Genomic DNA, 54,518 nt, shown 5'->3' on the forward strand with positions numbered 1-54,518 from the left:
AGCCCGGCCTGCTCCAGGGCGTCCACGGTGACGACCATCGTCGTCTTGTCCATGTCGCCGATCTCGGCGAGCTGGATCTGGGTCCGCTCCTCCTCCAGCGCGTGCACGAGGACGCAGTGCATGCGTGCGGTGAGCCCGATCTCGGCGAGGGCGGCAGCCATCCGAGTGCGCAGGACATGGCTGGTGTGGTCCAGGAGGAAGGAGAGGTCCGGCTCGGTCTGGGTGGGTGCCATGGCAGTCATGTCATCCACTCTAACAATTCGATCCGAAGAAAATAGTCTGCAACGAAACTATCTGCTACGGTCACACCAGTCGCCCTCGCCGCTCACCGACTGGAGAGACAGATGCCTGCCGCTTCCGCTTCCGCTCCGACTTCCGCTCCCGTGGTTCCCTCCGCGCCGCCCATCGGCCCGGCCGCCCCGACCGCCTCGCCCACCCCGGCCGCCCGGCGCGGGCTGCGGTCCCGTTGGACCGCCCTCGCGGTGCTCTCCACCGGCGTGCTGATGACGGTCCTCGACGGCAGCATCGTCACCGTCGCGATGCCCGCCATCCAGAAGGACCTGGGCTTCACCCCCGCCGGACTCAGCTGGGTCGTCAACGCCTACCTGATCGCCTTCGGCAGCCTGCTGCTCCTCGCGGGCCGGCTCGGCGACCTGATCGGCCGCAAACGGATGTTCCTCGCCGGAACCGGCGTCTTCACCGGAGCCTCGCTGCTCGCCGGATTCGCCGGCTCCCCCGAGGTGCTGATCGCCGCCCGCTTCCTCCAGGGGCTCGGCAGCGCGATGGCCGCGGCCGTCAGCCTCGGCATCCTGATCACCCTGTTCACCGAGCCCCGCGAGCGCGCCAAGGCCATCGCCGTCTTCTCCTTCACCGGCGCGGCCGGGGCCTCCCTGGGCCAGGTGCTCGGCGGAGTGCTGACCGACGCCCTCGACTGGCACTGGATCTTCTTCATCAACCTGCCCATCGGGCTCGCCGCCCTGGCGCTGGCCCTGCCGGCCCTCCCCAAGGACGGCGTCCAGTCCGGGCCGGGCCTGCGGGCCGGGGCCGACGTACTCGGCGCGGCCCTGGTCACCGCCGGTCTGATGCTGGGCATCTACACCGTGGTCGAGGTCGAGCAGTACGGCTGGCTCTCCGCGCACACCCTCGGCCTCGGCGCCCTCTCCCTGGCCCTGCTCGCCGGCTTCACGTTCCGCCAGGCCAAGGCCCGGACCCCGCTGGTACCGCTGCGGATCTTCCGCAACCGGACCGTGGTCGGCGCCAACCTGGTCCAGATGCTGATGGTGGCCGCGCTGTTCTCCTTCCAGATCCTGGTCGCCCTCTACCTCCAGAACGTGCTCGGCTACGGAGCCGCCGAGACCGGTCTCGCGATGCTTCCGGCGGCCGTGGTCATCGGCGGGATCTCGCTCGGCGCCTCCGCCCCGCTGAACTCCCGCTTCGGTGAGCGCAACGTGCTCCTGACCGGCCTCGCCCTGCTGGTGGCCGCCCTCGGCCTGCTGACCCGGCTCCCCGTCCAGGCCGACTACGTCACCGACCTGCTGCCCGTGATGCTGCTGGCCGCGGGCTTCGGTCTGGCGCTGCCCGCCCTCACCGCGCTCGGCATGTCCGGGGCCGACGAGCAGGACGCGGGGCTCGCCTCGGGCCTGTTCAACACCACCCAGCAGATCGGCATGGCCCTGGGCGTGGCCGTCCTGTCCACCCTGGCCGCCTCCCGCACCGACTCCCTGCTCGCCACCGGCCACAGCCGCGCCGAGGCCCTCACCTCCGGCTACCACCTGGCCTTCGGGATCGGCGCCGGCCTGCTGGTCACTGCGATCGCGGTGACCACGGTCCTGCTGCGGAGCACGCGGCGCCCCTGACGACCGCGGCTCCGGGCTGATGTTTCACGTGAAACATCGGCGGCGGGAGGCGACAGGACGCGACAGGTCCACGAGGTCGCAGACACGAAATCGGGCCGCCGCTCCGCACCCGCGGAGCGGCGGCCCGACGCCGTATCGGTGGAGCTACTTCACGAAGAGCCCGTTGAGCGTCCCGTAGTCCAGCGGCCCGCCGAGCGAGCCGTACGTGCCCTCGCCCAGCAGCTCCAGCGTGGCGTTGTGGGCCGCCGCGTACGCCGCCTGCGCGACGGCGGTGCCGACGGTGACCCGGCGCACCCCGGCTCCGGCCAGCTCGGCGATGGAGGGACCGCCCGGCCCCGCCATGGCGTTGACCGGCAGCGGCCCCCGGGCGATCTCGCCCAGGGCCTCCAGGTCCAGCAGACCGGGTACGAAGATCCCGTCGGCGCCGGCGGCCGCGTACGCCTCGACCCGGCGGAGCACCTCACCGAGCCGACCGGCCTCCTCGCCGATCCCGAACAGGAACACGTCGGTACGGGCGTTGACCACCAGCTCCGGCAGCCCGGCCCCGGCCGCCGCCGCACGGGCGGCGCGGATCCGCTCGCACTGCTCCTCGACGGTGTGGAGCGGGCCGCCCGCGGCCTTCGAGTCCTCCAGGTTGATGCCGACCCCGCCCACCGCGACGACCCCGCGCACGGTGGCCGCCACGTCCTCGTAGCCACCCTCGATGTCCACGGTGACCGGCAGGTCCACGGCCTCGACGATGCGGGCGGCGGCCGCCAGCATCTCCTCGCTCCTCGCGTGCTGACCGTCCCCGCGCCCGATCCCCCAGGCCACCCCGCCGCTGGTCGTGGCGATCGCCGACGCCCCGGCGGCCTCGATCACCGCCGCACTGCCCGCGTCCCAGGCGTTGGGCAGTACGAGCACCCCTTCGCTCAACGCCCGCAGCCGCAGCGCCTTTTCGGTGGTCTTCGCGTCCACAGTCATCCGCATCTCCTCAGCCTCGCCCATGCCCATGCTCAAGCCCAATGATCGTCATACGGTCAGGACTTGGTCAGGGTGTTGACGTAGTTCGTGCCGCTCGCGTAAAAACCGTCCACGGCCTTCTGCACATCCGCCGGGGAAACGGCCTTGTCGGCCTGGTAGTAGGCCCAGTTGACCCGCATGTCCCAGGTGCGCGCACCCTTCAGGGGAAGGTCGATGAACCAGTTGCTGAAGCGGATGTCCATCGGCTCGCGCGGGAAGTACTTGCTGTCGTTGGTGAAGATCACGCGCCCGTCCAGGTTGTAGGTGACCTTCCCGTCCATGGCGGTGATCACCACGGTGTGCCAGCCCTCGATGCTCTTCTTGTGCGCCTGTGTGACCCGGTCCCCCTTCTTCGCGTCGCGCCAGCTCGTCGTGTCGAGCCGCGGGCCCGGCGCACCCCATCCACCGTTCGGCGTGTACTCGAAGTCGAGTTCGCTGTACTGCGGCGAGGACTCCGCGGGTGAGATCGCGAAGAAGGTCTCGACGACGTGGTCGCCGTTCGGGCCGCTCGTGGGCTTGTCGGTGAGGTAGACCCGGGCGGCAAGGGTTCCCGTGAAGTACTGGGGCTTGGCGCTCTGCAACTCGGCCTGCTTGGTGCCCTCCTTGGTGCCGTCGGTGCTCGACTTGAGCAGCATCGACTGGCCACCCTGGGCGGTCGCCTCGGCCGGGAAACTGACGTTCGCGGGCGCCCAGGTGTCCGCGATGCCCGGGCCGCCCTCGCCGGAGCGGACCTTCCAGCCGTTGTTGACGAGCGCCGGGTCGTCGGGCCCGCTATAGCGGAACGAGTCGAACATGAGCCCGGCCGGCGGCGCGGCCGCTGCCGGTGCGGGCGACTCCTTCCCCGGGGCGGGGGCCGCGCCGGCCGGCTCCTCACCCCAGACGAGCGTGCCACCGACGTACGCGGTCACCTGCTTCGACCACACGAAGTTGGCGGACTTGGCCTTGAAGGAGTGATCGTTCGCCTGGTTCAACTCCTTGTGGTCCAGCCGGTAGAGCTGAAGTGCGATCCCCTGGCTGCTCTTACCGGGCTCCAGGCTGCCGGCCCCGGCCGCGAAGCCGATCTGGAGGTAGTGGCTCGTGGTGGGACCCGGAGCGGCCACGCCGGTGATCTTCGTCGTGACGTTCGCGCAACCGATGTTCGACTGCACGCAATTGGAGCCGTAAGCGGAAGCATCATCCGCGCTGTAGTAGTACCGCAGGGTCACGTCGCTCAAAGCCACGGTCTCTTTGGAATTGTTCACGACCTCCAGCCACGGCTTGGCCACCGCGCCTTTGGACGGGCCTTCGGTCTTGTACCGGACCGCGAGTCCCGTGGGGTCGGGTTCGGCGGAGCGGAATTTCGGGTAGAGCACCACCGCGCCGGCACCCGCAATGAGGACGACAAGGAGAAGCAGCAATTTGAGCACGGTCCCCCCGCGACGGCGAGAGTTGCGGCGGGCACGGCTCACGGAAGCTCCTTGGCGGGACACGAGAACAGGACGGATCGCATCCGCTTCACGTCAGATCTGTGGATGGTCGCATTTCGCGCCATCGTAACCGCCGCGCATTCGAGATCCGCAGGAGTGTCCTAGATCACTTCCGCCCGGTAATCGCGATATTCGAATGCCACGCTTGTCACGTTTACCAGGATGAATCCGCATGCTGTTCACCGGAATGTTCCTCTGAATTCACTAAGCCGAACGAGCAGGGCCAGGACGCCTGGACGGGCCTGCTGTAAATTCTCCGTCGGGGTTCACAAGACGGCATGACCTGCCGATTTTGCGAGTGAGACGTCACTGGGGGAGAAAGCCTTGTCAGGCACCATCGAGCGCCGGCGTGCCCGCCGTGCGCGCGGCGCCGAAACGGCGAGCGTGCCGCGCAGCCGGCACCGCAGAGGCCGCGTATCCCCCGACGGCGTGACTGACGAGACCCTCTACGACACCGTCATTCTCGTGCCCGCGCGGAACGAGGAGCTCGGGGTCCTCACGTCGCTGGAGTCGCTGGCCGCCCAGACCCGGCGCCCCGACCTCATCATCGTGGTGGTCAACAACTCGACCGACCGCACCTTCGACTTCGCGCAGCAGTTCGCCGACGACGAGCGCACACCGCCGACGGTCGTCCTGGACCTCCCCGACAACCCGCACAAGAAGGCGGGCGCTCTCAACTACGGCCTCGGCTGGCTCCGGGAGGCCCTCGGCGGGCGCCTGACCAGCGCGGTACGCCACGTCCTGGTGATGGACGCCGACACCGAGCTGCACCCGAAGTTCATCGAGCGGGCCCGCAACGTCATCGCGTCCGACCCCGAGCTCGGCGGCGTCAGCGCGGCCTGCCTCGGCCGCACCGGCCTGTGGCGCAATCCGTGGCAGCGCTATCTCCTGGGCATGCAGATCATCGAATACGGCCGGGCCGCCAACTCCCGGTACCGGAAGGATGTTCACACCATGTCCGGGGCCGGCTCCTTCTACCGGTCGGAGGCCCTGCAGAGCCTGCTCGACTGGCGGGGCGAGGTCTTCTGGGAGGACCACGCCAATCTGGTCGAGGACTACGAGACCACCCTGGCGCTAAAGGAGTCCGGCTGGAAGGTCACCGCCAACCAGCTCTGCATCGCCTACACCGACCTCATGCCCACGCTGCGGGAACTCATCCAGCAGCGCGAGCGGTGGAGCCGGGGCACCGTGGACACCCTGCGTGCCCGCGGCTGGACGAAATTCACCTGGCACTCCATCTCCACGATGATTCTGGCTCTCCTAGGATCCGCCTACGTTCTGGGATGGGGAACGTCACAACTCTGGATGGCCGCGAAGCACGGGTTCTCCACCCAGCCGGTCTTCCTGGTCCTCGTCGGATTCTGGGTCTTTTATCCCGCGCTCCGGGTACGCAATCTCGGCTGGAAGGCGATGCTCGTCGAAGCCTCGCTGCTTCCGGAGCTGGTGTACACCGTGGTGCGGACCTATTGGCTCGTTTCATCCCTCATCAAGTCTTACCTGACCCGCGTTTCCGCCTGGAAATGACCCAAGGAGCGTAATGAATTCCCTCAAGGGCCTGGGGGTCTGCGTGGTGCTCGCGGGCATCGCCTTCGCGCTGACCCAGGTGGAGGACGTCTCCCTGCTGCTTTTCGGCCTCAGCATCGGGATCATCGTCGTGTCGCTGGTCACTTACGCGGCGTCCGTCCGGCGCCGCCGGAACGACTACCGCGTCGCCGGCGAATAGACCGGGCCGGTCAGCTCTTCGGAAAGAGTTGCGGGTGGCCCGGGGGCGGGGACACGAGGGCGGCCAGCACCGTGCCGTGGCAGTGGACGGTGCCGAGGGCGGCGGGCCGTGCGAGTACGACCGCCGCCGGTCCATGAGCGGGCAGGTCCTGCACCATGAAGGTGGCACGGGCCAGGTACCGGGCGCGGGCGGTGGCCACCCGGCGGGCATCGGCCCACAACTGGTCGGCCGGGCGCGGCACCTCGCCGGCCACCGCGATCGACAGCGCGAGCGGGCCGTACGGGGCGAGCGCGAGGAGCCAGCGGCGAGCGTGGTGCACGGTGGCCACCACCAGCGGACGGCCACCGGGTACGCCGGTCAGCAGGGCGGCGCGGAAGTCGCTCACCGGATCCCAGTGCAGCCCGATCCGCTCCGGACCCACCCCCAGGTGCTCGGCCAGCGCGCGGCGGGTACCGGCGCGGGCCGCGATGAACCAGGACCGCTCCTCGTCCCCCGCGATACGGGAGCCCCGCAGCTTCTCCTCCCGCCCCAGCAGGGCGAGGTCCTCGCGGTATCCCCCCGCCTCCCCGCTGCCGTACCAGACGTGCACCGCACCGGAGGGACAGGGCGTGACCACGCGGTCATCACATCCGGACGGGTGCGGCCAGGCGGACGCCGACCGAGCAGGGTGCGAGGAAGGAGTCGACCGGCTGCGCGGCGATGAGCCGGGCGCCGAGCTCCCGGGCGTGCTCCTCGGTCAGGATCAGCTCCACGTAGTCGCCGCTGTCGCGGATGGAGACGTGGAAGGACACGTTGCCCTCGGCGTCGGTGGACAGGCCCATCGTCCCGTCCACCACTCCGGGGATCATCGACGGCACCGGCCGGGTCTGTACGTACGAAGACATCTTTTCCTCCAGGGAGAGCGGCGGCGCGCACTCAGGCGCGCGCACGGCGGAACGGGAACGGGGCGGTGCTGATCCGGGCGCCGTACAGCCCGACGACGAGACCGAGGACCATCAGCAGAAGCGACAGGGACTTCAGAACGGACAGCTGCTCCCCGAACAGCGCCATCGACCCGCAGATGCCGAAGACCGGAACGAGCAGGGACAGCGGGGCGACCGTGGAGACCGGGTACTCCTTGAGCAGCCAGTTCCACATCCAGTACGCGAACAGGGTGTTCGGGTAGACCTGGAAGAGGATCGAGGCAATGGCCTTCAGGCCCAGCTGGGAAGCCAGGTCGGTGTAGCCGGAGGTGCCGTCGGCCAGCAGTCCGAGGGCGAACAGCGGGATGGGCGAGAAGACGCAGGACCACACCAGGAAGCCCAGGACGTCCTTCGGGGCGGCCTTCTTGAGGATGACGTTGGCCGCGCTCCAGGCCGCCGCGCCGAACAGGACGAGGCCGAGACCGGCCAGGGTGACGCTGCCGTCGGTGATGAACACGATGCAGGCCAGGCCCACCAGGGCGACCGCGGCGCCCGCGAACTGGAATCCGGTCAGCGACTCCCGGAACACCAGGGCGCCGAGGAAGACGGTGAAGAAGGCGCTGGCCTGGAGCACGAGCGAGGCGATGCCCGCGGAGAGCCCCACTCGGACGCCCAGGTTGACCACACCCCACAGGCCCAGGCCGAAGACCAGCCCGTACGCCGCGAGCCAGCGCCACGGTACGTCGGGCCTGCGGATGAACAGGACCGCCGGAAACGCGCAGAGCGTGAAGCGGATGCCCGCCAGGATGAACGGGTCGACCGACTGGAGACCGATCTTGATCACCGAGAAGTTGACGCCCCAGATCGCGGTGATCAGCACGGCGAGGGCGATGTGACGGCATTTCACGGCTCAGCCGACCGGGCTGGCGGAGTGGAACGCCCTGCGGTGCCACAGCAGCGGTTCGGAGCTGCCGTGGACGCGTACCCCGGTCACCTCGCCGATGAGGAGCTGGTGGTCACCGACCGGGAGCAGGTCCGCGGTGCGGCAGTGGAGCACCGCGGACGCGTCGGCCAGGAAGGGCAGGCCGCTGCCGGGCCAGTCCTCGAAGTCGAGGCCGGCGAACCGGTCGGTGTTCCGGGAGGCGAACTGCCCGGCCGCCACGGTGTGCTGGGCGCCGAGGAGGTTGACGATGAAGCCCTCCGCCTCGGTGAGCGCTGCCCGGCAACTGGACTCGTTGGACAGGCCGACCAGGATCAGCGGCGGGTCCAGCGACACCGAGGTCACCGCCGAGGCGGTGAAACCCTTGCGGTCGCCGTAGCCGTCCACGGTGGTGACGACGGTCAGCGGAGCAGCGAGCAGGGACATCGCCTCGCGGAAGGTGTCGCCGTCCACGGGGGTCGATGTGTGCTGGGCCATTACGGTCACGATTTCCTCAGTGTGTCGGTGCGGAGACGGCGTGGACGGGGTCCGGTTCGGGTGTGAGGGCGGATCCGGACGCCTCCACGGATCCGGACGCCTCTACGGATTCGGACGCCTCCTTGGCCGCGACGGCCCGCCGGAAGCTCCGGATGGTCAGCGGCAGCGCGACGGCCCCGAACGCGCCGAGCAGTACCGCGAGCCCGGCCACCAGCCGCTGCGGGCCGATGGCGGCGCCCACGCTGCTGATGAGCAGCCCGCCGATCGGGTAGGAGAGCAGTCCGATGAGGAAGAACGGCCCCATCACCTTGCCCAGGTGCTGCTGCGGGATGACCTTGACCCGCTCCGTCCGGTTGAACACGTTGAAGTAGGCGACGCCGCAGAGCGCGGCCACGAACGCCGGGGCGTACACCGCGAACGACGGGGCGAGCCCGAGGACGAGCAGGCAGGCGCACAGCGTGGTGTAGCCGACCACCCCGAGCAGCCACACGCCGAACCGCTTCAGCAGCCGGGGCGTGATCAGCAGGTTGATCAGTCCGGTGATGCCGACCAGCATGTTCAGGAGCGCGAACGAGGACTCCGGGGCGTGGAACACGTCGGTGACCACGGCCGCGTTGGCGCCGAGCATCGTGGCGAAGACCAGGTTGATGGAGAAGTTCAGGCCGGCCAGCATGACCACCGGCCGGTTCCCGAGCAGCAGTTTCCAACCGAGGGCCAGGTCCCCGAGGTTGCCCCGTACGGTGCCGGCTCCGGCGGTACGGGTACCACGGGGCAGCTTGCGCCAGCAGGCCGCGGCGGCCAGGAACATCAGCGCCGCGATGCTGAGCAGCCAGATCTTGCCGACCACCATGACCGCCACGACCGCCAGCCCCGGCCCGAGCGCCATGGCGAGCAGCTCCATGTTCTGGAACAGGGCCTGGGTGCGCGGCAGGTCCTCCTCGGTCGCGAGCTGCGGCACGGTCTTCTCGATGGACATCCGTACGGGGGCGACCAGCGTGGCCAGCAGCGCACCGTTGACCACCAGGGCCCCGATCGTCCAGGACGGCACGGCCAGGCAGAGCACCACGGTCGAGCCGAGCAGGACGCCCCTCGCGGTGTTGGCGCGGGAGAACAGCCGGGTGCCGCCGTCACGGTCCGCCATCAGTCCGGCGAACGGATAGACCAGCAGGCAGGGCAGCCACTCCAGGGCGTAGGCGAGGCCGAGCATGGACACCTGGCCGGAGTCCTGGAAGATCAGCAGCGGAACGCTGAACAGGATGAGCTGCTCCGCCATCAGGCCGAACAGCACCCCGCCGGCGAACCGGGCCCGTTGCAGCCGTACCCCACTCATCGGGCGGCCACCGCGAACGGCTCGGCCACGGCCTGGTGCCCGGCCGCCTCCAGGTCGCGCACGAGCGGCAGCACGCCGGTGTAGAAGTGGCGCATCTCGTCGCGGGCGGGCCAGCCGGAGAAGATGAACTGGGTCACCCCGGCCGCCTTGTACGCCATGAGCTCGGCGGCGATCTCGGCATAGCTGCCGACCAGGCACAGGGCGGGCCCGCCGCGATGGGCGACCGCACCGGACCACAGGACCGGCGACATCCAGCCGTGCCCCGCCTCCTCGGCGAGCCGGAAGGAGTTCTTGACGGCCGCGGAGTCCGCGTCGGCCACGAACCGGGCCACGAAGGCCTTGTGGTTCTCGTCCGCGTCGCCCATCACCTCCGCGAGGTCGGCGAGCGCCTCCTCACGCGTCGGGCGGGCCAGCACCTGCATGCGCAGGCCGACGCCCACGCCCTTCTCCCGGAAGCGACCGGTGACCTCCGCGATGGCGGCGGGCGTGTCGCCGTACCGGAACCAGCAGTCGCCGTGGGTCAGCGCGGTCTGCTGGGCGACCTCGGAGGCACCGCTGACGTAGATCTCCGGCCGTCCGCCGTCCCAGAAGCCGAGGCCCAGCTGGGCGTCCTTGAGACGGTAGTGGTCGCCCTCGTACGTCAGCGGGGTCTCGCCGCGCCAGAAGCGGTGCAGTACGTCGAGGAACTCGCCCGCCCGCGCGTACCGGTCGTCGTGCGCCAGGAAGTCGCCGTAATAGGCCTGCTCCGCCGGGGATATCCCCGCGACCAGGTTGAGCGCGATGCGCCCCTCGGACATCCAGGAGACCGTGTTGACGAGCTGGGTGAAGAGCGTCGGAGAGAGCAGCCCGGGCCGGTAGGCAAGGATGAAGCGGACCTTCTCCGTCTCCCGTACCAGGGCCCCGAGCACGGGCAGCGGGTCGGGAAGGCTGTAGCTCTGGGCCATGAGCAGTGATTCCACGCCGAGGGCGTCGGCCTCCTGGGCGTACTCCACGGCACCGTCCAGGTCGAGCACGTCGGCCCGGTACTTCTCGGCCTTCTTCTTCTGCCCGCTGTCCAGGGACGAACCCCAGTGGATCCTGAGCTCGGTCATGCCGGTACTCCGTTCTGCTGCCCGAGGGCCTTGACACTGCTGCTGGTGGTGGTGCGGATGCGCAGGGACCGGAAGAGCTCCGCCATCCACTGCCGCGTCCGCTCGGGCGAGGCGGTGACCGCGATGCCGGCCAGTGCCGTCTCGTGGGCGCCGTAGGTGACGTGGCCGGGCAGCGGGGTGCCGGGCGCGAGCTCGTTCCAGGCGAGGGTCTCGGGAGCGGTACGGAAGGAATCGGCGCCGTCGAAGCCCTCGAACGCCTCGCCGGCCAGGTGGTGGCCGGGGTGGACGAACCAGCCGTACCAGGGGCGGTCCGCGGCGGGCGGGCCGGATTCCAGACCCGTGGCCTGCTCGCCGAGCAGGATCCGCAGCTCCACGGAGGGCAGGTGGATGCCGGTGGCCAGTTCGAAGACGGCGACGACATCGGCTCCGCCGACCCGGTTGCCGACCTCCAGGAACACCAGCTCGCCCTCGTGGACGATGGCCTCCAGGTGGAAGCTGCCGTCCTCGATGCGGACCGCGGCCAGTACGTCGGACACCCAGTCGTGCACCTCGGCGGGGCAGTCGATCTGGAACGAGCCCATCGGCAGACCCTGTGCGTAGGCCAGGCAGGTACCCAGGTACTCGCTGGCGCTCAGCGCGAGCACCTTGCCGTCCTCGACGAGTCCGTCGTAGTGGCGGACCGGTCCCTCCAGGAACTCCTCGACCTCGAAGGCGGCGATGGCCTCGTCGCGGTCCGCCGCGTCGAGCTCGGCGACGGCGCTGCGCCGTCCGGCGACCGCCTCGTGGGCTTCGGCGGCGCTTGCGAACACCGTGACGTCGACGCTGGAGGCGCCCCGGTGCGGCTTGAGCACCGTCGCCCCCGTCCAGGGTGCGGCGCCGCCGCCCTCCACGAAGGAGGCGAGCGGCAGGAAGCGGGGTGCGCGCAGGCCCGCGTCGACGACGGCCTGCTTCATGAGGACCTTGTCGCGGGAGAGGGTGACCTGTTCGACCGGGGCGCCGGGCACCCCGTACCGCTCGCGGAGCCGGGCCGCGTCGAGGAGTTCGTACTCGGAGAGCGAGATGATCCGGTCGAAGGTGCGTCCGGCGCCGTCCAGCCACGCGGCCGCCTCGTCGAACGTCGCGCTCTCGCCCGGCCGTTCGGCTCGTTCGCAGTTCAGGTCCGCGGGCAGCGTGTCGAGTGCGGCCCTGGTGCCGAGGTAGGTGACCCGGTGTCGGTCGTGATCGATGCCCCGGGCGTATTCGATCTTGGCATAGGGGATGCGGTGCAGGATCAGGATGTCCATCAGCATGCTTCCAGTTCGGTGGCGGGATCGCGGAGGAAGGTCCGGTCCTGGCGGCTCGCGTCCAGGGCGGCCGGCCAGGCCTCGCGCAGGATCCGCACCACGTCCCGTACGTCGACCCGGTCGGTGTGCAGGGTCAGGCAGCCCTGGGCGGCGAAGTCCGCGTTGTCGCGCGGAACGGCGTGCAGGACGCGCCGCTCGGTGACCAGCCAGTTGAAGTCACGGGCCTTCAGCTCGCCCGCGCGCAGTCCCAGCGCCCCGGCGGTGGCGGCCAGCGCGTCCTCGAACGGGGTGGCGCCGGGCCTCAGGTCGTCCGGGGTGAACAGCTGGTCACAGGTGACGCCCAGCATCACCGTGGCGGCCGAGCACGACGGTTCGGGCAGGGCGCTCGGGGCGTCCTCGCCGAACGCCGAGTCCACCCAGGCGTGGTAGAGGTCGATCCCGTAGACCCAGCGCGCCAGCGACCAGATCTTCATCCCGGCCGGGCGCCGGTTGGGTTCGACGACCGCCGCGTACCGGTCGTCGTCGCTCAGCTTGATCTCGTTGTGGAACGGTCCGTCGCACTGGCCGACCAGCACATTGGCCTGGCGGCCGGCCCGCTCCACGGAGGCCCGGCCCGCCTCGGTGAGCCGGGCCGGCAGCACCTGGGCGAATTCGACCGGGTAGCGGCCGGCGGCGCTCAGCTTCTCCGTGACGAACCACAGGTGGCCCAGGCCGTCGTAGGAGTACTCGCGCTCGTAGGGGATGATCTGCTCGCAGATCACTCCGTCGGCCAGGTACGGCAGCACTTCCTCGAAGGCCGCGCCCAGGTCGTCGCCGGACCGGACGAGGACCACCCCGCGGTTGTTCCCCTCCTTGGTGGGCTTGACCACGAAGCCGTCCGGGTGGCGCAGGGCGAACTCGCGCAGGTCGTCCATGGACGTGATGCGGGCGAACCCGGGCACCAGGACGCGCTGCGCGGCCAACTGCTGCCGTATCTCGTCCTCGGCCCGCCGGTACGCCAGCTTGCAGAACGCGCCCTCGGCCAGCTCCGGCGAGTCCACCGTCAGGCCGAGGCGCCGCAGCAGCTCGGCGCCGCTGCGCACCGCGTTGTCCGAGAAGACGATCCCCGCGGCGAACTCGCCGCGGCGGGGGCCGAGCAGCTTCTCGCCGGCCTCGACGAAGTCGGGGTGGAGCGGGTCGAGGTCGATCACCTCGTCGCAGATCAGGCGGTCCGCGTCGGTGGGGCGGGCGCGGACCAGCGTGACCAGGACACCGTGCGCCTGGTACGCGTAGTCCCGCATGCGGCGGACGTCTTCGATGCGGCTGAGGTTGTAGTCGACCATCAAGAACCGCGCGGGGCCCTTCGGCATCGTGCTCTCCTGCCTGCCGGCGGTGTGCCGGACGTTCACGTCTCGTAGTGGACTTCGATGGCGTTCTGGGACGCCCGCATGAGCTCGGGGAGCACGCGCTCCCGGTCGTCGAGGGCGATGCTCCACAACAGCTGGCCGAGGAAGACCTCGCGCACGTCGGATTCGATCCGGTCACCCGCGTTGAGGAGGATCTGCGTGACGACGGGTTGTGCGGGCAGGTCGGTGCCGAGGCCGATCCGGGCGATCCGGCCCCGCTCGGCGAAGAACACGCGGAAGAAGGTCGCGCGGGTGGCGGGCGGGACGCCGTCCGGGGCGTACGAGATCTCCGCGAGCCGGCCGGTGTAACGGTCGAGGGCGGCCGGGTCGGGATCGCCGGCGGCCAGCAGCAGGTCGATCCACAGGCCGAGCAGGTCGTCCGTGCCGTTGAGCGCCTTCACGCTGTGCGAGATCAGGCTGCCGCCGACCCGCGGGTTGGCCTCGATCAGCTCCCACCGTCCCTCGTGGTGGCGGGCCTCGATGTGGAAGCAGCCCCAGCGCAGACCGAGGTGGGCGAGGAGATCGAGCACCCAGGCGAGGCCCCCGGCCAGTTCCGCCGCGCCGATCGACTCGGGCGGGCTGACGCAGGCGTTCTCCAGGACCGCTCCGGCGGTCTCGGTGACCTCGCACTTCTCGTGCACCGCGACCACGCGCGCGGTTCCGTCGGCGGCGAGCACCTCGAAACTGAACTCGCGGCCCGGCAGGTAGTCCTCGACGAGGAACGGTACGTCCGCCCCGAACGCCGAGGCGTAGACCGGGTCCTGGCGTGCTTCCTCGGCGATCCGCTCGATGTCCGCCCAGGTGGTGTCGGCGGTGAGCGGGAAGGTACCGAACGACGCGATGCCGCTGACCGGCTTCACGAAGTGGCGTCGGCCGCCGGCCTGGTGGGCGGCGAGCGACTCGGGGGTGAGCGCGGCGGCCCGGGCGCGGCTGAGTCCGGCGTCCGCGAGGCCGTTGCGCAGGGCCAGTTTGTCGCGCAGGGCGAGGACCTGGCTCTCCGCCAAGTCGGGCAGTTCCAGGAGGGAGTTGGCGTGCGCCATCAGATGGCGGTAGCCCTCCCAGACGGTGATGCAGCCGCGGACGCGCTCACCGCGGCGGCGCAGCTCGGCGAGGTGCTCCTCGACATCGGCGCGGGTCAGCACGTGGTGGTCGGTCGACCTCACGTCGTACGCCTTCGCGGCCAAGTCGTCGAGGCGCTGCGGCAGATGCTCGGGCAGCGGCAGCGATGTCAGTACGAACGCTTTGATCCGCCGGGCGCCGAGCGTGCCGATCAGGTCTTCCAGGAAGGAGAACCCGACATGGCTGAGCAGGAGGACACCCCCTTCGTCGGCGGTTTCGTCCTCAGCGGCGGTGGGGTGGCTCACCTGGCCGTCCTTTCGGGATGGGTGGTGGACCCGTGGGGACACGGCGAGCGGCAGGGGACTCCGCCCGCCGTGTCCCGGTGGGGCCGACGTCAGACGGCTACGGGCTCCGCGGCCTGCTCCGCGCCGAGGATCGTGTCCTCGTAGAGCTCCTTGTAGTACAGGGCCAGGATCGACTGGTGCTCCTGCAGGTAGGTGCGCAGCGAGGCGATGTCCTCGTCGCTGCGGATCAGGAAGCGCAGCGCGGCCCAGACCTCGCCCGGGTGGTCGTCGTTGATGTCGGTGTGCGAGTGGCTGATCTGGCCGCCCAGGTTGCCCTCGCCGACGGACTCCTTGAGCGCGACGAGCTTGCGCGGCTCCAGCTTCACGTTCACGTACTCCACCAGGTAGGAGTAGGCGACGACGCCGAGCGGGCCCTCGTGGTCGAGCAGGTAGGAGAAGTAGCCGGTGAGCAGCTTCGTCGACAGGTACGGCTCGGTGGCGAGGAACTCCTCGCGGGAGACGCCCACCTTGGCGAGGTCGTCGATGAAGAGCTCGTCGTGGAGCATCTCCTCCTGCTCGTAGTTGGCCCAGATCTGCGCCGCCTCGGGGCTGCGCTTGGCGATCTCGGACAGCGCCTTCGACTCGGCGACGCGCAGCAGGCGGATGCGCCACGCCGTCTCGATCAGGTGGCGCTTGTAGTACGCCGAGTCGACGTTCTTGCCTTCGAGGTGGGCGGCGTGCGGTACGGTCGCGTACCAGTCCTGGACCTGCTGGTCGATCTGCAGGTCGATGTCGGCGCGCAGCTGCGCGGAGCCCGCGGCGTTCAGGAACGGGATGCGGTTCTCGTAACCTACGTTGACAACACGGTTCGTCATGGGGATGGCTGTTCCTTCTGTTGTGTGCGGGTTGTGTGTGGTGGGGCTAGTTGTCCGCGACGCGCAGGGTCGCTGTATCCAGGAGCCGACACTGGCAAGCCAGGCGGTAGCCGCCGCCGGACTTGCCGAGGTCCTCCAGGAAGTCGAGTTCGTCGAGGTCGGGTTCGCCCAGGGCCGTGGCGCCTTCGAGGACCTCGACCACGCAGGAGCCGCACGCCCCCGACCGGCAGCCGAAGGGGATGACCCGCTGCTGTATCTCGTATTCGAGGTCGGTGAGGCGGGATCCCGCGGGCAGCATGACCTCCAGGCCCTGCGGCTGCAGCGTGAGCTTCTTGAGGATCATCGGAGTTCGGGCTTCCTAGGCGTTCGTCGACCGCCGGTCGCTCACCCCGCTGCCGGCACGCCGGACGGGAGGAGAATCGGGGACGGGGGCGGAGTGAGATCGGAGGAGTGTTCGGGGGCGAGGCGGGTGCCCGGGCGCAGAACCACGGCGGCGTGGTTGACCGCGGCGGCGGCCTCGCCGAAGCCGACGGAGATCAGGGGGACGCGGCCGGGGTAGGTGCAGCCGTCGCCGGCGGCGTACACCCCGGGCAGGCTGGTGCGCATGGCCTGGTCGACGGAGATCTGCCGGTTCTCCAGGGCCAGTCCCCAGTCGGCGATCGGCCCGAGCCGGCTGGTGAAGCCGAGCGCGGCGACCAGGGCCTGGGCGGGCCGCTCCAGGACGGTGTCCCCCGCGGTGATCTCCACGCGCTCCAGGCGTCCGCTGCCGTGGCAGGAGGTGACCTGGGCGTCGGTGACGAGCTCCACAGGTGCTTCGTAGAGCTGCTTGACGCTGTACTCATGGGCGCGGAAGGCGCCCCTGCGGTGTACGAGGGTGACGCTGCGGGCCCGCGGTGCGAGGGCGAGCGCCCAGTCGACCGCGCTGTCGCCGCCGCCGACGATGACCACGTCCTGGTCCCGGTGATCGTCCAGGCGGGCCACGTGGTAGGCGACGCCCCGGCCCTCGTAGGGGACGGCGCACGCCAGGGTGCGAGGGCTGAAGGTGCCCAGGCCCGCGGTGATCACCACGGCCCCGGTTCGTATCAGGAGGCCGGCATCCGTGCCGACCAGCCAGACGTCACCGTCCCGGGTCAAGGTGGTGGCGGTCTGCCCGAGCAGATGGCGCGGCCCGAACGGGGCGGCCTGCGCGAGCAGGTTGTCGACGAGGTCGCGGCCCTTGATGGCCGGGTGCCCCGCGACGTCGTACAGGAACTTCTCCGGGTAGAGCGCGGCGACCTGCCCGCCGGGGTGGGCGAGCGTGTCGACGACGGTGGTGCTCAGGCCGCGGAATCCGGCGTAGTAGGCGGCGTACAGGCCGGCCGGTCCGGCGCCGATGACGGTGATGTCGCTCGTGTGGTCCGGGGTGGCTGCCAGGGTGGTCATCTCAGTCCTTCTCGCGTACGCGGGCCTCGCGCAGGGCGAGCAGCTGGTGGAGGAATCCGTGGAGCGGAACGGGGATGCCGGCCTGCGCGGCGAGCCGTACGACCGCTCCGGTCCAGGCATCGAGTTCGGAGGGCCGGCCGCCGGCGATGTCGCGGTGCAGCGAGGAGGTTGCCGCAGCGGGCTGGCGGTCGACGAAGGCGAGGGTGTCCTCCACGATCCCGGTGGGCAGTCGGATGCCGTGCGCCTCGGCGACCCGCAGGACTTCCGCCATGCCGTCGGTGAGCAGCTGCCGGGTGCCGGGGCGGGTACGCAGCTCACCGATGGTCGCGTCGGTGGCCGCGCCGAGTCCGCCGAAGGGCACGACGAACAGGAGCTTCGCCCACAGCTGCGACCAGACGTCGGCGGGCACGGTCACGGGTACACCCGCCTGCGTGAAGACTTCGCGCAGGCGCCGTACCCGCTCGCTGTCCCGGTTGTCCCACTCGCCGAACGCGAGTGAGCCCTCGCCCCCGACGTGTCTGATCCGGCCGGGTCCGTCGAGCAGCGCGATGACTTTCGCGATGCCGGGCAGGACCGCGGCGCGGCCGACGGCCGCAGCGGTCTCCTCGGGTGCGGTGACACCGTTCTGGAGGGTCAGGACGGCGGTACCGGGCTTGACCAAGGGGGCCAGCAGCGGGAGCGCAGGGCCCAGCTGCCAGGTCTTCACGGCGAGCAGGACCAGGTCCACCGGGCCGGTCGAGGCGGTGTCCTCGGCGGCGGAGACCCGCGGCAACGTGAAGGTGCCGTCGGGTCCCGCCAGTGTCAGGCCGGACTCCCGCAGCGCCGCGAGGTGCGGGCCGCGCGCCACGAAATGCACCTCGTGGCCGGCTGCGGCGAGCCGCGCCCCGAAGTAGCCGCCAATGCCGCCGGAACCGATGACGGCCGCCTTGATACCGCTGCCCTGCCTGTTCATCAAAGCGTCCGTTCCCATCTTACTACCCTCTGGTATAGTCCAAACATTGCGGCTGCGCCCTGCTTTCGCGCATGCCGAATAGCGCAGAGTTAATCGCGTGCATTTATGACGCAACGGGGGCAGGTATCAGGTGGCCAGACATTCACGATCTGACGCGGCGTCAGATTTTTTGATGTGCTGTTGATTCCACGTTCCGCCGCGTCCCCCTGTGATGGGGGACACGGCTGCTCCCGCATTCCCCCCGATCAGACCGCCGGCGCGTGCCAGATGACGTCGTAGGCGACCGGGTTCGATACGGACGCCCTGGTCACGGCGGCGTCGCTGCCGGTGGTTGCCGCGAATCCAGCCAATGCGATCGCACCGGCGAGGGAAAGCGCGAGCAGGAATCCAGAAGTGATGCGAATGCGGGCCACGATGAAACAACTCCCCAAAATCTAACTTTGACTCAGAGGGCGTCACCCCTGCCCTCCGAGATCAGCTTGCCGGAGCACTGACCACAACGCCATCGCAACCCGATGGCGACAAGTTGCAGACGAGTTCCACTCACCCCCACCGGAAGTCGAGATCGTGAAGAATCCGGCAGAAGCGACATCTGAATCCTATAATCCGGACGATATTCCGGATTTTTGTGAACTGCATGTAACGCTCTACCGCATGGCTTTGGAGCGGGGAGTGATCCACCCCACTCTCGCCGCGCTGGACCTGGATCTGCCGGTGGAGGAGACCGAGGCGGCCATCGGCGACCTGCTCTCCCTCCACCTGCTGCGCCCCCGGCACTCCGGGAACCCCGGGAGCGACGGCATGCCCTCCGACAGCTCCGCCGGATACCTCGCCAGCAGTCCCGAGGTGGCGGTCACCCACCTCGTCGGGCCCATCGAGGCCGACATCAGGCAGCTGCGCCGACGGGCGGACCAGCTCAGCACCCATGTGATGACGCTGAAACCGGTCTTCGACGAGGCATGGCAGGGCCACTTCATGAAGGGCCCCGTCGAGTACCTCAACTCACTCGACGCCATCCGCACCGCGCTGGAGCGGATCTCGGCCTCGGCCCGGGTCGAGATCCTCGCCGCCCATCCCCAGGTGCCACCGCCGGAGGCGCTGGAGGACGGCTACGGGCGCACCGCGGATCCCGTCAGCCGGGGCATCCTGTGCCGCACCCTGTACCCGCACTCGGTTCTGTCCCACGGCTACATGCGCCAGCACCTGACCCGCATGAGCAAGCTGGGCGTGGAGTTCCGCACGGTCGGCCAGATCCCCGACCGCATCCTCCTGTTCGACGCGAGCACCGCGGTGATCTCCGATCCCGAGCAGCCGCGCGGCCAGGGCGCGCTCATCGTGCGCGACCCGTCGATGGTGCGCTACCTCTACCGCTCCTGGGAGAGCGTCTGGGACTCGGCCCGCCCCTTCGACGGCCCCGGAACGGACGTTTCGCAGAACTCGCCCAAGGACGAGCTGCGCCGCTCCATCCTGCGGCAGCTCGAAACGGGAATGAAGGACGAGATGTCCGCCCGCCGGCTGTCGATGTCCATCACCACCTACCGCCGCCACGTCACCGACCTGCTGGCCGAACTGAACGCCCAGAGCCGCTTCCAGGCCGGCAGCTACGCCCGCCGCGCGGGCTGGCTGGACGAATGAGCGACGGAACGAAAAAAGCCCCCTGACCTGTGTTTCCACAGGCCAGGGGGCTTTTTGAGAGTGGAGCCTAGGAGATTCGAACTCCTGACATCTGCCTTGCAAAGGCAGCGCTCTACCAACTGAGCTAAGGCCCCTCAACGCGGACACAGTCGTCCCCCGGGAGGGAGTGACCGTTCCGCAAGACAGAGTACCGGGTGTACCCCCTCATCTCGCAAAATGATAGGGACTCCCGCCCCACGACCACTCTCCGTAAGATGCTCGCGAGGTTCGCACCAGCGAAGGGGAGTAGTAAGAGTGGACGCAGTACAGCAAGAGGCCACGGCCAGAGCCCGGGAACTTCAGCGGAGTTGGTACGGGGAGCCGCTCGGAGCGCTCTTCCGCCGGCTCATAGATGACCTCGGCTTGAACCAGGCCCGCCTCGCTGCCGTCCTCGGGCTGTCGGCGCCGATGCTGTCCCAGCTGATGAGCGGGCAGCGGGCCAAGATCGGCAACCCGGCCGTGGTCCAGCGGGTCCAGGCTCTCCAGGACCTCGCGGGCCAGGTGGCCGACGGAAGCGTCAGCGCGGCGGAGGCGACCGACCGGATGGACGAGATCAAGAAGACCCAGGGAGGCTCCGTCCTCAGCAACAGCACCGGCCAGGCGGCCGGCGGTTCCGGCGCGCCCACCGTCAAGCGCGTGGTCCGGGAGATCCAATCGCTGCTGCGCTCGGTCTCCGCGGCCGGCGACATCATCGACGCGGCGAACACCCTCGCCCCCAGCCACCCGGAACTGGCAGAGTTCCTCCGGGTCTACGGAGCGGGTCGCACGTCCGACGCGGTCGCCCACTACGAGGCACACCAGAACTGACAGCGGAACTGACACGGGCGGCTGACGACGGGGGACGGGCGCGGCGATGGGTGAGGTCTTCGCGGGCCGGTACGAGCTGATCGATCCGATCGGGCGCGGCGGCGCCGGTGCCGTATGGCGGGCCTGGGATCACCGGCGCCGCCGGTACGTCGCCGCGAAGGTCCTCCTGCAGAGCGATGCCCACACCCTGCTGAGGTTCGTCCGTGAGCAGGCGCTGCGCATCGATCATCCGCACGTGCTGGCCCCGGCCAGCTGGGCGGCGGACGACGACAAGGTCCTGTTCACCATGGACCTCGTCGCCGGCGGTTCCCTCGCCCACGTGATCGGGGACTACGGGGCCCTGCCGCCCCGGTTCGTCTGCACGCTGCTCGACCAGCTCCTGTCGGGGCTGGCGGCGGTGCACGCGGAAGGCGTGGTCCACCGCGACATCAAACCGGCCAACATCCTGATGGAGGCCACTGGAACCGGGCGGCCGCACCTGCGGCTGTCCGACTTCGGCATCGCCATGCGCAAGGGCGAGCCCCGGCTGACCGAGACCGCCTTCGTGGTCGGCACCCCTGGCTATCTCGCGCCCGAGCAACTCCTCGGGTCCGAACCGGATTTCACCGCCGACCTGTTCGCCGTCGGGCTGGTCGGCCTGTATCTGCTGAGCGGCCGCAAGCCCGACTCCCAGGCCCTCGTGGGGCAGTTCCTCACCCACGGGACCCCCGGCGCGCCGGAAGGCGTCCCCGAGCCGCTGTGGGGCGTGTTGGCCGCCCTGCTTCAGCCGGACCCCCGGAGCAGGTTCAAGACGGCCACAGGGGCGCGCAAGGCCCTTGCCGAGGCCGTGGCGCTGCTGCCCTCGCCCGCCGCGGGCGAGGATCCGGTGGAGGTCTTCGACCAACTCGGCCCGGTCCCGGCCGATTTCACTCCGCGCAAGCTGCACGAAACGGCCCCCGCCCCGGCCTACGAGCCTTCGGAGACGGGCAGTTTCCACCTCCAGCCGCCGCTCCCCCGGCCGCCGCTCGCCCAGACGCCGCTCGCCCAGACGCCACTCCCCCAGACGCCGCTCCCTCAGCAACCCCTCCTCACCTCGGCCGCGTACCGCCAGCCGCCCGCGCAGCCCCGTACCGGCGGCGTCGCTCCGCCGTCCGCGAAGGTCTCCGCCGGGATCGTGTGCGCCGCGCTGCTCTGCTTCGCCGTCGGGATCTGGGCCCTGACCCAGCTGTAGGCACGGGGCCGGGCTCAGGCGGCCCGCCGCCTGGACAGCAGGACCCAGCCGCCGAGTACGAGCAGCAGCAGCGTCCCGGCTCCGAAGCCGGCGCCCGCGACCGTGCGCATCACCGACCGGTTCGCCGCGGCGGCCGCCGCCTCCACGGCCGTGGTGCCCTCCTTGGCGGCGGTCCGGTCCTCGGCCGCGACCCCGAAGCCGCCAACCGCGAGGCTTTCCGCGTAGGCGGGGGCCTTGCCCGCCCCGCCGATCAGGTCCAGGCGCAGGGTCAGCGGCACGGGCACCGCGTCCTCGGTGAACTCCCCGACCTTTCCACCCATGGTCACGGTGACGTAGTACCAGCCGGCCATCCGGACGGGCTCCACGTTCCGGTTGCTGGAGAAGCGGTTCTCGTACGCCACCGGCGCCGTCCTCGGCAGGGAAACGCCCGCCTGCTTGCCGTCGTAGGAGGCGTCCTTGTAGTCGACCAGGGCCCGGTAGGGGCTGTAGAGCGAGACGGTGAGCCCGTCCGAGGCCGAGCCGTACTCCTTCGTCCGCCGGGCGGCGGAGAGTTCGGCGCCGAGGCCGAGCTGCTGTCCCCAGTCGAGCGGCACCCGGTAGTAGCGGGTCTGGCCGGGCCGCAGGCTGTCGCTCCACACCCCGGCGCCCAGGGCGCGCGCGTCGTTGAACCCGGTGCCGCCGGCCCGCGGCGCCGGATCGGTGCCCGGCAGGGTCGGGGAGGCCGAGGGCCAGACGCTGGGCGCGGTGGTGGGCGCGCTGCCCGAGGCGAGGCCCGGTTCGCGCTGGACCCGGAGCTCCAGCGGCCAGGCGGCCGGGTTCCCGTCCTTGGGCGCCGTGCGGGTCACCTTGGCGTAGTAGACCCCGGCGCCCTGGCAGTCGGCGTCCTCCTGCAGTTTGCGGGCCCCCACCGCGCTGATGGGGACGGGGTCGTAGCCGAAGGCGGCCCGGCCGGTGCCGCCGCTGCCGCACGCGCGGCTGTCCGGGGACATGACCTCCACCTCCACCCCGTCGCCGTAGCCGACCTTGGCGTCCGAAGGGGGCCGCAGGACGGCGGAGACGTACACGGAGGAACGGTCGTCGAGGTTGAGCCGGTAGAAGCGCTCCCCGGGCGCGAGCGAGTCCTCGTAGAGCGATCCGGCCTCCAGCAGCGGGGCACCGGCGCTGGAGGGCTTCCCCTCCACGGCCTTCGCCCCGTCGGCGCTCCGGTAGACCGGCACCGGGCCACCTGCCGGGGCCCCGCCCCCGGTCCCCGCCGAGGGCCCGGCCACGGCCGCGGGCGCGGCCACCAGCCCGAGGACCACCACCCCGACCGAAAGCCCCGCCGAGAGCCCCGCCGCACGCCCGGCCGACACCCAGCCCACCCCAGGCAGAAGTCCCCGTACCCGCCCCATCACGCCCACCCACCCCGAATTTGCCAGCGCAAGCCAAAATTTTGCATACCGCAAGTTTTTGTCACAGAGCAGCACAAAGCCCCGACCGCAGCGGCAGTCGGGGCTCTGGGATCAACCTTGGGTCTCACACACCGGAACCAGAAGGCACGGAGTCAGTTGCCTCCGTCCACAGGTCCTGCTCGGCGCGGTCCGCCTGGATCTGGCGGTACACGAGGAGCCCGCCGATGGCGGCCAGTGCGACCAGGAGCAGCTTCTTCACCGCGCGACCTCGTCTTTCGTTGACGTAGGGGACTTCTGGCGCCCAACAATACACACCGACCGATACCGATCGGTGACCTGCCGGCCCACCAAACAATCCGCCAACTGGCCCTACGACAAAGACCCCCAGGCCATGGGCCTGGGGGTCTTCGACACTGTGGGGCTAACAGGATTTGAACCTGTGGCCTCATCCTTATCAGGGATGCGCTCTAACCAACTGAGCTATAGCCCCATCCGCGCTGCGCGCTGACTTCTGAAGGTTAGCGCACAGACCCGGTGACTCCAAAATCGATGGCGGCGACCCGTCTGCGCAGGTCATCCGCCTCCTCCCTGGAGGGTCTACTCGTCCTCGGCGAGCGTCAGCTCCACACCGCCGACGAACCCCGCCGACAGGTTGTAGATGAACGAGCCGAGCGTCGCCAGCGCCGTCATGAGCACCACGTCGATGACCGAGATCACCGAGGTGAAGATCAGAACGCGCGGCAGCGACAGGAACGACTGGAGGTCGAAGCCGTTGCTCTCGTTCGAGCCGGTCGCCTCGCTGATCGTGCCGCCGACGCTGGAGAAGATCCCCATGGCGTTCATGACCATCCACAGCACCACCGACGCCACGATCGTGCAGACGCCCAGCGCGATGGACAGCAGGAAGCTGACCTTCATCACCGACCACGGGTCGGCCTTGGCCACCCTGAGCCGCGCCTTGCGCGTCCTGGGCGCCGTACGGGTCCCAGGGCGCGGCTTGCGCTGCGCCGCCGGCTCACCGGCGCCGCGGGGCGCCCCGGCACCGGCGGGCGCGCCCGTGGGCGCCGGGTAGGCCTGCGGCGGGTGATAGGGCTGATGCGGCTGCTGCTGGCCGGCCTGCGTCTGAGGCGACTGAGGCGGCTGCGGTCCTCGGGTTTCCGTCACGGTTCCCCCCTGGGAGTCCGCGGCGGGGCCACGGGCACCGTTGGCTCCAGTCTTGGACGGTCCGGCGCCCGTGGCTCCACTCACGCTTACTCCTCGTGCTCCCCAGCCGAAGGCTCCGTGCCCTCGGCGGCCTCGGCTGCCTGTCCTTCGACGGCCGCCTCGGTCCCGATCTCGGTCTCGTTCTCGCTGTCGTTCTCGCTGTCGTCGACCTCGTCAGCATCCTGACCGGCCTCCGCGTTGCGGGCGATACCTACGACGGCATCCCGCTTGCCCAGGTTGATCAGCTGGACGCCCATGGTGTCACGGCCGGTCTCCCGAACTTCGTTGACGCGCGTACGAATCACACCACCGCCGAGCGTGATGGCGAGAATCTCGTCCGTTTCGTCGACCACCAGAGCACCGACGAGCGAGCCCCGGTCCTCCACGATCTTGGCGGCCTTGATGCCCAGGCCGCCACGGCCCTGGACGCGGTACTCGTTCACCGGCGTCCGCTTGGCGTAGCCGCCGTTGGTCGCGGTGAAGACGAACGTACCGGGCCGGACCACGCTCATGGAGAGCAGTTCGTCACCCTCGCGGAAACTCATGCCCTTCACGCCCGAGGTGGCGCGGCCCATCGGGCGCAGCGCGTCGTCGGTCGCGGTGAAGCGGATCGACTGCGCCTTCTTGCTGATGAGCAGCAGGTCGTCCTCGGCGGACACCAGCTCCGCGCCGATCAGCTCGTCGTCGCTGCCGTCCTCCGTCTCCCGGAGGTTGATGGCGATGACACCACCCGAACGGGGCGAGTCGTAGTCCTTGAGCGCCGTCTTCTTCACCAGGCCGCCCTTGGTGGCCAGGATCAGGTAGGGCGCGGCCTCGTAGTCGCGGATCGCGAGGATCTGGGCGATCTTCTCGTCCGGCTGGAAGGCCAGCAGGTTGGCCACGTGCTGCCCGCGCGCGTCGCGTCCGGCGTCCGGGAGCTCGTACGCCTTGGACCGGTAGACGCGGCCCTTGTTCGTGAAGAACAGCAGCCAGTGGTGCGTGGTGGACACGAAGAAGTGGTCGACCAGGTCGTCCTGCTTCAGCTTCGTGCCGCGCACGCCCTTGCCGCCGCGCTTCTGCGAGCGGTAGTCCTCGGTCTTGGTGCGCTTGACGTACCCGCCGTGGGTGATCGTGACGACGATGTCCTCTTCGGCGATCAGGTCCTCGATGGACATGTCACCGTCGAAGGGCACCAGCTTGGAGCGCCGGTCGTCGCCGAACTTCTCGACGATGGCGGCCAGTTCCTCGCTGACGATCTGCCGCTGGCGCTCTTCCGAGGCCAGGATGGCGTTGTACTCGTTGATCTTGGCCTGGAGCTCGTCGTGCTCGGCGACGATCTTCTGCCGCTCCAGGGCCGCGAGGCGGCGGAGCTGCATCTCCAGGATCGCGTTCGCCTGGATCTCGTCGATCGACAGCAGGCCCATCAGGCCCTCGCGGGCGATCTCGACCGTGTTGCTGCGCCGGATGAGGGCGATGACCTCGTCGATCGCGTCCAGCGCCTTGAGCAGACCGCGCAGGATGTGGGCGCGCTCCTCCGCCTTGCGCAGGCGGAAGCGCGTGCGCCGGACGATGACCTCGATCTGGTGCTGCACCCAGTGGCGGATGAACGCGTCGATCGACAGCGTGCGCGGCACGCCGTCCACCAGCGCCAGCATGTTCGCGCCGAAGTTCGTCTGCAGGTCGGTGTGCTTGTAGAGGTTGTTCAGCACGACCTTGGCGACGGCGTCCCGCTTGAGGACGATCACCAGGCGCTGGCCGGTCCGCGAAGAGGTCTCGTCGCGGACGTCGGCGATGCCGCCGACCTTGCCGTCCTTGACCAGGTCGGCGATCTTCTGCGCCAGGTTGTCGGGGTTGGTCTGGTACGGAAGCTCCGTGACCACCAGGCACTGGCGGTTCTGGATCTCCTCGACCTCCACCACCGCGCGCATGGTGATCGAGCCGCGCCCGGTCCGGTACGCCTCCTCGATGCCCTTGCGTCCCACGACCAGGGCGCCCGACGGGAAGTCCGGGCCCTTGATCCGCTCGATGAGCGCGTCCTGGAGCTCCTCGTGCGAGGCCTCCGGGTGCTCCAGCGCCCACTGGGCGCCGGCCGCGACCTCGCGCAGGTTGTGCGGCGGGATGTTGGTGGCCATGCCGACCGCGATACCGGCGGAGCCGTTGATCAGCAGGTTCGGGAAGCGCGCCGGCAGGACCGTCGGCTCCTGGTTGCGGCCGTCGTAGTTGTCCGTGAAGTCGACGGTCTCCTCGTCGATGTCCCGGAGCATCTCCATGGCCAGCGGCATGAGCTTGCACTCGGTGTAGCGCATCGCGGCGGCCGGGTCGTTGCCCGGGGAGCCGAAGTTGCCGTTGGAGTCCACCAGCGGCATGCGCAGCGACCACGGCTGGGCCAGGCGGACCAGGGCGTCGTAGATCGAGCTGTCACCGTGCGGGTGGTAGGTGCCCATGACGTCGCCGACGACGCGGGCGCACTTGTAGAAGCCCTTCTCGGGCCGGTAGCCGCCGTCGTACATCGCGTACAGCACGCGGCGGTGGACCGGCTTGAGGCCGTCCCGTACGTCGGGCAGCGCGCGGGAGACGATGACGGACATCGCGTAGTCGAGATAGGAGCGCTGCATCTCGGTTTCGAGCCCGACGGGCTCGATGCGCATGACGGGCTGCTCCTCCGCGGGGTTCTCCGCAGTGGGGGTGATTTCGTCGGCCATTGCTGGTCAGAAGTCCTTTCAGGCGGTCAGCTGAGCCGACTCAGATGTCGAGGAAGCGAACGTCCTTGGCGTTGCGCTGGATGAAGGAGCGCCGGGCTTCGACGTCCTCACCCATCAGCACCGAGAACAGGTCGTCGGCCTGCGCGGCGTCGTCCAGGGTGACCTGGCCGAGCACGCGGTGGTCCACGTCCATGGTGGTGACGCGCAGTTCCTCGGCGTTCATCTCGCCCAGACCCTTGAAGCGCTGGATCGAGTCTTCCTTGATCCGCTTGCCCTGCCCCTTGCCGAGCTCGACCAGGGCGTCGCGCTCGCGGTCCGAGTACGCGTACTCGAAGTCGTCGCGACCCCACTTGATCTTGTACAGCGGCGGGCGCGAGAGGTAGACGTGCCCGGCCTCGACCAGCGGCCGCATGAAGCGGAACAGGAAGGTCAGCAGCAGGGTGTTGATGTGCTGGCCGTCGACGTCGGCGTCGGCCATCAGGATGATCTTGTGATAGCGGAGCTTCTCGATGTCGAAGTCCTCGTGCACACCGGTGCCGAAGGCGCTGATCAGCGCCTGGACCTCGGTGTTCTGGAGGATCTTGTCGATCCGCGCCTTCTCGACGTTCAGGATCTTGCCGCGGATGGGCAGGATCGCCTGGTACATCGGGTTGCGGCCGGACTTGGCCGAGCCGCCGGCCGAGTCGCCCTCGACGATGAAGATCTCGCACTTGGTCGGGTCGTTCGACTGACAGTCGGACAGCTTGCCCGGCAGCGAAGCGCTCTCCAGCAGACCCTTGCGGCGGGTGAGGTCGCGGGCCTTGCGGGCCGCGACGCGCGCCGTGGCCGCGTTGATCGACTTGCGGATGATGTCCGCGGCCTCGTTCGGGTTCCGGTCGAACCAGTCGTTGAGGTGCTCGTGGACGACCTTCTGCACGAAGGTCTTGGCCTCCGTGTTGCCCAGCTTGGTCTTCGTCTGGCCCTCGAACTGCGGCTCGCCCAGCTTGATCGAGATGATCGCGGTCAGACCCTCGCGGATGTCCTCGCCGGCCAGGTTGTCGTCCTTCTCGCGAAGGAACTTCTTCTCGCGCGCGTAGCGGTTCACCAGACCCGTCATCGCGGCGCGGAAGCCCTCTTCGTGGGTGCCGCCCTCGTGCGTGTGGATCGTGTTCGCGAAGGAGTAGACGCCCTCGGTGTACTGCGAGTTCCACTGCATCGCGATCTCGACCGAGAGCAGGCGCTCCTTGTCCTCGGCCTCGACGTCGATGACGGTCGGGTGGATCAGCTCGCCCTTGCGCGCGTTCAGGTGCTTCACGAAGTCGACGATGCCGCCCTCGTAGTGGTACTTGACCGTGCGCGGCTGGTCGTCGTCGGTGGTCTCGGCCGTCTCCGAGCCCACCGTCGCCTTGGCCGACTCGCGCTCGTCCGTCAGGGAGAGGGTCAGGCCCTTGTTGAGGAAGGCCATCTCCTGGAAGCGGCGCGCCAGCGTCTCGAAGGAGTACTCGGTCGTCTCGAAGATGTCGGGGTCGGCCCAGAACGTCACCGTGGTGCCGGTCTCGGTCGTCTCCTCGTTCTTGGCGAGGGGCGCCGTCGGGACACCGAGCTTGTAGTCCTGGGTCCAGCGGTAGCCGTCCGTCTTGACCTCGACCGCGACCTTGGTCGACAGGGCGTTCACGACGGAGACACCGACGCCGTGCAGACCGCCGGAGACGGCGTAGCCGCCGCCGCCGAACTTGCCGCCCGCGTGCAGGACCGTGAGCACGACCTCGACGGCCGGCTTGCCCTCGGACTTCACGATGCCGACCGGGATGCCCCGGCCGTTGTCGACGACGCGCACGCCGCCGTCCGCCAGGATCGTCACGTCGATGGTGTCCGCGTGCCCGGCCATGGCCTCGTCGACGGAGTTGTCGACGACCTCTTGTACGAGGTGGTGCAGGCCGCGCTCACCGGTGGAGCCGATGTACATACCGGGCCGCTTGCGGACCGCGTCCAGGCCCTCCAGGACCTGGATGGCACCTGCGTCGTATGCCTTGTCCTCACCGTTCCCGGCTGCGGACTCGTTCTTCTCGTTGGGGTTGCCCGAATCGGCCACGAAGCGCCCTTTCTGGCACAGCACAGGCCGTACTCCGGGGCCAGCAGGCATGCAAGCAGGAGCGGCTGCGTCGATCTGCGTTGTCAGCGGTGGTCAGCTTTACTCAACTGGATCCCGCGCGGGCGCGGGATTCTTGTTCAGTCTACCGGTACCACCGACACGAATGGGGGTTTGCCGGTACCTGAGTCCTCATGTGCCGCCCCGAAACTCCTCTCTCCGACTCCCCATATCAGGGGAGGGGCCCTAAGAGGCTCACACGGGCATTGAGCGCTTCGGGCTGTCAACCTCCCGCTACCGTGAGGGACACCACCCGCGCAGCCGTGCGCGACGGGCCCCCGGCCGGTGCCGTGGACCGCTTTGCGGGGCCTCGCGCGGGCATCCGGACAGGGCCCGGCGCGTGCTCGCGTACGGGGCCTCGCGCGGGCTCCCGTACGCCCGCTCGCGCGGCATCCGTACGGGGCCTCGCGGGCTCACCCGTAGGTGTCCCCCGGGCCCGTGCTCCCCGGCGCCCGCAACGGCCCGTACCGCTTCGGCCCGCCGCCCGGACCGTGGACCTTGATCAGCCGGACCGTGCCCTGCCCCAGGTCCGTGTTGAGCCGCGCCACCAACTGCGGAGCCAGCAGCTTCAGCTGCGCCGCCCACGCCGAGGAGTCGCAGCGGACCACCAACTCGCGGTCCTCGTACCGGTCCGGCACGCAGTGCGCCGCGATGTCCTGACCGACGATCTCCGGCCAGCGCTCCATCACGCCCGCCACCGCCATCGGCATCTCCCAGCCGCGCTCCGTCCGCAGCCGGTCCAGCGCCGCCATCAGCGGCATCGGGTCCCGGCCGTCGGCTCGGGCACCCGAGCGCAGGCCCGGCTGGTACTGGCGCTTCTTGCCCGTCGCCGCGCTGCCCCTGGCGCGCGCCTGCTCCCGGGCCGCCGCCAGCGCCTGGCGGGCCAGGTCGACGCCGGAGGGCTCGGGCACCTTGCGCGCGGGCTCCTGGGCGTCCTGCGGGCCGCCGGGGCCGCCTCGGCTCCGTCCGCTCTCACTGCGCTTGCCTTCGCTGGGCCTGTCTTGGCTTCGCCTGTCTTCGTTCACAGCCGGGTCACCTCACCGCCGGACACCGCGAACCGCGTTCCGACCAGCACCCCCGGGACGTCGTCGTCGACCGCCGCCGTCACCAGCACCTGCTCGCCCTGCGCCACCAGCTCCGCCAGCCGTTCCCGGCGCCGCGCGTCCAGCTCCGCGAACACGTCGTCGAGGATCAGCACCGGCTCGCTGCCCTCGGAGCGCAGCAGCTCGTAGGAGGCCAGCCGCAGCGCCAGCGCGTACGACCAGGACTCGCCGTGGCTCGCGTACCCCTTGGCCGGCAGCTCGCCCAGGCGCAGCAGCGCGTCGTCGCGGTGCGGGCCGACCAGGGTCACACCGCGCTCGATCTCCTGCTTGCGGACGTCGGCCATCGCGGCGAGCAGTACCTCGTAGAGCGCCTCGCGGGTGCGGGCCCCGCCGCCGTCCACGGCCTCGCCCGCCTCGCCGGCCGCCGAGGACTTGTACGTCAGGCCGATCGGGCCGCCGCCGGGCGCGAGCTGCTCGTAGGCCTTGTCGGCCAGCGGCAGCAGGGTCGCGATCAGGTCGAGCCGCTGGGCCAGCAGCTCCGCGCCCGTGCGCGCCAGGTGCTGGTCCCAGACGTCGAGCGTGGACAGGTCCATCGAGCGGCCGCCGTGCCGGCGGGCCATCGCGGCCGACTTCAGCAGGGTGTTGCGCTGCTTGAGCACCCGCTCGTAGTCCGAGCGCACCGCCGCCATGCGCGGGGAGCGTGCCGTCACGAGCTCGTCGAGGAAGCGGCGCCGCTCTCCCGGATCGCCCTTGACCAGGGCCAGGTCCTCGGGGGCGAACAGCACCGTGCGGACGATGCCCAGCACGTCCCGGGGCCTGACCTGCGAGGACCTGTTGATCCGGGCCCGGTTCGCGCGGCCGGGATTCAGCTCCAGTTCGACCAACTGCTGGCGCTCGCCCTGGGTGACGGCGGCCCGGATGACGGCCCGCTCGGCGCCCATCCGCACCAGCGGGGCGTCCGCGGAGACGCGGTGGCTGCCGAGGGTCGCGAGGTAGCCGATGGCCTCGACCAGGTTCGTCTTGCCCTGGCCGTTGGGGCCCACGAAAGCCGTGACGCCCGGGTCGAGGGGAACCTCTGCCCGGACGTACGAACGGAAGTCGGCCAACGAGAGATGCGAAACATGCATACGGCGCCGACCTCCCCCGGCTTCCTGCTGCTCTGCTCTGTGGAGCTGTGAAACCGGATCCACAGCACCCGCGGATGCTGTGGATCCCTTGTGGATTACTTCTTCTCGACCGCGTGGCCGCCGAACTGGTTGCGCAGCGCGGCGATCATCTTCATCTGCGGGGAGTCGTCCTGGCGAGACGCGAAGCGCGCGAAGAGCGACGCGGTGATCGCCGGCAGCGGCACCGCGTTGTCGATCGCGGCCTCGACCGTCCAGCGGCCCTCGCCCGAGTCCTGCGCGAAGCCGCGCAGCTGCTGGAGGTGCTCGTCCTCGTCCAGCGCGTTCACGGCCAGGTCCAGCAGCCAGGAACGGATGACCGTGCCCTCCTGCCAGGACCGGAACACCTCGCGGACGTCGGTGACCGAGTCGACCTTCTCCAGGAGCTCCCAGCCCTCGGCGTAGGCCTGCATCATGGCGTACTCGATGCCGTTGTGGACCATCTTCGCGAAGTGGCCGGCGCCGACCTTGCCCGCGTGCACGGCGCCGAACTCGCCCTCCGGCTTGAGGGCGTCGAAGACGGGCTGGACGGCCGCGACGTGCTCCTTGTCGCCGCCGTACATCAGCGCGTAGCCGTTCTCCAGGCCCCAGACGCCGCCCGAGACTCCGCAGTCGACGAAGCCGATGCCCTTGCCGGCCAGCTCGGCGGCGTGCTTCTCGTCGTCGGTCCAGCGCGAGTTGCCGCCGTCGACGACGATGTCGCCGGGCGAGAGCAGCTCGGCGAGCTCGTCGACGGTGGACTGGGTCGCCGCGCCCGCGGGGACCATCACCCACACCACGCGGGGGGCCTGCAGGCTGTCCACAAGCTCCGCCAGGCTGTGGACATCGGCGAGGTCCGGGTTGCGGTCGTATCCGATGACGGTGTGGCCGGCGCGGCGGATGCGCTCGCGCATGTTGCCGCCCATCTTGCCGAGACCGACGAGACCAAGCTCCATCAGGTGGTTCCTTAAGCGTTGTGGCCGTCTGTGCCGGGGTTCCCCGCTGCCCGGGGACATCCCCGGTGCCGAGCCTACGCCGGGCGGCGTGCCCCGGCTCCACGGGCACTCCGGGTGCCGGGAACGCCGTCGGGCCCGGCCCCGCGGAAGCGAGACTGGGCCCGACGGTGTTCGGAAGGGTCCGGGGGACTCAGCCGGAGAGGCGGACCGGCATGATCAGGTACTTGTACGCCTCGTCGGCCTCGGCGTCGACCGCCGGGCGGCCGCTGAGCAGCGCCGGCTTGGTGGACGTGGTGAAGCTGAGCTGCGCGGCCGGCGAATCGATCGCGCTCAGGCCGTCCAGTAGGAAGGTCGGGTTGAAGGCGATCGAGATGTCGTCGCCCTCCAGCTTCGCGTCGACGCGCTCCACAGCCTGTGCGTCGTCGGAGGAGCCGGCCTCCAGGATCAGGACGCCCTGCTCGAAGCTGAGGCGGACCGGGGTGTTGCGCTCGGCGACCAGGGCGACGCGCTTGACGGCCTCGACGAACGGGGCGGTCTCGATCACGGCGACGGAGTTGAACTCGGTCGGGAAGAGCGTGCGGTACTTCGGCAGGTCGCCTTCGAGGAGGCGGGTGGTGGTGCGCCGGCCGGCGCCCTCGAAGCCGATGAGGCCCTCGCCCTTGCCGGAGCCCGACAGCGCGATGGTGACCGTGTCGCCGCTCGTGAGCGACTTGGCGGTGTCCAGGAGGGTCTTGGCGGGCACCAGGGCCACGGCCGAGGCCTCCGGGTCCTCGGGCTTCCACAGGAACTCGCGGACCGCGAAGCGGTACCGGTCGGTGGAGGCCAGGGTGACGCGGTCGCCCTCGATCTCGATGCGGACACCGGTGAGCACGGGCAGCGTGTCGTCGCGGCCGGCGGCGATGGCGACCTGTGCGGCGGCGGAGGCGAAGACCTCACCGGGCACCGTGCCGGTCGCGGTGGGCATCACCGGAAGCGCCGGGTATTCCTCCACAGGCAGGGTGTGGAGTGTGAATCGCGAGGAGCCGCAGACCACGGTCGCCCGTACACCGTCTGTGGAAATCTCCACCGGGCGGTTGGGGAGGGCGCGGCAGATGTCGGCGAGCAGCCGGCCGGAGACCAGGACCGTGCCGTCCTCCTCGACGTCCGCCTCGACGGAGACGCGGGCCGAGACCTCGTAGTCGAAGCCGGAGAGGGACAGCTTGCCCTCCTCGGCCTTCAGCAGCAGGCCCGCGAGAACGGGCACCGGCGGCCGGGCCGGGAGGCTACGGGCAGCCCAGGCCACCGCCTCCGCGAGTACGTCGCGCTCCACCCGGATCTTCACCGGAAACCGCCTCCTGCTGTTGCTCGCTCGTCTGCCGGCCTTCGTCGTCGGCTCGTCGATGCCTCGACCGTTGCCGGGGACCAGTCTGACGTACGGCGCCGACAGTCGTCGCTGTCGGCGGTCAAGTCGGGAGCGAGGTGTCGGGGAGGGCGATCCACCGAGTTGTGCACAGGACCTGCTTGAAAACCGAAACCGGGCTAACTCTCTATGGGGGTAGTAGTAGGGGCTGTGGAAACGGTGGATAAGCCTGTTTTCGCAGGTCAGCCCGCGTTTTTTATCCCCACACCCTGTGGGTGGCACCGGTGGACAACCAGGTGTCTCTGTGGAGAACGAAAAGTTCTGCACAGGCCATCCCCAGATGACCCCCACTACTCCACAGGTGTGTCCCCAGGTTTCCCCCAGTACTCCACAACCCAAACGTCGACTTCGGTGTGACCGCTTTCACTCGGGTCGGTGAGAGCGGGTGGTTCGTTGCCGAACAGTGGACAACGGTGTGGGGAAGTCGTCTGATCCTGTGCACAGGACACGGGAAGCTGTGGACCACCGGTGGACAACCCGGTGGATGGACCTGTGGATGAAATTTCTGTCCACAGCCTGTGGATAGCTGTTGCTCACAATTCCACAGGGGTCTGACCAGCCCTGATGGTGCCTCACAGCTGGGGTCTGTGGATAGCCTTGTGGGTGGAGAACCCCGTCCCCAGGGTGTGGACGGAAGAAAGTCGCCCAATCTGTGGATGAGTTGCTCCATTGGGGGCGTATTCGAACAGGTTGGAGGCGCACGCACGAAGAAGGGCGCCCCCGAAGTGACCCGGGAGCGCCCTCTGGAAGCGTTTCTAGAGGCCTGAGAAGCCCCCCGGCGACGCCCGTACGGCCCGTTCACGGGGCCCGCGTCAGCCGTTCTTGATGCGGTTGGTGAGCTCCGTGACCTGGTTGTAGATGGAGCGGCGTTCCGCCATCAGAGCGCGGATCTTGCGGTCCGCGTGCATGACGGTGGTGTGGTCGCGCCCGCCGAACTGCGCCCCGATCTTGGGCAGCGAAAGGTCCGTGAGCTCCCGGCACAGGTACATGGCGATCTGCCGGGCGGTGACGAGCACCCGGCTGCGCGAGGAGCCGCACAGGTCGTCCACGGTGAGCCCGAAGTAGTCGGCGGTGGCGGCCATGATGTCGCCGGCCGTGATCTCGGGCGCGCTGTCCTCGCCACCGGGGATCAGGTTCTTCAGGACGTCCTCGGTCAGGCCCAGGTCGACCGGCTGCCGGTTCAGGCTCGCGAACGCCGTGACCCGGATCAGCGCCCCCTCCAGCTCGCGGATGTTGCGCGAGATGCGGGAGGCGATGAACTCCAGGACCTCCGGCGGGGCGTTGAGGTGCTCCTGGACGGCCTTCTTGCGCAGGATCGCGATACGGGTCTCCAGCTCGGGCGGCTGGACGTCGGTGATCAGGCCCCACTCGAAGCGGTTGCGGAGCCGGTCCTCCAGAGTGACGAGCTGCTTGGGCGGCCGGTCGGAGGACAGCACGATCTGCTTGTTGGCGTTGTGGAGCGTGTTGAAGGTGTGGAAGAACTCCTCCTGCGTCGACTCCTTGCTCGCGAGGAACTGGATGTCGTCGACGAGCAGGATGTCCATCTCGCGGTAGCGCTTGCGGAACGCGTCGCCCTTGCCGTCGCGGATCGAGTTGATGAACTCGTTGGTGAACTCCTCGGAGCTCACGTACCGCACCCGGGTGCCGGGGTAGAGGCTCCGCGCGTAGTGCCCGATGGCGTGCAGCAGGTGCGTCTTGCCGAGGCCCGACTCCCCGTAGATGAACAGGGGGTTGTACGCCTTCGCCGGCGCCTCGGCGACGGCCACCGCGGCGGCGTGCGCGAAGCGGTTGGACGCGCCGATGACGAAGGTGTCGAAGAGGTACTTGGGGTTCAGCCGGGCGGTCGGCTCCAGCGGGCCGGAGGTCGAACCGCCGGACGGGGCCGAGGGCGCGGGCCGGCTGGGCGCCGGGCGCGGGGCCGGCTGTTCGTACTGCTGCTGCTCGTACTGATGGGACTGGCGCTGCTGCTGGCCCTCGTACTGCTGGCGCGATTGCTGCTCGTACTTCTGCTGCTCGTACTTCTGGGGTTCGTAGGAGCCCTGGTCGTAGGAGGAGGGCTCGGACTGCTGGAGGTAGCCCGGCTGCGGGGAGGCGTACGGGTCGCGCTCGGGGAAGCCGCCGAGGCGGGGCTGCTGCCAGCCGTAGTCGTCCTGCTGGCCGCCGCGGGGCCAGGCGCCGGGCTCGGGGCGCTGCTGCTGGTAGTCCGGGTAGGCGGGGCGGGCCGTGGGGAGCCGGTCGTCGTCGGAGGGGCCGGGGCCGGTGTGGCCTCCGGGTCCGGTGTGACCGCCGGGGCGCTGGCCGCCGTAGGGCTCGTAGGAGTCGTGCCCCGACGGCCCGCTCTGTGCCTGGGGCGCGGGTTCGCCGGCGGAGTCGTCGACGGTGATGGCGATCCGGATCGGACGCCCGCACTCCCGGCTGAGGGCATCGCTGATGAGCGGGGCGAGGCGGCCTTCGAGGATGCGCTTGCCGTACTCGTTGGGGACGGCGAGCAGGGCGGTGTCGGCTACGAGTGCCAGGGGCTGGCACCGTTCGACCCACTGCTTGTCCTTGGGCTCGATGCTGTTCTGACCCTCCCCGAGGAGCTTTTCGAGCACCCTTGGCCACACTGCGGCAAGATCGGCAGGTACGTCAGCCACAGAGCACGCTCTCTCACAGGGGTCCCACGAATGTGTGGTTCTTTGGGACGGTCGGGACAAAAAATCCGGGGTCAGGCAACGGTAGTCAGGCCGACGGGTACGGTTCAAGTCGTTGTCCACAGCCTGTGCACAGTGTGGGGCCCCGTCGGCTCGGTTTGACCGGATGGCGTAGCCGCGCGTACCGTAACGAGGTCGAGTTGTCGATGGCTGCTGCCGCCTGCCTACCGATGGGCGAAGATCACGAATCGTGATCGTTTTGCGGTGCCACTCGGGCGAACACGCGAGTTTTCTCCTCGTGGGCGCACGGTGACAGCCAGGCGATGTCCCGCCACAACGATTTATTCTCTGGAGCCCCCGAGTGAGCAAGCGCACCTTCCAGCCGAACAACCGCCGTCGTGCCAAGACCCACGGCTTCCGCCTGCGGATGCGTACCCGTGCCGGTCGCGCCATCCTCGCGAACCGTCGTGGCAAGGGCCGCGCCGCCCTTTCCGCGTAACTGACGGGCGGATCGTGACGTCGTGCTGTCTCCCGAAAATCGGCTGAGGCGGCGCGAGGACTTCGCGAGCGCGGTACGTCGAGGTCGTCGGGCTGGTCGCCCGCTCCTCGTCGTCCACCTACGTACAAGCGGTGCAACGGACCCGCACGAGCCGGGGGAGATCCATCCCTCGACGCGTGCGGGTTTCGTCGTCAGCAAAGCTGTCGGCGGTGCCGTCGTACGCAACCGGGTCAAGCGCCGTTTGCGCCATCTCGTCCGCGAGCGGCTGTCCCAGCTGCCCGCAGGTAGCCTGATGGTGGTACGGGCTCTGCCCGGAGCGGGTGATGCCGGTCTCGACGAGCTGGCCCGGGACCTTGATGCCGCGCTGCTGCGGCTCTTGGGAGGCGTGGCTCGATGAAGTACCCGCTGCTCGCATTGATCAAGCTGTACCAGTGGACCATCAGTCCGCTGCTCGGGCCGGTGTGCCGCTACTACCCCTCGTGTTCGCACTACGGGTACACGGCCATCGACCGGCATGGTGCGGTGAAGGGGACGGCTCTGACCGCCTGGCGGATCCTGCGGTGCAATCCGTGGTCCCCGGGCGGTGTGGATCATGTCCCAGCCCGTAAACGCCCGCGTTGGCACGAGCAGCTGCGCAGTGCGTTGCGTCGATCTCGCAATGCTCAAGGAGCCTGATTAGTGGACACGCTTGCCAGTTTGTTCAGCTTTATCACCACGCCCGTCTCGTGGATCATCGTTCAGTTCCACAAGGTCTACGGGGCGATGTTCGGCGCGGACAGTGGTTGGGCCTGGGGCCTCTCCATCGTCTCCCTGGTGATCTGTATCCGTATCCTCCTGATCCCGCTCTTCGTGAAGCAGATCAAGTCGACGCGCGGCATGCAGGCGATCCAGCCGAAGATGAAGGCGATCCAGGAGCGCTACAAGAACGACAAGCAGCGCCAGTCCGAAGAGATGATGAAGCTGTACAAGGAGACGGGTACCAACCCGCTCTCCTCGTGCCTTCCCATCCTGGCGCAGTCCCCGTTCTTCTTCGCGCTCTACCACGTGCTCGCCGGCATCGCCAACGGCAAGCCGATCGGCGAGATCGACGGCCCGCTGCTGGAGAGTGCCCGTAACGCGCACATCTTCGGCGCCCCGCTGGCTTCCAAGTTCATGGACAGCTCCGACAAGGTCGCCGCTCTGGGCGCCACGATCACCGACGTGCGTGTGGTCACCGCCGTCATGATCGTCATGATGTCGCTGTCGCAGTTCTACACCCAGCGTCAGCTGATGCAGAAGAACGTCGACCTCTCGGTCAAGACGCCGTTCATGCAGCAGCAGAAGATGCTGATGTACGTCTTCCCCCTGATCTTCGCGTTCATGGGCATCAACTTCCCCGTCGGCGTTCTCGTCTACTGGCTGACCACGAACCTGTGGACCATGGGTCAGCAGATGTACGTGATCAACCAGAACCCGACCCCCGGAAGCAAGGCCCAGGACCAGTACCTGACCCGCCTGCTGAAGCACGTCAGCTCGCACGGCGAGATCAAGGGCCGGGGCAAGAAGAAGATCGTCGCGGCGATCGTGGCCAAGGGCGCGGACCGCAACGACAACGAGCGCAAGTTCATCACGGCCCTGACCAAGCAGGGCATGGCCGCGCAGGAAGACGGCTCCGTGATCAAGAGCGTCGAGGCCACCGCCGACGCCGATGCCGCCGGCAGCCCGCTCCAGAAGCGGCAGCAGCCCAAGCGGCAGTCGAAGTCGCAGCGCCAGACGCCCCCCAGCAAGCCCTCTCCCAAGAAGTAAGAAGGAGTCCCTCCCGTGACGGAAGGCACCACCACCGCCGCCGCTGAGAGTGGCGACACCCTGACCCGCCTGGAGCAGGAGGGTGAGATCGCGGCCGACTACCTTGAGGGTCTGCTGGACATCGCCGACCTGGACGGCGACATCGACATGGACGTCGAGGCGGACCGCGCCTCGGTCTCCATCGTCAGCGAATCCGCGCGCGACCTGCAGAAGCTCGTGGGCCGTGACGGTGAGGTGCTGGAGGCTCTGCAGGAGCTGACCCGTCTCGCGGTGCACCGCGAGACCGGGGACCGCAGCCGGCTGATGCTGGACATCGGCGGGTTCCGCGCGAAGAAGCGCGAGGAGCTCGCGGTGCTCGGTGCCAAGGCGGCCGAGGACGTGAAGGCTTCGGGCGAGCCCCTGAAGCTGGCTCCGATGACCCCCTTCGAGCGGAAGGTCGTCCACGACGCCGTGGCGGCCGCCGGCCTGCGCAGCGAGTCCGAGGGCGAGGAGCCGCAGCGCTTCGTCGTTGTGCTCCCGGCCTGATCGGAAGCTTTGAGTGTTCGGCCCCGTCTGTCTCGCAGGCGGGGCCGAAGTTTGTCAGCCTGGCAGTGAAGCGGTTTTGACACCATGCAGTACGGAAGGACGGTCCCCGTGACGGAGGCAGCTGAGGTTCCCCCGATGCCTGAAGAAGCGCCCCCGGCACCCGATGTGGCGCACAAGGTGTTCGGTGAGTTCTTGCCGCAAGCCGTGCGTTATGCGGAGCTGCTCGCGGACCTCGGGGTCACGCGGGGCCTGATCGGGCCGCGTGAGGTATCGCGACTGTGGGAGCGGCACCTGCTGAACTGCGCCGTGCTCTCCGAGGTGGTGCCCGAGGGCGTCACCGTGTGCGACGTGGGCTCGGGCGCCGGTCTCCCCGGCATCCCGCTGGCCCTGGTCCGCCGCGACCTGAAGATCACGCTGCTGGAGCCGCTGCTGCGCCGCACCAACTTCCTCCAGGAAGCCGTGGAGCTGCTGGGCCTGGACCATGTGACGGTGGTGCGCGGGCGGGCCGAGGAAGTCCTCGGAAAGCTTCAGCCCGTGCACGTGGTGACGGCTCGGGCCGTGGCCCCGCTGGACCGGCTCGCGGGCTGGGGCGTTCCCCTGCTGCGTCCGTACGGCGAGATGCTGGCGCTGAAGGGCGACACCGCCGACGAGGAGCTGGTGGCGGCGAAGGCCGCGCTGACCAAGCTCGGTGTGGTGAAGACCTCGGTGCTGCACGTCGGCGAGGGGATCGTGGACCCGATGACGACCGTGGTGCGGGTCGAGGTCGGCGAGAGCCCCGGCGGGGTGCGGTTCGCGGCGAAACGGGCCAAGGCCGCCCGGACCAGCCGTACGCGTCGCCGTCGCTGACCACACCCCGCTCCGGGTTCGGCTGATTTCCCGGGCGCTTTCAGGCGTGTTGAGCCCTATAGGTATGGATTTCGGAGTGTCGTAGCGGCCGGATCACTCCGTCCGGGCATCGTGTTTCACGTGAAACGTCGCTCTCTGCTGCACGGAATCATCAGCCGCGGTCGTGCGGCTACGTCCCCTCGTCACCGCAAGGACGAAGGGGGGACGGAGTTGTCCACAACGGTGGATTCATCCACAGGAGTACGGGCCCCGCTGGTTCGCGACCCCGGTGACATGGCAGGCTCTGTTCATCGCGAGCCTGATGCCGAGGAGAGTGACACCGTGCGGTCAGACGCCAACCTCGCGGGGCCGATGGCCGATCCGGTCCCCGGTCCCCGCTCTGAGTCGCCGGGCGAGGATGTTTCACGTGAAACATCGGCCCCGCCGCTTGTAGACAACGAAGACACACCCATCGGCCGAGCCGCGCAGATCGCGGTCGAGGCCCTGGGCCGTGCGAGTGAGGGCCTCCCTCGCCCCGCGGAGACCCGGATCATGGTCGTGGCCAACCAGAAGGGCGGCGTGGGCAAGACCACGTCGACCGTGAACCTGGCCGCTTCCCTGGCCCTGCACGGTGCGCGGGTCCTGGTGGTGGACCTCGACCCGCAGGGCAACGCCTCCACGGCGCTGGGCATCGACCACCACGCGGACGTCCCGTCCATCTACGACGTGCTCGTGGACAGCCGCCCGCTGATGGAGGTCGTCCAGCCGGTGGTCGATGTGGAGGGGCTGTTCTGTGCTCCCGCCACCATCGACCTGGCCGGTGCGGAGATCGAGCTGGTCTCCCTCGTGGCGCGCGAGAGCCGCCTCCAGCGGGCCATCCAGGCCTACGAGCAGCCGCTCGACTACATCCTGATCGACTGCCCGCCCTCGCTGGGCCTGCTGACGGTCAACGCCCTGGTCGCCGGCGCGGAGGTGCTGATCCCGATCCAGTGCGAGTACTACGCGCTGGAGGGGCTGGGTCAGCTGCTGCGCAACGTCGACCTGGTGCGGGCCCACCTGAACCCCACGCTGCACGTGTCCACGATCCTGCTGACGATGTACGACGGCAGGACCCGGCTGGCCTCGCAGGTGGCGGAGGAGGTGCGCACCCACTTCGGCAAGGAGGTGCTGCGCACGAGCATCCCGCGGTCGGTCCGCATCTCCGAGGCCCCGAGCTACGGACAGACGGTGCTGACCTACGACCCGGGTTCCAGCGGTTCCCTCTCCTACCTGGAGGCGGCGCGGGAGATCGCGCTGCGCGGGGCCGGAATCCAGTACGACGCCCAGCACCCCCATCTGGGTGCGGGCGTGAACAACACGCAGAGCATGGCGGAGGGGATCCAGTGAGTGAGCGACGTAGGGGTCTGGGGCGGGGGCTCGGCGCGCTGATTCCCGCGGCTCCGCAGGAGAAGACGCCGCCGGTGATCGGTGCGGCAGGGTCGATTTCTCCGTCGGCGGTGCCGGTCCTGACCGCGGAGCGCGGGATCGCGGCGGCGAAGCTGGCTTCGCTGGCGCAGGCCGATGTTTCACGTGAAACATCGGCAGCGATCGCGGCCGCCGAGCCGGCCGCGGCCCCGGAGGCCGAAGAGGTGGCGGGAGCGACGTTCGCGGAGCTTCCGATGGACTCGATCACCCCGAACCCGCGCCAGCCGCGCGAGGTGTTCGACGAGGACGCGCTGGCCGAGCTGGTGACCTCCATCCAGGAGGTGGGCCTGCTCCAGCCGGTGGTCGTGCGGCAGTCGGCACCGGGGCGCTATGAACTGATCATGGGTGAGCGGCGCTGGCGGGCATGCCGTGAGGCGGGCCTCCAACGGATCCCGGCGATCATCCGTGCCACGGACGACGAGAAGCTGCTGCTGGACGCGCTGCTGGAGAACCTGCACCGGGCCCAGCTGAACCCACTGGAAGAGGCGGCCGCGTACGACCAGCTCCTCCAGGACTTCAACTGCACGCACGACCAGCTGGCGGACCGGATCGGGCGTTCGCGTCCGCAGGTCTCCAACACGCTGCGGCTGCTGAAGCTCTCGCCTTCCGTGCAGCGGCGGGTGGCGGCGGGAGTGCTGTCGGCCGGCCATGCGCGGGCGCTGCTCTCGGTGGACGACTCCGAGGTACAGGACCGGCTGGCGCACCGGATCGTGGCCGAAGGGCTGTCGGTGCGTGCGGTCGAGGAGATCGTGGCCCTGATGGGTTCGGAGTCGTCGAGCGCGGTGAAGCCGAAGGGTCCGCGGGCGGGCGCCCGGGTCTCTCCGGCTCTCAGCGAGCTGGCGACGCGGCTGTCGGACCGGTTCGAGACGCGGGTGAAGGTGGATCTGGGCCAGAAGAGGGGCAAGATCACCGTCGAGTTCGCCTCGATGGAGGACCTGGAGCGGATCCTGGGGACGCTGGCGCCGGGCGAGGGCCGGGTCCTGGACCAGGGAGCTTCCGGGGAATAGTCCAAGCCTGGGGGCGGGTCGTGCCGGTGTGAGCCGGCGCGGGCCGCCCCTTTGCCTTGCTGCGGTTTCGGGTGATTCGAGCTGTGGATACGATGCGGTCATGGGTCGTCGGCTGGTACCGCTCACGCTGGACAACCTCCAGGATCTGCCGAGGCGTTGCCGGTCCTGTGTCTTCTGGGAGCTGGACCCGGTCAGCGGCGAGGCGGCCGTGAAGGCGGGGACCCCTGCCCAGGAGAAGGAGGCGTGGATCTCCGCCGTCCTGCTGGAGTGGGGCTCCTGCGGCCGTGTGGTCTATGTGGACGAGGTCCCCGTGGGGTTCGTGATGTACGCGCCGCCGGCGTACGTGGCCCGTGCGACCGCCTTCCCGACCAGCCCGGTGTCGCCGGACGCCGTACAGCTGATCACCGCGTGGATCATGCCGGGGTATCAGGGGCAGGGCCTGGGACGGGTGATGGTGCAGACGATGGCGAAGGACCTGCTGCGCAGAGGGTTCCGGGCGATCGAGGCGTTCGGGGACGCGCGGTGGGACGGCCCGGCCTGTCTGCTGCCCGCGGACCATCTGCTGGCCGTGGGCTTCAAGACCGTACGGCCGCATCCGGTGCATCCCCGGTTGAGGCTGGAGCTGCGCTCCACGCTGTCGTGGAAGGAAGACGTGGAACTGGCCCTGGACCGCCTGCTGGGTGCGGCCCGCAAGGAACCGGCACTGCGCCCGCTGTGAGCAGGCGTCACGGAGATGCGAAACGGGGCCGCTCCTGTCGGGAGCGGCCCCGTTTCACGTGAAACATCGGTCCGTCAGACGGTCTTGGCCGTGATGAAAGCGTCGAGGTCGCGCAGGATGGCGGCCTTCGGCTTGGCACCGACGATGGTCTTGACGACCTCGCCGCCCTGGTAGACGTTCAGGGTCGGGATGGACATGACGCCGTACTTGGCGGCCGTGCCCGGGTTCTCGTCGATGTTCAGCTTGACGATCTCGATCTCGTCGCCGTACTCGGCGGCGATGGCCTCCAAGGAGGGGGCGATCTGGCGGCACGGACCGCACCAGGCGGCCCAGAAGTCCACCAGGACCGGCTTGTCGCTCCTGAGGACCTCGGTGTCGAAGTCTGCGTCGGTCACGTTCTTGAGGGTGCCGGCCACAGCGGCCTCCTTCTTTTCCAGCGGGGAGTGGGGTGTGGTGTTGCTTGCGGTGGTCAGACCGCCGCGGTCGCCTTCTCGACGTCCGCGAGGGCGGCGAGGAAGCGCTCGGCGTCGAGGGCAGCGGAGCAACCGGTGCCCGCGGCCGTGATGGCCTGACGGTAGGTGTGGTCGACGACGTCGCCGGCACCGAACACACCGGTGAGGCTGGTGCGGGTGGAGGGGGCGTCGACCTTGAGGTAGCCCTCCGCGTCGAGGTCCAGCTGGTCCTTGAACAGCTCGGTGCGCGGGTCGTGGCCGACGGCGATGAAGAGGCCGGTCACGGGCAGTTCGGAGGTCTCACCGGTCTTGGTGTTGCGCAGGGTCAGCCCCGACAGCTTCTGCTCGCCGTGGATCTCGGCTACCTCGCTGTCCCAGGCGAAGCTGATCTTCGGGTCGGCGAAGGCGCGGTCCTGCATGGCCTTGGAGGCGCGCAGGGAGTCACGGCGGTGGACGATCGTGACGGACTTGGCGAACCGGGAGAGGAAGGTGGCCTCCTCGATCGCGGTGTCGCCGCCGCCGACCACGGCGATGTCGTGGTCCTTGAAGAAGAAGCCGTCGCAGGTGGCGCACCAGGAGACACCGCGGCCGGAGAGCGCGTCCTCGTTGGGCAGGCCCAGCTTGCGGTGCTGGGAGCCGGTGGTCACGATCACGGCCTTGGCGCGGTGCACGGTGCCGGCGGTGTCGGTGACGGTCTTGATCTCACCGGTGAGGTCCACGGCCACGACGTCGTCCGGAACCAGCTCGGCACCGAAGCGCTCGGCCTGGCCGCGCATGTTGTCCATGAGGTCCGGCCCCATGATCCCGTCCTGGAAGCCGGGGAAGTTCTCGACCTCCGTGGTGTTCATAAGGGCGCCACCGGCGGTGACGGCACCTTCGAAGACCAGGGGCTTGAGCGAAGCGCGTGCGGTGTACAGGGCGGCGGTGTAACCGGCCGGCCCGGAACCGATGATGATCACGTTTCGTACGTCGCTCACGGGTTACTTCCTCGTCTCTGCGGACTGCGCTGCTGCCTACCGGGGGCCGGTGCGGACTCTCACCCCACCCAACGGATCCTACGGCGCCCGCATTCCCGAGCCGTCCACCCAGGCTCCGGAGCGGCTCAGCTCCGGGGGTAGGTGCTCTCCAGCAGGGGCTTTCCCGCAGGGGACTCGGGGGTGGTGGAGCAGGCGGCGCCGACGAGGTAGGCGTCCACGGTGGCGGGGTCGCCGGGGTGCGGAAGGACGAGGAGGAAGACGTCGGTGCCCTCGTAGGTGCCGCGCCCGGTGGCCAGGGGGCTCTCGGGGCGGCCGGTGGCCTTCTGGACGCAGGCCGGGACGGGGGGTGCCTCGCGGTCGGCGGGGGCGAGGCCCGGGGCGGCCGGAGAGTTGTTCTCCACCCCGTAGGTGTTGTTCTGGTCCCCCGGCTGCTTCTTCTCCTGGTTCGCGGGGGCGAGGAGCTCCAGCACGTCGGACCGGAGGCCCTGGGCCGTGTACGCGTGCCCTCCGGACTGGGCCTGGGCGCTGGCCGCGTGCTTGCGGGCGGACAGGTCGCTCACCGGTTCGGGACCGGAGAACAGGTTGGCCAGGAGAACGCCGACGGCGCAGGCGGTGAGCAGGCCGCCCACGACGGCGATCCGCCGGCGGGCGCGACGCCGGCCGGGGCCGGTTGGGCCGGCCGGGTGACCGGTGGGCCGCAGAGCGCCGGTTTCCGTGAGGGGGGCGGGAGATGTTTCACGTGAAACATCGGGGACCGCTCCCCCGCCGGCCGGAGCGGTCGGGACGGACCGTCGGAGGGGCTCGGCTTCCTCGCGCGGGGTGGTGGCGTCGAGGAGGGCTTCGGCGGCGAGGGCCGCGTCGATCCGGCCGGAGATGTCGGCGGGCATCCGGGAAGGGCCGGGGAGCGTGCCGAGCAGTGCCCGGATCTCGTCGAGGGAGGCGCGGACGTCGGCGCACAGGGCGCAGCCGACCAGATGGCTGCGGACCTCGGCCGTGCGGGACGGGGAGAGGAGGCCTTCCGCCAGCTCGGAGATCTCCGAGACGTCGGGGTGCCGGATCGTGCCGGTCGTACCGGTTACGGGGGTCACGCTCGTCCACCTCCGCCCTTCACTGCGTTTGGATCCGGGGTCGTGCCCCCGTGGTCTGCCGTCGGTGGGACGGTTGTCCCCGGTGTCCGGTTCCTTCCCCGCTCGGTGTCGGTGTTATCCCCGGTATGTGTGCGCAGATGAGTGAGGAGCGGGACGAGTTTTGCCCGGCCACGGGCACAGCGGCTCTTCACGGTGCCGACGGGGACGTCGAGGATGAGGGCGGCTTCCGCGACGGGGTAGCCCTGCATGTCGACGAGGACGAGCGCCGCCCGCTGTTCGGCCGGGAGGGTGCTCAGGGCGGCCAGGAGCTGGCGGTGGAGGTCCTGGCGCTCCGCGGGGGCCTCGGCGGACTCGTGGGGCTCCAGAAGGCGCTCCAGCCGTTCCGTGTCATCGAGGGGTGCGGTCCTGCGGGAGGCCGCCTTGCGGGCCCGGTCCAGGCAGGCGTTCACGGTGATGCGGTGCAGCCAGGTGGTGACGGCCGATTCGCCGCGGAAGGTGTGCGCGGCCCGGTAGGCGGAGACCAGGGCGTCCTGAACGGCGTCGGCGGCTTCCTCGCGGTCCCCGAGGGTGCGCAGGGCCACCGCCCACAGCCGGTCCCGGTGGCGGCGGACGAGCTCACCGAAGGCGTCCGGATCTCCGGCGGCGTGCAGCGACAGGAGTTCCTGGTCGCTGCGGCCGCCGGGTGTAGCTTCGTCCAACGGTGGGCCCCTCCCCTGCTGTCCGTCAGCCCGTGAACTTCACATCCGTGATGGCCTGCTTGAATCCCGCCTGGCTGTACGTGTCGGCGGGTGCCTTGGGCATCGCGGTGATCCAGACGAGCACGTAGCGGGCCTTGACCGGTTTATCGGTGGCCAGCTTGAGGGTGCTGTCCGAGGTGGTGCCGGTGGCGATCTTCGGCATGGAGCGGACCGGGCCCGACGGGGACAGGGCACCGGCGTCGTAGAGCGTGGCGGTGGTGTGGTCGCCGGCGAACCTCAGAGCTATCGAGGCGCCGTTGACCTCGTGCTCGGAGCCGAGGTCGTAGACGATGCCGACACCGGCCTTGTACCCCTCGTTCATCTCGGGACCTTCGACGTAGGACTTGGTGCGCCAGAAGGTGGTGGCGTCCCCGTCGAAGGTGTTCGAGACACCGTCGGGGTCCTGGTCCTTGCCGTCCGGGGAGTACTCATGGGCGCCCGTGATGGGAAGGAGAGCCGATTCCTTCTTCTCCGGGGTGTCGTCGCCCTTCGGGTGCTGGTTCTGGTTGCTGCCGTTGCTGCCCTGGTTGCCGTGATCCAGCAGGGTGTCGGCGAGCTGCCAGCTGCCCAGGCCGAGGGCGGCGATCAGCAGCGCCGCCACGCCCCACTTGAGGGCCCGGCCGGTGCGGCTCTGCAGCGGCGGCGGCGGGGGGCCGACGATGCCGAGCGTCTGCGGGGCGGGCATGCCGGAAGCCGTGGGCCTGCCGTAGTTGCCCTGCTGGTAGGTGGTGTGCTGGTACTCCGGAGGCGCGGTGAAGGTGGGCTCCGGCGGTCGGATGCGGGGCATCGCGGCCACGGCCTTGGACAGCTCTTCCGGGGTGGTGCAGGCGGGTTCCTGACGGGAGGCGGTGGCCCCGTCGTTGGCGAGGGCGCGCATGGCGAGTTCACCCAGGCCCCGGTGCACGCCCGCGCGGACCTGGTCGGGGGCGATCAGGCCGACGCCCTTGGGCAGGCCGGTGAGGCCGTAGGCGTCGTTCTCGTACGGCCAGCGCTGGGTGAGGGCGGCGTAGAGGAGAGCACCGATGGCCTCGGTGTCCGCGCGCTGCGGGGTCTCGCTGGTGATGCCGCGCAGCGCGGCGTTCACGGCGAGGCCCCGGATGCGGTACTGGCCCGTGGAGGTGCGCAGTATGGCGCTGGGGGTCAGCCGTAGGTGTGCCAGGCCCTCGCGGTGCGCGGCGGTCATGGCCTGGGAGATCTGGCTGACGAGCTGGTAGGCCTCGTGCGGCTCCAGGGGGCCGGCGGCGAGCACCGCGGTGAGCTCGGTGGCATCGGGCAGCCACTCGTGGACGACGTAGACGAGGTCGTTCTCCTCCACGGCGTCGAGGACCTGGACGAACCGGGGGTCGCCGAGCAGGGCGGAGGAACGGGCGGCGGCCAGTACGGCACGGGCCCGGGCGTGGTCGGCGGGCAGCAAGTGGACGCCCACGGCGCGGCGGAGCTTCTCGTCCATCGCACGCCAGCTGCTGAATCCGTCCAGACGGGTGACGCACTCCTCCAGGCGGTAGCGCCGGGCGAGCTTGTGGCCGCTGTGCAGTTCGGGCGAGGCCGCAGGTGCCGCGTTTCTGCGCTCGCCGTCCTTTTCGGGCATGGGTCCGTCCGCGGCTTGTCCGTTCTGGGTGTCCACCCCGTCGGCCGTGGCCTGAGCCGCCTCAGCGGCCAGCGGCTCGTCGCCGCCGTTGTCGGCCACGTCGACGGCAGCCGTGCTACGTTCCGCCACCGTCGTCCCTGCCTCCCCATCCGTTACGCGCTGTCGGCCAGTCTGCGAAGCCATGCCAATTGTGCCCACAGTCCAGCCCTCTGCACGACACGCTAAAGAAGGCGATGGTTGTGCGCATCAGCGCCCCAGGCGTCCGCGGACCATTCCGACCATCGCGTTGAGTTCTTCGATGCGCATCCGCTTGGCGGCGACGAGGAACACCGCCGCTAGGGCGATACCGCCGGCCACCAGGGCGGCGAGGGATCCGAGGGCCCCGCTGCCCAGGAAGTGCAGGACCGCGAAGGCGACCGCACCGGCCACCGCGGCGGCCGGGACGCAGGCCCCGATGAGCCGGGTGTACGTGCGCATCACGTGCGCTCCGTCGAGGTCGCCGCCGAGGCGGGTGCGCAGCCGGCGCCAGGCGACACCGACGCCGACGGCGTAGCCCAGGCCGTAGGCGGCGGCCATGCCGACGACGGCCCAGCGGGCCGGGAGCACGAAGAAGGCGATGGCGGAGATGCCGGCGTTGACGGCGGCCACGATGACCGTGTTGTAGAAGGGGGTCCGGGTGTCCTCGTAGGCGTAGAAGCCGCGCAGGACGACGTACTGGACCGAGTACGGGATCAGTCCGAGGCCGAAGGCCATCAGGATGAAGCCGATGTTCTGCGCGCTCTGCGCGCCGGAACCGGCGTAGAGCAGGCCGGCCATCGGGACGCCCAGGGCGAGGAAGGCGAAGGCACAGGGCACGATCGCGACGGCCGAGGTGCGCAGACCGTAGGAGATGTCGTCGCGGACGGCGGCCGCGTCGCCGTCGTGGGCGGAGCGGGAGATGCGCGGCAGGACGGCGGTCATGACGGAGACGGTGATGATGGCCTGCGGCATCTGCCAGAGCAGCAGGGCGTAGTTATAGGCCGTGATGCCGGTGCCCTTGTGGCCCTGCTGGGCAGCGGCGTCGCCGGCCCAGGTGGCGAGCTGGGTGACGACGATGAGGCCGATCTGGTTGGCGAGGACGAAGAAGAACGTCCACTTGGCCAGGCCGGCGGCCTTGCCGAGTCCGTGGCCCTTCCAGTCGAAGCGCAGGCGCGGCTTGAAGCCGGCCTCGCGCAGGTAGGGGACCATCGCCAGGGACTGGACGACGAGGCCGAGCAGGGTGCCCAGGCCCAGCAGGCGTACCCCCTCGGGGGTGATTCCGGCCTCGGTGATGTCCGTACTGGTGTAGCTGCCGAAGGCCCAGATGAAGGCGCCGAAGGTGGCGATGACGACGATGTTGTTGAGGACCGGGGTCCACATCATCGCGCCGAACCGGCCGCGGGCGTTGAGGATCTGACCGAGGACCACGTGCACGCCCATGAAGAACATGGTGGGCAGGCAGTAGTGGGCGAAGGCGACGGCCACGTCCAGCCGCTGCGGATCGTCGGCGATGCTCTGCGACATCATGCCGATGAACAGCGGGGCCGCGAGCACGCAGATGGTGGTGACGGCGCCGAGCAGGACCATGACGAGGGTCAGCAGCCGGTTGGCATAAGCCTCTCCCCCGTCCTCGTCGTTCTTCATCGCGCGCACCAGCTGCGGGATGAAGACCGCGTTGAGGGCGCCGCCGCCGACCAGGACGTAGATCATCGTCGGCAGGGTGTTGGCGACCTGGTAGCTGTCGTTGAGGGTGGCGACACCGATGGCACCGGCGATCACGAGGGTCCGCATGAAGCCGGTGATGCGGGAGACGATCGTGCCGGCGGCCATCAGGGCGCTGGACTTGAGCAGGCTGGAGGCGCGGCCCGTGGGCTTGCTCGGAGCCGGGGCGGCCACGGGGGCGTCCTCGGCGGGGGTGCGGGGCGCCGCCTCCTGGTCCCGGTAGAGGTGCGCGAAGGCGTCGGGCTGGGGCTCCTGGTCGGCGGCCTTGGTGACGAGCGAGTCCACGCCCACGAACTGGGTGGTGGTGGCGTGGTCGCCGTACGGCAGGTGCCGGGAGGGGCCGTCCGGCTCGGGCGGCGGGGTCTGGGCCCAGACCCGGGGGTCCGGGGCGTACGCGGGGGTCGGCGGGGCGGCGTAGAGCGGACCGGGCTCCTGGTAGGTACCGGGTGGCGGCGGGGGGTGCGAGGCCCGGTCGTAGAGGACCTCCGCCACCGGGTCCTGGGCGGACAGGTCCTGCGACCGGTACGGGTCGTGGGCGTAGGCGTCCTGGACATAGGGGTCGTGGTCCGGTGCGGGCGCGGGCGCGGGAACCTGCCCCGGCACCGGGGTGCCGGGGGCAGTGCCCTGGGAGGGCGCGGGCCCGCCGGCGCCCTGCGCGCGGTCACCTTCGTACGGCGCGTTCATCGAAACCCCACCTCATCGTCCCCAGGCCGACCGGCCACGGCATCGCTCAACGGTCCACTGTCTCACCCGTGCCGGACGCGTCCGTGCTTTGCGGTCCGGTGTCCGGGGACTCGTCACTCTGCTGCGTGTTCTCCTCTTCGGCGGCGGCACGCGCCGCGACGCGCTTGCGGCTGGCGTACATCTTGATGCCGGCCAGGACGAGGAGGAGAACGCCGCCCGCGATGACGAGCATGACGGTGGGGGTGACTTCGGTGGCCTCGACGGTGAACTTGCGTTCCTTGCCGTAGGGGACACCATCGGTCGTGTAGAGCTGCGCGGTCACCTCGACCGGGCCGCTCGCAGTGGCATTGGCGGTGAACTTTACGGTCTGGCTGTGACCACCCTGGACAGCGACCTCCTGCTGGGCCTCACCGCTGTCGCCGAACATGAGCCGGGTCGGGTTGGCGGACTTCACACGCAGGACCAGATTGTGGGTGTCCTGGACGAGGCTGTTCTGGACACTGACGGGGATGGTGGCGCTGTGTCCGGAGAGGGTGGCATCGGACTTGGAGATGACCTTGACCTTCTCGGTGAGGCCGATCAGGTACTGCTGCACCTGGTCCCGGTAGTCCCGTGCCGCGTCGGGTCGGCCGCGCCAGGAGGTGGACATTTCCCGGTTGGTGGCGTTGCCGAAGGGGATCTCCACGCGGTCGGGCGCGGTCAGGATCACCTTGAAGTGGTCGAGGGTGGCATCGGTGGTGCGGATCTTCTCGAAGGCGGAGACCGGCAGTTCCTGCTTGCTCAGCGCCTCGGGGTACTGGCCGGCCCCCGGGACCTGGGTGGCGGCCCGCGGGTCGGGCGTGGCGGCGGCCGCGGCCTCCAGGTCGGCGGGCTGGGTCCAGCGGCCGGACTGCAGCTCCCGGACGGCTGCGGCCATCGTCTGCGCCTGGCTGGAGCTCGGCGTCCGCTGCGGGGCGACGACGAAGCTGCGCTGGTTGTCGGTCGGCTGGAGGTTCAGGGCGAGGGTGTGGGCGAGGAACTGCTGTACCGCGAGGGCGGAGTCCCCGGCGCCGAGCAGGCTGCCCTGGAAGGCGGTGGAGAGGTCGGCGTCGGCGACGATGGCCGTCGTGCCCGCGCCGATGGGCCGCGCGGCCGAGGGGGTGTAGCCGAGGGAGCCGGTCTCCTGGAGGCTGTCGCTGCGGGTGAGGACGTTGTGGGCGCCCGCCGAAGTCGCCACGTTGACGATCGACGGGTCGATCGCCCCGTCCACGGGCCAGGAGAAGTCGGTGGTCGCGGTGACGTGCAGGACCGTCTCGACGGCCTGCTTCGCCTTGTCGGTGGCGGGCCGCAGCTGGCCCAGCGTCCCGGAGACGTCCTTGCCGTGGTGGGCGAGCGAGGCGATGTCGGGGTCCGCGAAGGGCAGCGCGACGACCTTCTTGCCCTGGACGGCGCTCTCCAGTGAGCTCAGCCACTGCTCGGCGAGGGCCTTGTTCTTGCCCTGGACGGTCCGGCCGTCGGGGGTGCGGATCCGGTAGCCCTTGGTCATCGCGTCGACCGTGTAGAGCAGGTCGGGGTCGATGACCCAGGTGATGGGCAGGTCCTTGCCGAGCGAGACCATCTGCTCCAGGCGGCCGCCGGGTCGCAGCTCGTCGGCGAGGCTGTCGTCGAGGAAGACGGGGGTCTGCAGCTCGTCCGAGCCGGTTTCCGCGGTCAGGTGCGTGGTGGAGATCAGCGGCCACACGTACGTGAGCTGAGAGCGCTTGGCGGAGGCCTCCGGCTGCCAGGGCAGGAAGGTCCGCTTGATGCCGAGGACCTGCTCGTAGGCGCGGCTCTCGGTCTCCCCGGACACGGAGACGCCGAGCTGGTAGACGCCGTCCTTGTCCAGCTCCAGCTTGTTCACGGGCACCTTGAGGGTGAAGGGCTGGGCGACCTTCGGGGCCAGTGCGTCGATCTTCACCGCGAATTCGGAGCTGATCTCGGCGGGGTCGGTGCCCGCCCGGAAGGCACCGCGGTCCGCGGTCTCGTCGATGGAGCTGCGGTCCCCCAGCGCGGGCCCTACCCGCAGACCCACGTGCGCGGCGGTGATCTTCTCGCGGCCGTTGTTGACCACGGTGCCGGAGATGGTGAGGGTGTCGCCCTTGACCGGGGCGGTGGGCGCCAGGCCGTCGATCTGGACGTCGACGGCCGCGGCCGCGGCTTCGGCGGCCTCGGCCTTGGGGGCGGGAGAGTAGATCAGGGCGGCGAGCACCGGAGTGCCGGCGAGCAGGACGACTGCGCGCCGCAGCCAGCGTCGCCGGGCAGGAGCGGGGACCGCCCCTTGGATGTCTGCCGCCTCGGCCACGCGCTCGCCCGTCCCTCGAAGTGTCAGTGGTCGTCGTTTGTGCGTCCACGCATGGTAACGAGGCCCGCTGTGCGCGAGTGCCGCGCCTTGCTCCACATGATCGGGTCCGGCCCGGAGCGGCCGTGGGCCGGGGTGGCCACAAACGGGGAAGCTCCTGGCGGGCCGGGCACGTACCCTTTTCTGTTGTGCCGAACGCCAACGAAGAGAACTCCAGTGTCCTGAGTCAGGGACAGGTCCGCGCGGTGAGTGAACTGCTGCGGATCGCCCCCGTCGCCGACGAGCTCGGCCGCCGTTTCCAGGAGGCGGGATTCCGCCTCGCCCTGGTCGGCGGGTCCGTCCGCGACGCGCTGCTCGGGCGCCTCGGCAACGACCTCGACTTCACCACCGATGCCCGTCCAGAGGACGTCCTCAAGATCATCAGGCCGTGGGCCGACTCGGTGTGGGACGTCGGCATCGCCTTCGGCACGGTCGGTGCGCAGAAGCTGGCCCGTGTCGAAGGCGTCGACTGGACCCCCGACGGAACCGCTGATCGAAACTTCCAGATCGAGGTGACCACGTACCGCTCGGAGTCCTACGACCGGACCTCGCGCAAGCCGGAGGTCTCCTACGGAGACTCGATCGAGGAAGACCTCGTCCGTCGTGACTTCACGGTGAACGCGATGGCCGTCGCACTCCCCGAGAAGGAGTTCGTGGACCCGCACGGCGGCCTGGAGGACCTCCGGGCGGGCGTCCTGAGGACCCCCGGCACCCCGGAGGACTCCTTCTCCGACGACCCGCTGCGGATGCTGCGGGCGGCCCGGTTCGCCGCCCAGCTCGACTTCGAGGTCGCCCCCGACGTGGTGGCGGCCATGACGGAGATGTCCGGCCGGATCGAGATCGTCTCGGCGGAGCGGGTGCAGGGCGAGCTGAACAAGCTGCTGCTGTCCGCGCACCCGCGCAAGGGCCTGGGCCTCCTCGTGGACACCGGGCTGGCCGAGCACGTGATGCCCGAGCTTCCGGCGCTGCGCCTGGAGAGCGATGAGCACCACCGGCACAAGGACGTCTACGACCACTCGCTGATCGTCTTGGAACAGGCGATCGCCCTGGAGGAGGACGGCCCGGACCTGGTGCTGCGTCTCGCGGCCCTGCTGCACGACATCGGCAAGCCCCGTACCCGCCGGTTCGAGAGCGACGGTCGGGTCTCCTTCCACCACCACGAGATGGTGGGCGCGAAGATGACCAAGAAGCGCATGACCGCGCTGAAGTACTCCAACGACATGATCAAGGACGTGTCGCGGCTGGTGGAGCTGCACCTGCGCTTCCACGGCTACGGGGACGGGGAGTGGACCGACTCGGCGGTGCGGCGCTACGTCCGCGATGCCGGCCCGCTGCTGGAGCGCCTGCACAAGCTGACCCGTTCCGACTGCACCACGCGCAACAAGCGCAAGGCGAATGCCCTCTCCCGCACCTACGACGGGCTGGAGGAGCGCATCGCCCAGCTTCAGGAGCAGGAGGAGCTGGACGCGATCCGGCCCGACCTGGACGGCAACGAGATCATGCAGGTCCTGGACGTCAGTCCCGGTCCGGTGATCGGCAAGGCCTACGCGTTCCTGCTGGAGCTGCGGCTGGAGAACGGTCCGATGGAGCGTGACGCGGCGATCGCAGCCCTCAAGGAATGGTGGGCGGCGCAGGACTGAGCCGGATCCTCCCCGTTGCGGCCGGGGGGGATCTTGTTAGAGAACAAGTCTCCACACCCGCCGCAGGCACCTCAGAGGAATAGCTAGACACATAAAAGAGCGAACTTAGCATGATCAGC

At 69.7% G+C, this 54,518-nt stretch carries 50 protein-coding genes and 2 tRNA genes (1 of these 52 only partly in view); 16 read left to right on the top strand and 36 right to left on the bottom strand.

Features of this window, described 5'->3' with window-relative positions; genetic code table 11:
- A protein-coding gene (locus ACFXDJ_RS00245; protein ID WP_384664016.1) for a MarR family winged helix-turn-helix transcriptional regulator crosses the window boundary here: on the bottom strand, positions 1-242 show its 5' portion. It extends 238 nt beyond the left edge of the window; 242 of the gene's 480 nt are visible here — the first part of the coding sequence; the start codon lies at positions 240-242; its stop codon lies beyond the left edge, outside the window.
- Between the two features lie 102 nt (positions 243-344).
- Between ACFXDJ_RS00245 and ACFXDJ_RS00250 the strand changes: the two genes are divergently transcribed.
- Positions 345-1,856, top strand: coding sequence for an MFS transporter (locus ACFXDJ_RS00250; RefSeq protein WP_384847392.1), 1,512 nt, complete (start codon positions 345-347; stop codon positions 1,854-1,856).
- 144 nt (positions 1,857-2,000) lie between these two features.
- Here ACFXDJ_RS00250 and ACFXDJ_RS00255 read toward each other — a convergent pair whose 3' ends face one another.
- Together ACFXDJ_RS00255 and ACFXDJ_RS00260 are read right to left on the bottom strand one after the other, a co-directional pair.
- Entirely contained in the window at positions 2,001-2,819 is an 819-nt protein-coding gene (locus tag ACFXDJ_RS00255; RefSeq protein ID WP_384649516.1) for an isocitrate lyase/phosphoenolpyruvate mutase family protein, read from the bottom strand.
- A 56-nt stretch (positions 2,820-2,875) separates the two neighbouring features.
- On the bottom strand, positions 2,876-4,264 hold the full coding sequence (locus tag ACFXDJ_RS00260; protein WP_384649522.1) for a cellulose binding domain-containing protein: 1,389 nt from the start codon (positions 4,262-4,264) through the stop codon (positions 2,876-2,878).
- 489 nt (positions 4,265-4,753) lie between these two features.
- Here ACFXDJ_RS00260 and ACFXDJ_RS00265 point away from each other — a divergent pair, with 489 nt between their 5' ends.
- A complete protein-coding gene (locus tag ACFXDJ_RS00265; protein ID WP_384649514.1) occupies positions 4,754-5,848 on the top strand; it encodes a glycosyltransferase family 2 protein in 1,095 nt (364 codons plus the stop codon).
- Between the two features lie 13 nt (positions 5,849-5,861).
- Positions 5,862-6,047, top strand: coding sequence for a hypothetical protein (locus tag ACFXDJ_RS00270; protein WP_384649512.1), 186 nt, complete (start codon positions 5,862-5,864; stop codon positions 6,045-6,047).
- A 10-nt stretch (positions 6,048-6,057) separates the two neighbouring features.
- On the opposite strand, the gene ACFXDJ_RS00275 is transcribed toward ACFXDJ_RS00270, so the two are convergent.
- From ACFXDJ_RS00275 to ACFXDJ_RS00340, 14 genes are all read right to left on the bottom strand, one after another.
- Positions 6,058-6,663: a hypothetical protein gene (locus ACFXDJ_RS00275; RefSeq protein WP_384649510.1), complete on the bottom strand. Its 606-nt coding sequence runs from the start codon at positions 6,661-6,663 to the stop codon at positions 6,058-6,060.
- Positions 6,664-6,670: 7 nt separating this feature from the next.
- Entirely contained in the window at positions 6,671-6,931 is a 261-nt protein-coding gene (locus tag ACFXDJ_RS00280; protein WP_384649508.1) for a hypothetical protein, read from the bottom strand.
- A gap of 31 nt (positions 6,932-6,962) precedes the next feature.
- Positions 6,963-7,856 (bottom strand): EamA family transporter, encoded by an 894-nt coding sequence (locus tag ACFXDJ_RS00285; protein WP_384847395.1) that lies wholly within the window; start codon positions 7,854-7,856, stop codon positions 6,963-6,965.
- 3 nt (positions 7,857-7,859) lie between these two features.
- Positions 7,860-8,366, bottom strand: coding sequence for a flavin reductase family protein (locus ACFXDJ_RS00290; RefSeq protein ID WP_384649504.1), 507 nt, complete (start codon positions 8,364-8,366; stop codon positions 7,860-7,862).
- A 16-nt stretch (positions 8,367-8,382) separates the two neighbouring features.
- Positions 8,383-9,696 (bottom strand): MFS transporter, encoded by a 1,314-nt coding sequence (locus ACFXDJ_RS00295; protein ID WP_384649502.1) that lies wholly within the window; start codon positions 9,694-9,696, stop codon positions 8,383-8,385.
- Positions 9,693-10,787 (bottom strand): LLM class flavin-dependent oxidoreductase, encoded by a 1,095-nt coding sequence (locus ACFXDJ_RS00300; RefSeq protein ID WP_384649499.1) that lies wholly within the window; start codon positions 10,785-10,787, stop codon positions 9,693-9,695. The genes ACFXDJ_RS00295 and ACFXDJ_RS00300 overlap by 4 nt, the downstream gene beginning before the upstream one ends.
- Entirely contained in the window at positions 10,784-12,076 is a 1,293-nt protein-coding gene (locus ACFXDJ_RS00305; RefSeq protein ID WP_384649497.1) for an acetyl-CoA carboxylase biotin carboxylase subunit family protein, read from the bottom strand. The genes ACFXDJ_RS00300 and ACFXDJ_RS00305 overlap by 4 nt, the downstream gene beginning before the upstream one ends.
- The gene (locus ACFXDJ_RS00310; protein WP_384649495.1) at positions 12,070-13,458 is read right to left on the bottom strand and encodes an acetyl-CoA carboxylase biotin carboxylase subunit family protein; all 1,389 of its coding nucleotides are present in this window, start codon (positions 13,456-13,458) and stop codon (positions 12,070-12,072) included. The genes ACFXDJ_RS00305 and ACFXDJ_RS00310 overlap by 7 nt, the downstream gene beginning before the upstream one ends.
- Positions 13,455-14,819, bottom strand: a complete 1,365-nt coding sequence (locus ACFXDJ_RS00315; protein ID WP_384649493.1) for an acetyl-CoA carboxylase biotin carboxylase subunit family protein — start codon at positions 14,817-14,819, stop codon at positions 13,455-13,457. The genes ACFXDJ_RS00310 and ACFXDJ_RS00315 overlap by 4 nt, the downstream gene beginning before the upstream one ends.
- An 89-nt stretch (positions 14,820-14,908) precedes the next feature.
- Positions 14,909-15,673 (bottom strand): hypothetical protein, encoded by a 765-nt coding sequence (locus ACFXDJ_RS00320; RefSeq protein WP_384649491.1) that lies wholly within the window; start codon positions 15,671-15,673, stop codon positions 14,909-14,911.
- A gap of 46 nt (positions 15,674-15,719) precedes the next feature.
- A complete protein-coding gene (locus ACFXDJ_RS00325) occupies positions 15,720-16,016 on the bottom strand; it encodes a 2Fe-2S iron-sulfur cluster-binding protein (RefSeq protein WP_384649489.1) in 297 nt (98 codons plus the stop codon).
- Between the two features lie 41 nt (positions 16,017-16,057).
- Positions 16,058-17,095: an NAD(P)/FAD-dependent oxidoreductase gene (locus ACFXDJ_RS00330; protein WP_384649487.1), complete on the bottom strand. Its 1,038-nt coding sequence runs from the start codon at positions 17,093-17,095 to the stop codon at positions 16,058-16,060.
- 1 nt (position 17,096) lies between these two features.
- Positions 17,097-18,047 (bottom strand): 2-dehydropantoate 2-reductase, encoded by a 951-nt coding sequence (locus ACFXDJ_RS00335; RefSeq protein WP_384649485.1) that lies wholly within the window; start codon positions 18,045-18,047, stop codon positions 17,097-17,099.
- Positions 18,048-18,292: 245 nt separating this feature from the next.
- A complete protein-coding gene (locus ACFXDJ_RS00340; RefSeq protein WP_384649483.1) occupies positions 18,293-18,460 on the bottom strand; it encodes a hypothetical protein in 168 nt (55 codons plus the stop codon).
- Positions 18,461-18,701: 241 nt separating this feature from the next.
- Here ACFXDJ_RS00340 and ACFXDJ_RS00345 point away from each other — a divergent pair, with 241 nt between their 5' ends.
- The gene (locus ACFXDJ_RS00345; protein WP_384649481.1) at positions 18,702-19,682 is read left to right on the top strand and encodes a hypothetical protein; all 981 of its coding nucleotides are present in this window, start codon (positions 18,702-18,704) and stop codon (positions 19,680-19,682) included.
- Between the two features lie 61 nt (positions 19,683-19,743).
- Here the strand turns inward: ACFXDJ_RS00345 and ACFXDJ_RS00350 are convergent.
- Positions 19,744-19,816: transfer RNA gene (locus ACFXDJ_RS00350), tRNA-Ala, on the bottom strand.
- A gap of 160 nt (positions 19,817-19,976) precedes the next feature.
- Between ACFXDJ_RS00350 and ACFXDJ_RS00355 the strand changes: the two genes are divergently transcribed.
- Both ACFXDJ_RS00355 and ACFXDJ_RS00360 read left to right on the top strand, forming a co-directional pair.
- Positions 19,977-20,528, top strand: coding sequence for a helix-turn-helix domain-containing protein (locus tag ACFXDJ_RS00355; protein WP_384649479.1), 552 nt, complete (start codon positions 19,977-19,979; stop codon positions 20,526-20,528).
- Positions 20,529-20,574: 46 nt separating this feature from the next.
- A complete protein-coding gene (locus tag ACFXDJ_RS00360) occupies positions 20,575-21,738 on the top strand; it encodes a serine/threonine-protein kinase (RefSeq protein WP_384649477.1) in 1,164 nt (387 codons plus the stop codon).
- A gap of 14 nt (positions 21,739-21,752) precedes the next feature.
- On the opposite strand, the gene ACFXDJ_RS00365 is transcribed toward ACFXDJ_RS00360, so the two are convergent.
- The 11 genes from ACFXDJ_RS00365 to dnaA all read right to left on the bottom strand — a co-directional run bounded on the left by ACFXDJ_RS00365 (position 21,753) and on the right by dnaA (position 36,689).
- On the bottom strand, positions 21,753-23,090 hold the full coding sequence (locus tag ACFXDJ_RS00365) for a hypothetical protein (RefSeq protein ID WP_384649475.1): 1,338 nt from the start codon (positions 23,088-23,090) through the stop codon (positions 21,753-21,755).
- 163 nt (positions 23,091-23,253) lie between these two features.
- Positions 23,254-23,388 carry a DLW-39 family protein gene (locus ACFXDJ_RS00370; protein ID WP_208809277.1) on the bottom strand — a complete coding sequence of 45 codons (135 nt, stop codon included), beginning with the start codon at positions 23,386-23,388 and terminating at the stop codon, positions 23,254-23,256.
- Positions 23,389-23,545: 157 nt separating this feature from the next.
- A tRNA-Ile gene (locus tag ACFXDJ_RS00375) sits at positions 23,546-23,619 on the bottom strand.
- A 107-nt stretch (positions 23,620-23,726) separates the two neighbouring features.
- Positions 23,727-24,377: a DUF3566 domain-containing protein gene (locus ACFXDJ_RS00380; protein ID WP_384847399.1), complete on the bottom strand. Its 651-nt coding sequence runs from the start codon at positions 24,375-24,377 to the stop codon at positions 23,727-23,729.
- A gap of 2 nt (positions 24,378-24,379) precedes the next feature.
- Positions 24,380-27,013 (bottom strand): DNA gyrase subunit A, encoded by a 2,634-nt coding sequence (gene gyrA, locus ACFXDJ_RS00385; RefSeq protein WP_384649473.1) that lies wholly within the window; start codon positions 27,011-27,013, stop codon positions 24,380-24,382.
- Between the two features lie 40 nt (positions 27,014-27,053).
- Positions 27,054-29,108, bottom strand: coding sequence for a DNA topoisomerase (ATP-hydrolyzing) subunit B (gene gyrB / locus ACFXDJ_RS00390; protein ID WP_384649471.1), 2,055 nt, complete (start codon positions 29,106-29,108; stop codon positions 27,054-27,056).
- A gap of 446 nt (positions 29,109-29,554) precedes the next feature.
- Positions 29,555-30,052: a DUF721 domain-containing protein gene (locus tag ACFXDJ_RS00395; protein ID WP_384649469.1), complete on the bottom strand. Its 498-nt coding sequence runs from the start codon at positions 30,050-30,052 to the stop codon at positions 29,555-29,557.
- Between the two features lie 110 nt (positions 30,053-30,162).
- Positions 30,163-31,311 (bottom strand): DNA replication/repair protein RecF, encoded by a 1,149-nt coding sequence (gene recF, locus ACFXDJ_RS00400; protein ID WP_384649467.1) that lies wholly within the window; start codon positions 31,309-31,311, stop codon positions 30,163-30,165.
- A gap of 95 nt (positions 31,312-31,406) precedes the next feature.
- Complete coding sequence (gene gnd, locus ACFXDJ_RS00405; RefSeq protein WP_384649465.1) at positions 31,407-32,282, bottom strand: phosphogluconate dehydrogenase (NAD(+)-dependent, decarboxylating); 876 nt, start codon at positions 32,280-32,282, stop codon at positions 31,407-31,409.
- A 190-nt stretch (positions 32,283-32,472) separates the two neighbouring features.
- On the bottom strand, positions 32,473-33,603 hold the full coding sequence (gene dnaN, locus ACFXDJ_RS00410; protein ID WP_330297445.1) for a DNA polymerase III subunit beta: 1,131 nt from the start codon (positions 33,601-33,603) through the stop codon (positions 32,473-32,475).
- Positions 33,604-34,493: 890 nt separating this feature from the next.
- Complete coding sequence (gene dnaA / locus ACFXDJ_RS00415) at positions 34,494-36,689, bottom strand: chromosomal replication initiator protein DnaA (RefSeq protein ID WP_384847402.1); 2,196 nt, start codon at positions 36,687-36,689, stop codon at positions 34,494-34,496.
- On the opposite strand from dnaA, the gene rpmH reads away from it, so the two are divergent.
- The 9 genes from rpmH to ACFXDJ_RS00460 all read left to right on the top strand — a co-directional run bounded on the left by rpmH (position 36,676) and on the right by ACFXDJ_RS00460 (position 43,137).
- A complete protein-coding gene (rpmH, locus tag ACFXDJ_RS00420; protein ID WP_008741645.1) occupies positions 36,676-36,813 on the top strand; it encodes a 50S ribosomal protein L34 in 138 nt (45 codons plus the stop codon). The two genes, dnaA and rpmH, sit on opposite strands and share 14 nt — an antisense overlap.
- Before the next feature lie 22 nt (positions 36,814-36,835).
- Entirely contained in the window at positions 36,836-37,210 is a 375-nt protein-coding gene (gene rnpA, locus ACFXDJ_RS00425) for a ribonuclease P protein component (protein WP_384649460.1), read from the top strand.
- The gene (gene yidD, locus ACFXDJ_RS00430; RefSeq protein WP_150258252.1) at positions 37,207-37,488 is read left to right on the top strand and encodes a membrane protein insertion efficiency factor YidD; all 282 of its coding nucleotides are present in this window, start codon (positions 37,207-37,209) and stop codon (positions 37,486-37,488) included. The genes rnpA and yidD overlap by 4 nt, the downstream gene beginning before the upstream one ends.
- Before the next feature lie 3 nt (positions 37,489-37,491).
- Complete coding sequence (yidC, locus tag ACFXDJ_RS00435; RefSeq protein ID WP_384649456.1) at positions 37,492-38,598, top strand: membrane protein insertase YidC; 1,107 nt, start codon at positions 37,492-37,494, stop codon at positions 38,596-38,598.
- A 15-nt stretch (positions 38,599-38,613) separates the two neighbouring features.
- On the top strand, positions 38,614-39,123 hold the full coding sequence (locus tag ACFXDJ_RS00440; protein ID WP_330297441.1) for a R3H domain-containing nucleic acid-binding protein: 510 nt from the start codon (positions 38,614-38,616) through the stop codon (positions 39,121-39,123).
- A gap of 135 nt (positions 39,124-39,258) precedes the next feature.
- Entirely contained in the window at positions 39,259-39,969 is a 711-nt protein-coding gene (gene rsmG, locus ACFXDJ_RS00445; protein ID WP_384649453.1) for a 16S rRNA (guanine(527)-N(7))-methyltransferase RsmG, read from the top strand.
- A 273-nt stretch (positions 39,970-40,242) separates the two neighbouring features.
- Positions 40,243-41,334, top strand: coding sequence for a ParA family protein (locus ACFXDJ_RS00450; protein ID WP_384649451.1), 1,092 nt, complete (start codon positions 40,243-40,245; stop codon positions 41,332-41,334).
- The gene (locus ACFXDJ_RS00455) at positions 41,331-42,419 is read left to right on the top strand and encodes a ParB/RepB/Spo0J family partition protein (RefSeq protein WP_384847407.1); all 1,089 of its coding nucleotides are present in this window, start codon (positions 41,331-41,333) and stop codon (positions 42,417-42,419) included. The genes ACFXDJ_RS00450 and ACFXDJ_RS00455 overlap by 4 nt, the downstream gene beginning before the upstream one ends.
- Before the next feature lie 100 nt (positions 42,420-42,519).
- Positions 42,520-43,137, top strand: a complete 618-nt coding sequence (locus tag ACFXDJ_RS00460) for a GNAT family N-acetyltransferase (RefSeq protein ID WP_384649447.1) — start codon at positions 42,520-42,522, stop codon at positions 43,135-43,137.
- 74 nt (positions 43,138-43,211) lie between these two features.
- On the opposite strand, the gene trxA is transcribed toward ACFXDJ_RS00460, so the two are convergent.
- The 7 genes from trxA to ACFXDJ_RS00495 all read right to left on the bottom strand — a co-directional run bounded on the left by trxA (position 43,212) and on the right by ACFXDJ_RS00495 (position 52,723).
- On the bottom strand, positions 43,212-43,553 hold the full coding sequence (gene trxA / locus ACFXDJ_RS00465; protein ID WP_384649445.1) for a thioredoxin: 342 nt from the start codon (positions 43,551-43,553) through the stop codon (positions 43,212-43,214).
- 53 nt (positions 43,554-43,606) lie between these two features.
- Complete coding sequence (trxB, locus tag ACFXDJ_RS00470; RefSeq protein ID WP_384649443.1) at positions 43,607-44,566, bottom strand: thioredoxin-disulfide reductase; 960 nt, start codon at positions 44,564-44,566, stop codon at positions 43,607-43,609.
- Positions 44,567-44,691: 125 nt separating this feature from the next.
- Entirely contained in the window at positions 44,692-45,654 is a 963-nt protein-coding gene (locus ACFXDJ_RS00475; RefSeq protein WP_384649441.1) for a hypothetical protein, read from the bottom strand.
- Positions 45,651-46,352 (bottom strand): RNA polymerase sigma factor SigM, encoded by a 702-nt coding sequence (gene sigM / locus ACFXDJ_RS00480; protein ID WP_384649439.1) that lies wholly within the window; start codon positions 46,350-46,352, stop codon positions 45,651-45,653. The genes ACFXDJ_RS00475 and sigM overlap by 4 nt, the downstream gene beginning before the upstream one ends.
- 25 nt (positions 46,353-46,377) lie before the next feature.
- Positions 46,378-48,108 carry a protein kinase family protein gene (locus tag ACFXDJ_RS00485; protein WP_384649437.1) on the bottom strand — a complete coding sequence of 577 codons (1,731 nt, stop codon included), beginning with the start codon at positions 48,106-48,108 and terminating at the stop codon, positions 46,378-46,380.
- Between the two features lie 117 nt (positions 48,109-48,225).
- Positions 48,226-50,403, bottom strand: a complete 2,178-nt coding sequence (gene murJ, locus ACFXDJ_RS00490) for a murein biosynthesis integral membrane protein MurJ (RefSeq protein ID WP_384847410.1) — start codon at positions 50,401-50,403, stop codon at positions 48,226-48,228.
- 46 nt (positions 50,404-50,449) lie between these two features.
- Positions 50,450-52,723: a DUF6049 family protein gene (locus ACFXDJ_RS00495; RefSeq protein WP_384847413.1), complete on the bottom strand. Its 2,274-nt coding sequence runs from the start codon at positions 52,721-52,723 to the stop codon at positions 50,450-50,452.
- Between the two features lie 185 nt (positions 52,724-52,908).
- Between ACFXDJ_RS00495 and ACFXDJ_RS00500 the strand changes: the two genes are divergently transcribed.
- Positions 52,909-54,399 carry a CCA tRNA nucleotidyltransferase gene (locus ACFXDJ_RS00500; RefSeq protein WP_384847416.1) on the top strand — a complete coding sequence of 497 codons (1,491 nt, stop codon included), beginning with the start codon at positions 52,909-52,911 and terminating at the stop codon, positions 54,397-54,399.
- Positions 54,400-54,518: the final 119 nt, after the last annotated feature.

It is taken from the genome of Streptomyces sp. NPDC059443 (assembly GCF_042750105.1).
Lineage (GTDB): Bacteria > Actinomycetota > Actinomycetes > Streptomycetales > Streptomycetaceae > Streptomyces.

What these genes read in the sequence shown, in the direction of transcription:
- ACFXDJ_RS00250 (WP_384847392.1), top strand. Translation starts at nt 345, where the DNA reads ATGCCTGCCGCTTCCGCTTCCGCTCCGACTTCCGCTCCCGTGGTTCCC.
- ACFXDJ_RS00255 (WP_384649516.1), bottom strand. Translation starts at nt 2,819, where the DNA reads ATGACTGTGGACGCGAAGACCACCGAAAAGGCGCTGCGGCTGCGGGCG.
- ACFXDJ_RS00270 (WP_384649512.1), top strand. Translation starts at nt 5,862, where the DNA reads ATGAATTCCCTCAAGGGCCTGGGGGTCTGCGTGGTGCTCGCGGGCATC.
- ACFXDJ_RS00280 (WP_384649508.1), bottom strand. Translation starts at nt 6,931, where the DNA reads ATGTCTTCGTACGTACAGACCCGGCCGGTGCCGTCGATGATCCCCGGA.
- ACFXDJ_RS00290 (WP_384649504.1), bottom strand. Translation starts at nt 8,366, where the DNA reads ATGGCCCAGCACACATCGACCCCCGTGGACGGCGACACCTTCCGCGAG.
- ACFXDJ_RS00295 (WP_384649502.1), bottom strand. Translation starts at nt 9,696, where the DNA reads ATGAGTGGGGTACGGCTGCAACGGGCCCGGTTCGCCGGCGGGGTGCTG.
- ACFXDJ_RS00300 (WP_384649499.1), bottom strand. Translation starts at nt 10,787, where the DNA reads ATGACCGAGCTCAGGATCCACTGGGGTTCGTCCCTGGACAGCGGGCAG.
- ACFXDJ_RS00305 (WP_384649497.1), bottom strand. Translation starts at nt 12,076, where the DNA reads ATGCTGATGGACATCCTGATCCTGCACCGCATCCCCTATGCCAAGATC.
- ACFXDJ_RS00320 (WP_384649491.1), bottom strand. Translation starts at nt 15,673, where the DNA reads ATGACGAACCGTGTTGTCAACGTAGGTTACGAGAACCGCATCCCGTTC.
- ACFXDJ_RS00325 (WP_384649489.1), bottom strand. Translation starts at nt 16,016, where the DNA reads ATGATCCTCAAGAAGCTCACGCTGCAGCCGCAGGGCCTGGAGGTCATG.
- ACFXDJ_RS00330 (WP_384649487.1), bottom strand. Translation starts at nt 17,095, where the DNA reads ATGACCACCCTGGCAGCCACCCCGGACCACACGAGCGACATCACCGTC.
- ACFXDJ_RS00335 (WP_384649485.1), bottom strand. Translation starts at nt 18,047, where the DNA reads ATGAACAGGCAGGGCAGCGGTATCAAGGCGGCCGTCATCGGTTCCGGC.
- ACFXDJ_RS00345 (WP_384649481.1), top strand. Translation starts at nt 18,702, where the DNA reads ATGGCTTTGGAGCGGGGAGTGATCCACCCCACTCTCGCCGCGCTGGAC.
- ACFXDJ_RS00360 (WP_384649477.1), top strand. Translation starts at nt 20,575, where the DNA reads ATGGGTGAGGTCTTCGCGGGCCGGTACGAGCTGATCGATCCGATCGGG.
- gyrA (WP_384649473.1), bottom strand. Translation starts at nt 27,013, where the DNA reads ATGGCCGACGAAATCACCCCCACTGCGGAGAACCCCGCGGAGGAGCAG.
- recF (WP_384649467.1), bottom strand. Translation starts at nt 31,311, where the DNA reads ATGCATGTTTCGCATCTCTCGTTGGCCGACTTCCGTTCGTACGTCCGG.
- gnd (WP_384649465.1), bottom strand. Translation starts at nt 32,282, where the DNA reads ATGGAGCTTGGTCTCGTCGGTCTCGGCAAGATGGGCGGCAACATGCGC.
- yidD (WP_150258252.1), top strand. Translation starts at nt 37,207, where the DNA reads ATGAAGTACCCGCTGCTCGCATTGATCAAGCTGTACCAGTGGACCATC.
- rsmG (WP_384649453.1), top strand. Translation starts at nt 39,259, where the DNA reads ATGCCTGAAGAAGCGCCCCCGGCACCCGATGTGGCGCACAAGGTGTTC.
- ACFXDJ_RS00450 (WP_384649451.1), top strand. Translation starts at nt 40,243, where the DNA reads ATGGCAGGCTCTGTTCATCGCGAGCCTGATGCCGAGGAGAGTGACACC.
- ACFXDJ_RS00460 (WP_384649447.1), top strand. Translation starts at nt 42,520, where the DNA reads ATGGGTCGTCGGCTGGTACCGCTCACGCTGGACAACCTCCAGGATCTG.
- murJ (WP_384847410.1), bottom strand. Translation starts at nt 50,403, where the DNA reads ATGAACGCGCCGTACGAAGGTGACCGCGCGCAGGGCGCCGGCGGGCCC.